This window comes from Brevibacillus brevis (genome assembly GCF_001039275.2).
GTDB classification, from domain to species: domain Bacteria; phylum Bacillota; class Bacilli; order Brevibacillales; family Brevibacillaceae; genus Brevibacillus; species Brevibacillus brevis_C.
The window spans coordinates 5,745,001-5,802,671 of record NZ_CP030117.1; the positions used below are offsets into that span (position 1 = coordinate 5,745,001).

Consider the following 57,671-nt stretch of genomic DNA (forward strand, 5'->3'; position numbering starts at 1 on the left):
GCTCCTGTCATGGTCGTACGACAACTCCTTTGGTTTGCAAATACTCTTTCACCGATTGAATCGACGTCTCATCATAGTGAAAAATGGAAGCAGCCAACGCGGCATCTGCCTTTCCTTGCGTCAGCACATCGTAAAAATGCTCCCTCGAGCCCGCTCCACCAGAAGCAATGACCGGAATCCCGACCGCTTCTGATACCCACTTGGTCAATTCGAGTCCAAAGCCTTTCTTTTCCCCATCGTCGTCCATGCTGGTCAAAAGGATTTCGCCCGCTCCCAACGCTTCTGCCTCCTGCGCCCAACGGATGACATCCCTACCCGTTGCATTCCGTCCACCGTGAGTATACACTTCCCAGCGATCTTCACCGACACTTCTCGCGTCAATCGCCACGACAATACATTGTGAACCGAAGACCGTCGCTCCCTCGCGGATTAATTCCGGACGCAAAACAGCCGCTGTATTCAACGAGATTTTGTCAGCGCCCGCACGCAATATCCTTTTCATATCGTCGACGCTGTTAATGCCACCACCGACCGTGAAAGGAATCGTAATGTTTGCAGCCGTTTTTTCGATGACATCCACCATCGTCTTGCGCCCTTCGTGGGACGCAGAAATATCGAGAAAAATCAGCTCGTCTGCTCTCTCCTCGCTATACTTTTTTGCCAGTTCAACCGGGTCTCCTGCATCGCGAAGTCCGACGAACTGCACACCTTTTACCACCCGTCCATCTTTTACATCGAGACACGGGATGATTCGTTTAGCCAGCATTCGCTTCACGCCCCTCCATACGCTGGAGCGCTTCTTCCAATGTAAAAGCGTCCGTGTAGAGTGCTTTTCCGACAATGGCGCCAGAGACTCCGCCCGAAGCATGGGCAGCCAACGTCAACAAATCGTCCAGTTGGCTGACGCCTCCCGAGGCAATCACCGATTTACCTGTAGCCATCGCCAACGCTGCAATTTCTTCTACATTCGGTCCTGTCATCGTGCCATCACGGGCGATATCGGTGTAAATAAACGTCTCAGCGCCATACGTAACCAACCGCTTGGCAAGCTCTGTCGCTTGCACATCTGTCGTGGTCAACCAGCCTCTGGTAGCCACCAGCCCATTCCGGCAGTCCAGACCGATCGCAATCTTGTCTCCATCGTTTTGAAGAATTCGCTTCGTAAAAGACTCGTCTTCAATTGCAGCAGTCCCGACAATCACTCGCGCGACGCCCGCTTCCAAATAGTCCGCGATCTGCTCTTCTGTTCGAATGCCGCCTCCAACCTGCACGGGTACAGGGATCGAGCGCGCTATTTCTTTGATGAGCGCTGCATTTGCAGGCTTGCCTTCCTTTGCTCCGTCCAAATCTACGAGATGAACCCAGGACGCTCCTTGCTCTACCCAGCGCTTCGCCATCGCTAGCGGTGAATCAGCGTACACTGTCTCTTGCCCGTAATCTCCTTGAAAAAGCCGAACACACTTGCCCCCGCGAATATCGATCGCCGGATAAACGATAAAGCTCATGTCAAAACCCCCTCGCATTGAACGGCAAAGTTGCGCAGCAGCAGCATTCCTGTCTCTCCGCTCTTTTCCGGATGAAACTGCATACCGTATACGTTGTCACGATTCACAATGGCTGTGACCTCCTGGTGATAGTCACTCGTCGCAAGCAAGACATCAGACTCGCACAAGACATGATACGAATGGACAAAATAGACGTAATCGCCATCCTGCACACCGTTTAGTAACGGTTGCTTTTGCTTGATCATCAGTTGGTTCCAGCCCATGTGCGGTACCTTGTAATCACCGCGAAAACGAATAACCTCACCACCGAGCAGCCCCAAGCCCGTATGCTCGCCATGCTCCGCACTTTTCTCAAATAAAAGCTGCATGCCGAGACAAATGCCCAAGATCGGACGACCTGATGCTGCGTATCTCTTGATCGCTTGCTCTAATCCAAGCTCACGTATGTTGGCGATAGCATCCCCGAACGCCCCGACTCCAGGCAAAATCACCCCGCTATATTCTTGCAGACGCTCTTCTTGAGAGACAAACTCGTACGGATAGCCTAGCCTTTCCAACGCCTTGCTCAAGCTGTACAGATTCCCCATGCCGTAATCGATGATGCCGATCATGCTACAAAACCCCTTTTGTGGACGGGACCCCTTTTACACGCGGATCGATCGTCGTCGCTTCATCCAGTGCCCGGCCCAGCGCTTTGAAAATCGCCTCGATCATGTGGTGTGTATTGTGACCGTAATGCAGGATCACATGCAGATTGATCCGCGCCTCCAGCGCAAGTTTCCATAAAAATTCATGTACCAGCTCCGTCGGAAACTGACCAACCATATTCGTAGGGTACGTAGCGCGATATTCCAGATGAGGACGGTTGCTGATATCAATAACGACCTGCGCGAGCGCGTCATCCATCGGGACAAACGCATTTCCATAACGCTTGATGCCTTTCTTGTCTCCCAAGGCTTCCCGCAGAGCATGCCCAAGACAAATCCCGATATCCTCCACTGTGTGATGATAGTCGATTTCGATATCTCCCTTTGCCTTGACAGTCAGGTCAAAATGTCCGTGTCGCGTAAACAGGTCTAGCATATGATCCAGAAATGGAACACCCGAATTTTGCTTGCTCTCACCTGCGCCGTCTACACCAAAGGAAAGCGCGATCTGCGTCTCATTCGTATTACGCTCGATCTGTGCTGCACGTTGTTTCCCTTCACTCATCTCTTTTCACTCTCCTGCTCTTCGGTCTCAAAATCTCGCAATCGCGCAAGGATCGCTCGACCGTGCCCAGACAATCCTTCCTGCTCTGCCAGTGCCACAATTTTATGTCCATTTTCCCGCAAATCTCGCTTGCTGTAGGAAACAACACTCGACTTCTTGATAAAATCGTCGACGGATAATGGCGAGGAAAAACGCGCCGTTCCATTCGTAGGAATCACATGATTGGTACCGGCAAAATAATCGCCGACTGGCTCTGAGCTGTATGGGCCGAGGAAAATCGCACCTGCATTTTCTACTTTTCCGAGATGCTCAAACGGCTCCGCCAGCATGATTTCCAAATGCTCGGGTGCAATCCGGTTGATGACGGCAAATCCTTCGTTCAAATCATCGACGAGTAAAATAGCGCCGTAGTCGCGTATCGCCGCTTCCGCAATCGATTTGCGTGGAAGATCGGCAAGCTGCCGCTCAACTTCCTGTGACACCTGCTCCGCCAACGCTTGCGATGTCGTAACCAATATAGCGGCTGACATCGGATCATGCTCGGCTTGAGACAGCAGGTCTACCGCAACGTATCGCGGGTTGGCCGTCTCATCTGCGATCACCGCAATTTCACTAGGACCTGCCACCATGTCGATACTGACCAATCCGAAAACTTCTCGCTTTGCCAGTGCCACGAAAATATTACCGGGCCCAACGATCTTATCGACTGCTTTGATTTGCTCTGTTCCATAGGTCAATGCCGCGATCGCCTGGGCCCCACCTACCTTGTATATCTCGGTCACACCTGCAATTTGGGCAGCAACGAGTATCGCAGGGTTGATTTTCCCATCGGCTCCTGGTGGTGTCGTCATGACGACTTGTGGAACACCTGCGATTTTGGCAGGGATGGCATTCATCAATACACTGGAAGGATAAGCTGCCGTTCCGCCTGGTACATACAATCCAACGCGCTGCAATGGACGTATCAGTTGGCCCAGCAATGTGCCACTCTCTTTGGTGCTAAACCAGGACTGACGCACTTGTCGCTCGTGAAACGCCCGAATATTATCGGCTGCTTCCTTCAATGCCGCTTTGACTTGTGGAGAAACGAGCTCAGTTGCTTCTGCAAATTCGCCTTCGCTCACACGGAAGTTTTGCAGAAGCACACGATCAAATCGTTCCGTGTAATAGCGCAGCGCTTCGTCCCCTTGCTGGCGAACCGAGGTAAGGATCGCCTTCACCGCTTCTTGCTGTTCTCTCGTCCCTGCGTCTACCGATCGTTTCCCGTCATACTGGCTGGCTGACATGATACGCATGGTTGTCTCCCCTTTTTCTCTAGTTCCCGCGAGGAATGACCTCTAAAAATTTTCCGGCGATCTCGTCCACCGCTTCACTTTTCATCCGATAGCTGGCTCGATTGGCAATCAGCCTCGTCGTAATTTCACAAATGCTCTCCAGTTCGACCAAGCCATTTTCCCGCAATGTCCTACCTGTCGAAACAATATCCACGATACGATCAGCCAGCCCAATCATCGGGGCAAGCTCTACTGAACCATTCAGCTTGATTACCTCAACCTGCTGTCCCTGCTCACGAAAATAACGTGACGCAATCTTCGGATATTTCGTTGCAACACGCAGGGCTTCCGTCGGTTTCCAGTCTGGCAGACCCGCTACCATCATGCGACAATAGCCGATATGCAAATCCAACAGCTCGTAAACATCTCGTTCTTCTTCCAATAAAACATCCTTGCCGACCACGCCAACGTCAGCCACCCCATACTCGACATAAGTAGGAACATCGGTAGGCTTCGCCATAATGAATTCAAGCTTGGCATTTTCCACAGGGATGATCAGTTTACGAGAATCTTGCAGATCCGCAGTGACCTGCAAGCCAGCCTGCTGGAGGAAATGGATAGCCTCTTCAAAAATCCGTCCTTTTGGCATGGCGATCGTCAGCTTTTGGTCGTTTTTCGTGAGTGCCATCTCCTACTCCTCCTGTTGTGTCATGCAAATGACCTTGGTATATCCCGCTTCTTGTCCAACCTGTTCCTCATCTATTTTGGAAACGAGACGTGTCACCACCACGAGCCCGTTCTCACGTAATTGCTGTGCTTCTGCCAAAGCGGCGCCGCGGCAATCCTCGGTGTAAACAAGCAAAACTCGCGTAGGTGTATGCTCTTTTACGAAAGGAGTGACCTGAAGCAGTCGATCCATCTTGATCGCAAAGCCTGTAGCGGATGCCGCACGCCCAAATTGGGAGAGCAATTGATCGTAGCGTCCTCCGCCCAATAGCGGGGAGCCCAAATCTGCCGCGTACCCTTCGAAAACGACGCCTGTGTAGTAGTTCAAATTGATGATCAGATTGAAATCGATCAACAAATCTTCCGTCACCCCGTAGGCTTCTAACGACTGCCACAAGGAAGCAATCGTCTCGACTGCCCTCCCTGCTTTTCCGTTGCCAGCCAGTTCGCGAGCGGCCTCAATCTTCCCTTTTCCCCCTTGCAGGCGTAGCAAGGCTTCCAATCGGCTTTTCGCCTCCAGAGGGATGTCTACTGTCGCGAGTAGTTGCCGGAAGCCAACGAAGTCCCGTTCGTACAAAAACTGGCGGAATTGATTGCGAATAGGCTCATCCTCAATCTCTTCCTCCAAAAGACCGTCTACGAAGTCGACATGCCCAATCGCAATACGAAACGTCTCCACACCCGCTGCCCTCAAGCAAAACACAGCAAGCGCGATGGCTTCCGCATCCGCATCGACAGACGCATCTCCGATCAGCTCGATCCCGGTTTGGGAAAACTCCGCATTCCGTCCCGCTTCCTTTTCTTGTGCCCGAAACACATTTGCCTGGTAATACAACCGAATCGGCAATGGAACATCTTTATAAAGGGAGGAAACAACCCTTGCAATTGGCGTTGTCATATCCGGACGCAGGACTACGGTGTGGCCTTGTTTATCCAGGAGGCGAAACATCCGGTCTGTGAGTGTCGCACTTGCTGCTCCTACCGTATCGAAGTATTCCAGAGAGGGTGTGGATATTTCGTCATAACCCCATCTCTCGATACACTTACGCAGCTCCCGCTCCAAGCGCCGTTGTTTCGCCAGTGATTCCGGCAGTATGTCCCGCATCCCGAGCGGCTTTTCGAATCCCAAGGGTTTTGCCATCCTTGTTCCCTCCATCACATTCGCTTTACTCTGCTAATATGGTAACAAACTAAAGTGTTATGAAGAAGATTACCACGTCGAGAATCTTAGGTCAACCAAGATGAGAATAGTCGGAAAATTTCACACAAAACAAAAAACCGCCAGGATAAACACCTGACGGCTGATTAAAAGGGAAGAGACGCTACATGCCTTCTTCTTCTGAAGCTTTCGTTCGAATGAGCTGCATGGGATTCCCACCTACAAAGGCGCCAGGCGGGACATCTTTATGAACAACTGTTCCCGCTGCGACAATGGCCCCTTTGCCAATCGTTACTCCTGGCAAAATGGTAGTGTTGGCCCCCACCAGGACTGCATCCTCAATAATCACTTCTCCCAAACGGTATTCATCTATCAAATATTCATGGGCGAGTATCGTCGTATTGTACCCGATCACGCAATTACGGCCGATCTTGATTTTCTCGGGAAACATGATATCCATCATCACCATCAACGCAACTGCACTATGCTGCCCTACTTCCATACGCAAAAATGTGCGGTACATCCAGTTCTTCCACGAAACGATCGGCGTATATCTGGAGAGCTGGATGACGATAAAATTTTTCATGACTTTCCAGAAGCTTACCGTTTGATACATGTGCCAAAGCGGGTTTACCCCATTTACGGGATAACGTGTTGTCTTCCTCATATGCGTCTCTTTCTCCTACAAGTCAGAATCGGCATCTTCTAAAATGGCATTCGACTGTTTTCGTGTGAAGTGCATCGCAGCGTTGTAGCCCATCCGTTTCAGACGGAAGTTCATCGCTGCAACCTCAATGATGACTGCCAAATTTCGTCCTGGTCGAACAGGAACGGTAATAATCGGAATTTCGGTATCCATGATCTTCAATGTTTCCTCATCGAGTCCCAACCGCTCGTACATTTTATGTGGCTCCCACAGCTCTAGCTGAACAACCATCTCGATGTTCTTTACATTGCGCACGGCACCTGCACCAAACATCGTCATAATGTTAATAATCCCCACTCCGCGGATTTCCAAGAGATGCTGAATCAGCTCAGGAGCGCTACCGCTTAGCTGCCCGCCCTGTGTCTGCTTAATCTCCACGGCGTCATCTGCTACGAGTCGGTGTCCGCGCTTTACAAGCTCAAGTGCAGCCTCACTCTTCCCGATCCCGCTCGATCCCATAATCAAAACGCCGACGCCGTAAATGTCTGTGAGTACCCCATGAATCGTCGTCGTTGGTGCAAGACGATTCTCCAGGAAGTTGGTCACTTTCCCGACTAGCGTCGTCGTTGCCAGCGGGGACTGAAGTACAGGTACCCCCAAGCGATTGGAAACATCAATCATCTCTTCAGGCACCATCTGATTACGGGTCACACAGAAGCAAGGAACCTGACTTTGCATGAGGAAATTCATCCGTTCCAGCCGTTCCTCTGGAGTAAGCGTTTGAAAAAAGTTGATTTCCGTCAAGCCGAACAATTGAATCCGCTCTTCCGCATAGTAAGAGTAGTAACCGGCTAACTGTAGGCCGGGACGACTCAAATCCGTTACGGTAATCTCACGCCCCAAGCCCTCTTCCCCGCTCAAGATCGTCATATTGAAATGATCCACTAAATGGCTCACATTCGTCTTACGCATGAAGTTTCCCCCTCACACGGGATTTTCCGTCCCTATGGTTGTGTCTCTATTGTATCGAAACCTTTGTACCTACGACAACCTAATAAGACCGACCATCCTGATTAGGCAAAAACCCCGCGACTCGTTTGAGAGAATACGGGGCTTTTTCGAACATACTACCTCTTTTCTTTTTTCATCCCTACCACAACTTCAATGAGGTAGCCAAAAATACTCATCAGTGCTGCTGCCACGATGACAGTGCCAATGTTGTCAGGCCATGGCCCCACTTCAAAGCCGTCAATAAAGTAGGCAGTCAACGCAAACGTCACGGCATTAATGACAAACCAGAACAAGCCGATCGTCAATACTTGCAAGGGAAAAGTAAAAAACAGCAGAATCGGCCGAATCACTGTGTTCACCATCCCCAAAATCAACGTAGCCCATAGTGCTACAGTGAAATTCGCGACATAAATGGAATGGAACCAATTGCTGATCAAAAGCAGCGCAGCCCCATTTAAAAGCATTTTGATTATCCAGCGGCTCATGGTGCATTCCCCCTATACAGTCTAGCCTTCGCGCAACGACTATCGAACCCCCGTTACTTCCCATTCCCATTGCTCAAAAAACGTTGTCATGAATCGATGCCTGTCATCGGCGATTTTCTGGGCAGTCTTGGTGAAAAGCTTGTCTTTGATGCGCTGCAGCTTCCACGTGTATTCCTTATAAGGTGTATGCTGATTGGGGTCATCCGATTGTATGGGTTGCCCAATAACCCCAGTATAAGCAAAAACCCGGGCCACTCCAATAGCCCCAATCGAATCCAGCTTGTCGGCATCAAACAGGATCTTTTCTTCCAAGGTATGTGGAGGTCGTTCTTTGCGAAAACGATGGGCGAGAATTGCAGACTGTACACGTGAGATGAATGCTTCCGTCATACTGCGTTCGGCGAGCCATTCCCCTGCTAGTCTTGCACTGATTTCGGCATGGCACTCGCCTGTTTGCCGTTCTTCTGCTCTCCCGATGTCATGCAGTAATGCAGCGAGGCGCAGCACTTCCATATCTGCCCCTTCCTCGCGGCCAATTCGCTCACACATCGCCATGACACGCAAATTATGCTGCCAATCGTGAGCAGGATCTTGTCCATCAAAGCACTTCTGTGCTTCGCCCACCAGGTCGGCAGGTAGTGCGGCAAGAGAAGCCTTCACGAAATCCATCTTTTCCTCCCCCTTTGCGTCCACCTAGCAAAGACGCCCCCCTGAATCAGGGAGGCTGTCTCTCGATTACTTCGAAACGAATTGCTCTAGCTTGGCATTCGTCCGTTCTCTATCACGTTCCAAAATCGGCTTCAAATAGATACCCGTATAAGAGCCTTCCATCTTCGCCACTTCTTCCGGTGTTCCCGTTCCGACAATTTCTCCGCCACGGGTACCACCCTCAGGCCCCAAATCTACGATGTAATCGACCGTTTTGATCACATCGAGATTGTGCTCGATGACCAGCACTGTATCGCCGTTTTCTACCAATCGTTGCAGCACCTTCAGCAAACGATCGATATCATCCGTATGCAGACCGGTTGTCGGCTCATCCAAAATGTACAAGGTACGTCCTGTGCTGCGTCGATACAGCTCGGAGGCAAGCTTGACGCGTTGTGCTTCCCCGCCAGAGAGCGTGGTAGCAGGCTGCCCAAGTTTCATATATCCCAGTCCTACGTCTACGATGGTCTGCAGCTTGCGCTCAATCTTCGGCAAATTGCGGAAAAACTCTACCCCGTCCTCGATCGTCATTTCCAAGACATCAGCAATGCTCTTGCCTTTGTATTTCACATCGAGCGTCTCGCGGTTGTAGCGCTTGCCGTGGCAAACTTCGCAAGGCACATACACATCCGGCAAGAAGTGCATCTCGATTTTAATAATCCCGTCACCGCTGCACGCTTCACAACGGCCGCCCTTGACGTTAAAGCTGAAGCGACCTTTTTTATAGCCGCGCACTTTGGCTTCGTTGGTGGAAGCAAACAGGTCGCGAATATCGTCAAAGACACCTGTATATGTCGCCGGATTGGAACGTGGTGTACGTCCAATTGGAGATTGGTCGATGTCGATTACCTTGTCCAAATGCTCCAATCCCAGGATGCGGCGATGCTCACCTGGCTTCACCTTTGCCTTATTTAAATCGCGAGCCAGTGTCTTTTGCAAAATTTCATTGATCAGCGTACTTTTTCCTGAACCAGATACACCTGTTACGGCAACAAAAACGCCTAAAGGAAGCTTCGCAGTAACGTTTTTCAGGTTGTTTTCCTTCGCGCCCTCAATCTTGATCCATTTGTCCGAAGGCTTGCGACGCTCCATCGGAACAGGGATGAATTTGCGCCCGCTCAAATAAGCGCCGGTCAAGGAGTTAGGGTCCTCCATGACTTCTTCCGGAGTCCCTGCCGCTACGATTTGACCGCCATGTATGCCAGCTCCCGGTCCAATATCGATAATATAATCGCAGGCCATCATCGTATCCTCGTCATGCTCGACGACGATCAATGTATTCCCCAGCTTGGTCATATGCTCCAACGTCTTGATCAGACGCGCGTTATCCCGCTGGTGCAGTCCGATACTCGGCTCATCCAAAATGTAGAGAACGCCCATCAGACTAGAACCGATCTGCGTAGCCAGTCGAATCCGCTGCGCTTCTCCCCCGGACAGTGTTCCCGCCGCACGGCTCAGCGTCAAGTAATCCAGTCCGACATCAATCAAGAAGTTCAGTCGCGCCTTGATTTCTTTTACGATCAGGTTCGCGATCTTCGTTTCCCGCTCTGTCAGTTCCAGCCCATCGACAAACTGATGCGCATCGAGAATCGACAGCGTAGTCAGCTCGGAAATGCTGCGCTCTCCGACCTTTACCGCCAAGCTCTCCTGACGCAAACGTTGGCCTTTGCAGACAGGACAAGCCTTTTGGCTCATAAATCCTTCGATTTGCTCGCGGATGTAATCCGAGCTCGTCTCCAGATGACGTCGTTGCAGGTTGATGACGACACCTTCAAACGGTACGACCGCCTCGCGCACTTGCCCGAACTCGTTCTCATAGCGGAAGTGAATTTTTTCGCCCTCACTACCGTACATCAGGATTTGTCGGTGCGCTGCAGTAAGCTCCTCATATGGCACATCCATCCGAATGTTAAAGTGGCGGCAAGCTGATTCCAACAATTGTTGATAGTACGTCGAAGTCTTCGGCTCCCATGCGCCAATCGCCCCGTCATCGAGCGTCTTCGTCACATCGGGGACGACCATATCCGGGTCTACCTCTAGCTTGACACCCAGTCCATCACACTCCGAGCAAGCACCAAACGGGCTGTTAAAGGAGAAAATCCGCGGCTCCAGCTCCCCGATGGAGAATCCGCATACCGGGCAAGCATGCTTTTCACTGAACAGCAGCTCCTCTTGCTCCATCACATCGACGATGACCTTGCCATCTGCTAAACGAAGTGCCGTTTCCAAGGAGTCTGCGAGACGCGCCTGTACATCCGGCTTCACAACGACCCGGTCAACGACAACCTCAATGTTATGCTTCTTGTTCTTTTCCAGCTTGATGTCTTCGGACAGATCGGTAATTTCACCATTGACCCGCACACGGACGAAGCCTTGCTTGCGGATGTCCTCGAGCAGCTTGACGTGCTCTCCCTTGCGTCCTTGCACCATGGGAGCTAGAATCTGCATTTTCGTGCGCTCAGGATACTCCAATAGGCGATCGACCATTTGTTCAATGGTCTGGGACTGGATCTCGATGCCATGCTCCGGGCAAACTGCTCTACCGACACGCGCATACAAAAGGCGCAAATAGTCGTAGATTTCCGTAACCGTACCTACCGTGGAGCGAGGGTTGCGGCTCGTCGTTTTCTGGTCAATCGAGATCGCAGGGGACAGTCCCTCAATCGAATCCACGTCCGGCTTGTCCATTTGCCCGAGAAATTGACGGGCGTATGCAGACAGAGACTCGACATAGCGTCGTTGTCCCTCTGCGTAAATCGTGTCAAAAGCAAGCGAGGATTTACCCGAGCCAGACAAACCCGTCAGAACGACGAATTTGTCCCTCGGAATGACTACATCAACATTTTTTAGGTTATGGGCACGTGCACCCTTTACGACAATATGTTCTAATGGCATGAAAAAAACCTCTCCTTAGAGTTCCGCCTTCAGCTCAAGAATCAAATCACGCAATTCTGCCGCACGCTCGAACATGAGGTTGCGTGCCGCTTCCTTCATTTCTTCTTCCATACGTTCTATAACAGCCACGCGATCCTTCTTCGGCATTTTCTTGAAGTCTGCATGTGGCAAGTAATCCGCTTTTTCCTCCGCTACCTTGGTCGCCTCGATCACTTCGCGGACGGACTTTTTCACGGTTTGCGGCGTGATGCCGTGCTCTTCATTGTAAGCCATCTGAATGGAACGACGACGCTCTGTCTCCCGGATCGCAGAGGTCATCGAATCTGTCATTTTATCCGCGTACATGATAACGCGTCCCTCTGCGTTCCGCGCAGCCCGACCAATCGTCTGAATCAGCGAGCGCTCATTACGCAGGAAGCCTTCCTTGTCTGCATCCAATATCGCTACGAGCGATACTTCCGGCAAGTCCAAGCCTTCCCGCAAGAGGTTGATCCCGACCAGCACGTCAAACTCACCCAAACGCAACGAACGTAAAATTTGCATCCGCTCAATCGTTTTAATATCCGAGTGAAGATAGCGGACCTTGATTCCGATTTCTTTCAGATAGTCCGTCAAATCCTCAGACATTTTCTTCGTCAGAGTCGTGACGAGAACCCGCTCATTTTTCGCAATCGTGGCTTGAATTTCGCCAATCAAATCGTCAATCTGTCCCTTGATCGGACGTACCGTTACCGTCGGGTCAATCAAGCCTGTCGGACGAATCACCTGCTGCACCATTTCCGGGCTGTGCTCCAGCTCATAAGGTCCAGGTGTAGCTGAAATGTAAATCGCTTGTTTCAGCTTTCCTTCAAACTCTTCGAACTTGAGTGGGCGGTTATCGCGAGCAGAAGGCAGACGGAATCCGTGCTCGACCAGTACATCCTTCCGTGCGCGGTCACCGTTATACATCCCCCGAACCTGCGGCAAGGTCATATGCGACTCATCCATCATGACGATAAAATCCTCTGGGAAGTAATCCAGCAAGGTATATGGAGCATGCCCGGCAGGCAGTCCTGTCAGATGGCGCGAGTAGTTCTCAATACCGGAGCAAAAGCCCATCTCCATCATCATCTCAATATCGTACCGTGTGCGTTGCTCCAGTCGCTGTGCTTCCAGGAGCTTGCCCGCATCACGGAATTCTTTCAGTCTTTCTTCCAGCTCGGCCTCAATGCTTTGGACAGCCAGCTTCATTTTCTCCTCACGCGTCACATAGTGAGATTTAGGGAAGATGGCAATGTGATCACGCTGTCCCAAAATCTCGCCGGTCAGTACGTCAATCGAAGTAATCCGTTCAATTTCATCTCCAAAAAACTCAACGCGAATCGCCTGCTCACTCTCCGAGGCAGGGAAAATCTCCACGACGTCACCCCGCACACGGAAGGTACCGCGCGTGAAGTTGATGTCGTTGCGTGTGTACTGGATATCGACCAGACGATGCAAAATCTCGTCCCGTCCTGTTTCCATGCCAACACGTAAAGACAAGAGCAGCTCCCGATACTCCTCGGGCGAACCCAATCCGTAAATGCAGGAGACGGAGGCAACGATGATCACATCTCGGCGTTCAAACAACGCACTGGTAGCGGAGTGACGGAGCTTGTCGATCTCGTCGTTAATGCTCGAGTCTTTTTCAATAAACGTATCCGATTGGGGAATGTATGCTTCGGGTTGATAGTAATCGTAGTAGCTGACGAAGTATTCCACCGCGTTGTTCGGGAAAAACTCCTTAAACTCTGCACAAAGCTGCGCGGCCAGAGTTTTGTTGTGTGCCATCACGAGTGTTGGCCTGTTCACCTGAGCAATTACCTGGGCAGCCGTAAAAGTCTTTCCCGTTCCCGTCGCACCCAGCAATGTCTGGTGTCGCTTGCCAGCCTTTAACCCTGCCACCAGCTCGGCAATGGCGGTCGGCTGGTCACCGGATGGTTGAAACTCCGATACCAATTCAAAACGCTCCATTCCCTCGTTCATCTCCTCATAGCATGACTGTTTCTACTTCCATTATAACACAATTTCGGCTAGTTTAAGCCCAAAATTCGAACAAACGTTTGTCTTCATCTTTTCGCTGATTTTTCCGATATAAGATGAAAGAAGTGCAAACATGCGCAGATAGACTCGCCACCTTCAGGGAGGATTGACATGTCAGATACCGGAACAACCGTTAAAAATAACCCTTATATACAACCGCACATGAGCTATAAAGGCAAAAAAGAATTCACCACCGAGCTCGACCAAAATGCCTTTATGAAGCTCATGCTGGAGCAGTTAAAGCATCAAGACCCTATGTCCCCAATGGACAACTCTCAGTTCATCCAGCAAACAAGTATGCTGACCATGGTAGAAAAAATCACAAAAATGACCACGCTGATGGAACAATCGAACAACAGCATGGTCACTTTGGAAAAGTATGAAAAGCTGGTAGGTCGTACAGCCTCGTATTCCCTTACTACAAAAGACGAGATGACAGGAGAAACTAAGACGGAGAAGAAAGAAGGCGTACTTGATGCCGTCTACATGGATCAAGGCAAAATCTACTTCCGTGTCGCAGGCGAATCGACACCGATTCCACTGGCAGACGTCTCCGGACTGGAATCGCAAGGTCTGGCTGGCAATACGCTCGATAATAGCGTGAAGTACATGGAAATGATCGGTCGAGAGATTTCCTATAAAGTAACCAAGGAAGTCGACCGGGATGGCAATCCAGCTACCACACACGACGTTTCCAAGGTGGATGAAATCTTGAATGGCGTCATCACTGGCTTTACTACCAAAAACGGTACCGCACAATTCCAACTGGATAATGGATCAACCGTAAAAGCCGAAGAAATCGTAGGCATGACGGTAAAACCTGAAAACAGAACAATGGGCAACTCCCTTGCCTACGCGCAAATGATCGGCTACAACATCACGTACAACCAGTCTCAAACAAATCCAGACGGCACCACTACCAATACGCCACTTACCGGAGTGGTCAAGGCTGTCAGCATGAAAAACGGAGTAGTCGAATTCGTCCTCCAGGATGATAAGAAAGTCGGTCTCAATCAAATCACAGGATTCGAAGCAACTGCCTAGAATCCTATACAAAAAGCCGCACATCTTCGAAATCGGAGAAGGCGGCTTTTTCTCATACAGAGTTCTATTCGTTTACGATCACTTTTCCGGTTATCGCATCCACATAAAACGTATCATCTACTTTAAATTCTCCCCCACAGAAGCAATGCGAGCGAGTTTGGCGAAACGAAAGGTCATAGCCGAGCTTCCAGGTAATCGTGTCTTTCTCGTAATCTGGCTTGTGGATGTAGGTCAGCTCAAGTGGAAAGGTTTGCAGTAAACGGGTCATGGCCACTTGTTCTTTAAGCGCTTGGGAACGGGCCGGGTATTTGACACTGACCGGTTTGTTTATGCTCACCTGCTCCCATGTACCCGTCCATGAATCGATCCGAATCGTATACATCCCGTCCTCCACACTCTGATTGAGCCCATAAACCGGAATGCCGTTCACAAGAGGATCAGCTACGATCGAGGTGTACCTTTCATCTCCATCCTCCGTTACTAGTATCTGATTGCTTCCAGACGGAGTTAGTCTTTTCAAAAGCTTATCCGCTTCCATCCGATCCCGCTTCTTATCCGTTTTCACGTTTGACCATTGCGGATTGTTCTCCTTTGTGGAAAATTCGAGCAGTTGACCTGTCTTTGCATCCGTCACGAGGAGATGATGCTGCTCGCCGTTACTGCTTCCCTCAGGAAAGGTAGCCAATCTAGATATCTTGTCAGCATCGGATAACCCCTCACCAAAATTTCCCCATATGAAATACCGACGGGCTGAACCATCGTCGTAACTCGCCTCGTAGACGGACAGCGGCAGCTTTTCTGTTTCAACGCTAAACAACAAGCGTAACAAATCTCGCGCTTGCGTCTCGGTTTGCGCTACCCACTTCTCACCTGTTCCAGTCACATTGATGGTCTGAGACGGCGGGGTTGTCGCTCGGTTATTCTTTGTTATCAATTGTTTGCCACTAAAAGCATCCAATGCACTACCTGTATGTTGTTGCGTTATGATTCCATTTTTCAGGACATAAGCGAGCTTTGCATCTACCTGATCACTTTGATTATGAATGGGCAATAAATAAACAAGTTCCAATGGACGGCTTTCTTGCCACTTTCGTACAGCTTGTTCGGCTGAGATGACGCGCTGAGGAGATGGGAGTGAAGAGGGACTTACTTTTTCATATAATCTGCCATCAAACGTAGAAAACCAAACGATTCTTCCCGATGCATCAAAACTGACGAGACAATCATAATCGTCATCGAGTACCACATTATTCAGAACTCGCACCAGTCGAACCGTCAACAAGTCCTTATTTTTATAAACCTCCCTCGCTTGATAGGTGTTGCCTGTACCTGTTCCCTGCAAACCAGCAACAAAAGCCAACGCACGTGTTTTGGCTTGCTGCTCAGTCGGGTAGGCAGGCTTTGTTGTTGCTTTCGGGGTAAGATTCAGTCTGAGCAGCTCCCCTGTCTGTCCGTCAAAAATCGCATTATCCATGGACGATTCGGCCTCAGCAGCAGATTGTGCAAACGTGACCACCACCCCGCTAACACCGGGTCCATCTACATCGCCACCGTAAACGACATAGCGCGAAGATAGTTCCGGTAAAAGCTTGACTAGCTTTTGGACACCTTTCGTCACATGCATCGGCACAGCCACAACCGCTTGAGCCTGCGCTACGCTCACAGGACTCGTTGCACCTGCTCCTGATAAGGGGGCAGCAAAAACCGTGGCGGCAGCTAATGCACCCGACAAAAACCACGAGACCGTTCTTTTCACTTTGAACACCGAACCCACTCCCTCTTTTTTCCTCCTACATAGAGACGTGACAGCCACCCGTAAGTTTCCGAATGGACAAGCTTTTCTCGAAAAAAAGAAGATATGCACGTTTGACTGCATACCTTCTCCCCAACTATCCTTATGCTCCTACATTCAGCTTCTCCAGCTTTTGCTTGATCAGCTCGACTACACTGGCGCGTTTCAAATCAACAAATGCACGGGTATTTGCATCCGGAACCACAATGATCCCCAGTTGGTGATGATTGCCCGCATAGACCGCACACTGTACGAACTTCAGCTCGCCTTCACGGGTGAGTACTTCCATTTTGCAAAAGGCAGGATTGGCTTGTAGTGCTGGATATAAATCTTCTTTTTCCCGCACCGAAATGCCATTTACTTTCACGATAATCTCACCAGGCGTGATACCGATCTCCTCTGCTCTCGTCCCCGGAATGACACCCATTACCTTTACACCACGCGAAGACTGGATGAAATAAGGCGAACGCTTTCTTTCTTGATACTGACTCCAGAAAAACAGCGCCTCATGACCGAATAGTGCAAAGATCGCGGCCAGCAGGATCAACGGATAAAACCATACTACCAGAGCGCACAAACCCAACAAAATGAGCGCATACAGCGTCAAATTTTTCGCAATCTGTGTTGCTTTTCTATACGGAGTCATCGTTTGCGTCATATCAGAGAATCCGGTCACTGTCGGCAGAAGCATCAGTCCGAATGAAGCGGCTTCTGGCGAAAAGAACGGCCACCCTGGATACAACGCACCGCTGATAGCACCTGGCTCCATCTGTACGAACAGCACGGCTGGCGTCAGCCAAAAAGAATGAAGCAAATAGGCACCCACGATCCGACCACGTTGCCCTTCTACGAACAGCGGTGAAGCATCTCGCCCGCCATTCCAGCGTACGAGCATCGCTTCAATCAGATGCATGATCGCAACTAACGCAAGCAAAGGCAAAGGTTTCGCCTGACGAATCATTTCCCAGACATAGCTCAATCCAGGAACATCCGTGACCGGTGGAATGACCTGTGTGATCGCGTGTAAAATCGCCAAAATTCCTGCAGCATATGCGAAACAGAGAAACCGTAAACGAATCAACGCCAAGATGAGCGCCAATCCCCATAGTATCCACAAATCTTGTGCTTGCACGACCACGCCGAGTCCTGCACTAAGAAGAGAAATTAACAAGCCTCCCACCAAGCCCATCACTACAGCACGTATCGTCGAGAGCAAGGGGGACTGAATGCGCGCAGAAAAAAGCTGTCTTTCTAGGTTCATCTGTCTGCGGTAATGCAAATAAATAAAAACTAGAAAGAGATAGAAGACAGGATTGATAAAAAATGCGGCAAAGCCATATGCAATGGTAAGCATATCTGCCTGTATCGCCAATTGCCTCACCTCATCTAAAAGAAAGAAAAACCACGGCATTTGATTTGCCGTGGTTATCATTTCTACGGAAAGCAGGGAATTACCTGCTTCCATTTTCTTGATTATTCATTACTTGCCCGTGACTACATCCAGAGCTTTTTGCAATTGCAGGTCATTCTCTGGCTTCGTCATCGTTTTACGGAGACTTTCTTCCAGTGAAGAGCGTGTCTTCGCGTCTACTTTGCCAGTTACCTCAAGCTTGTTGGAGGTTTGGAACTGCTTGATTGCGTCTTCTGTCTTTTCATCAAAATAGCCATCTTCTCGTCCTGGGGAAAGATTCAAGCCCTTCAGGATGAGTTGCAGGTTTTTCACGTCAGTGCCAGCCATATCGCGCTGCAACACTTTATCTGCCGGTAGCAGAGTTGCGTTGAAATAGTCTGGTTGCTTGACTGCAAAGTCTGGCGTAATGCCTTTTTTATGGACCCATTCACCCTTCGGTGTGACCCACTTGGCAATCGTCAGCTTCAATTGGCTCTTGTCGTTCATTTCCATTGTACTCTGAACGGTTCCTTTACCAAATGTCTTCTCACCGACAAGCTTGTAATTGCCGCTATCCCGCAGGGCACCCGCTAGAATCTCCGAGGCACTAGCGCTTCCGCCATTAATCAGTACCGAGATTGGGTAAGGCTTAGCAGCTTCTGTAGTCGAGAAATACTCTTCTTTTTGCTGTCCGCCATTTCCATACTCGATTTGCACGATCTTGCCTTTTTTCGGTACGAGGATTTCTCCGATTTCTTTCACAGCTAACAAATACCCGCCCGGATTGCCTCGAACGTCAATTACCAAACCGCCAATCCCCTTCTGCTCGAGAGCAGCCAGCTGATCTTTGAAGTGCTTAGCTGTTTCTGTAGAGAATTGGGTAATGTTGATCACGCCTACCTTAACACCGTTCTTCTCAAGTATCTGACTGTTTACCGTCTCAATCGGAATATCGTCCCGCACACACACGATAGTAAGAGGCTCTGGCACTCCTGCCCTCACTACTTTGAGAACCGCCTTTGTACCTTTAGGCCCGCGAATCTTCGTCACTGCCTGATGCAGGTCCAATCCTTCAAGGGATTCGTCGTTTACGCTCAAAATTTGGTCGTTTGGCCGTAGCCCTGCACGCTCGGCTGGAGAGTTTTTGAACGGCGAAACAACTGTTACCCGACCATTTTGCATCGTTACCTCTGTCCCGATCCCTTGGAAAGTCGAGTGCAGGGTAGATGTGAACTCCTCAGCAGAACGAGGGTCCATGTAATCACTGTACGGATCTTCAAGCGACCCGACCATACCGCCAATTGCACCCTCTACTAACTGCTCATTGGTGACATTTTGGATGTAATCTTTCTTGATTGCTGAAAACGCCTCGTACAGCTTCTGGAACTCTTTCGGATAATCTCCGCTCCCAGAAAACAGCGCCATACTCGATGCTGTTAAAGCCCCACCTTGACTCGAACTGGCGCTAGCCGATGTCTTCATGATTGCCATCGTAATAAAACTACTGGCTACCATCGAGATGAGTACAAGCGCGATTACGGTACGTCCTTTCCATCTCACTGTTACGTCACCATCCTTTGTGCTACCGGAAAAAGATATGCTGCTAGTGTATGCATGTTCCGTTAACAATATTTGTCTGGTCGCACGAGGGTCTACTTCAAGTACGGCATTGGGTTAACTGCTACGTCATTTTTATAGACGGTAAAGTGTACGTGATTTCCGGTTGAGCGACCTGTTGATCCTACCTCTGCGATCTTTTGACCTCTCGATACAGCTTGCCCAACAGAAACCTTGATACCTCCCTCGCGAATATGACCGTACAGAGTGGTATATTCCGCGTTATGCTTGATCATTACTGTATTCCCGTAGCCGCCGTTATATCCTGCAAAGAGAACGATTCCGTCAGCCGCTGCCATAATTGGCGTACCCTTCCGTGCTGCCATATCTAAACCATTATGCCCAGCCGAGCGGCCTGTAAACGGGTCTGACCGCATTCCGAAGCCTGAAGTGAAGCGGAATTGTCCACTTGCGACAGGCAAGGCAAACTTTCCACCCTTGTAGCCTGTACTAGATGCGCTCATCGCACGTACTCGCTCTGCATATTTAGCTGATTCCTGTTTGGTGATAGCCAAAAGCTCCTGTCCATACTGCTCCAAATCCACTTCAAGAGCAGATTCTTTCTTATCCAGTTCAGCCTTGACCACTAGACTTTGCTTGTACTGCTTGTCCAATTCGACTTTGAGCTCCTCAGCCTCATCGAACATCCCGGCGTACACAGTCAGTTGATGATCAATTTCTTTCTTTTTTGTCTCGATGGTGTCCTTATCGCGAATGTTATCCTCTAAAATACGCGTGTCCTGCTCTAAAATAAGCTGCAAGGCCTGCATACGCGTCAAAAAGTCCCCAAAGTCAGAGGAGCCGAGAAGTACATCCAAGTAAGAGATCGTGCCGCGTTCATACATTGCTGTCACACGTGTTCTGAGCAAGGCATCCCTTTTCGCCACGCGGTCTTTTGCCTCATCCAGTTGATCCTGCGCATGTGCTGCTTTTTCCTTGGTATCATCCATTTGCTGCTCAAGCTTGTCCAGCTTTTTCTGTGTATCGTTGCGTCGCAAATCGATTTGCATCAATTGCGTTTCCAAGCCTTTTTTCTCTTTTTGCACGACATTGATCTGTTCTTCGGTCTTCTTCAATTGCTGCTGCTGGCTTTTCTTCTTCTTTTGGATTTCTTTTAGCTCTCGATTAATCTTGTCCAAAGAAGCCTTACTAGGCGCTGCCAAGCTCACATTTGTCGGGATCACAGTACCGACTACAAGCCCAGTGATTACGAGTGCTAGCAGGATTCTCTTTCTCATGATACTCCTCCCACGCTCTTCAAATTATTAAACTCGCAAGAAGCGACGTACGGACACCAAACTTCCCCAAATCCCGATGAATGCACCAATCGCCAGCAAAGCCAACGCAACTTGATACACGAGCGGGAATAGCGGCAACAGTTTAAACAGTTGGGAAGCTTCAAAACTGGAGTGAATGGCATCCAGAAGGTAGTAATATCCAACCGTTAACATAATGGTCGGAATCAATGCCCCTGCCACACCCATCATGAGCCCTTCCACAAAGAATGGCCAACGGATAAACCAGTTCGTGGCACCAACCAGCTTCATGATTTCAATCTCTCTGCGACGTGCCACAATTGTCAGCTTAATCGTGTTGGCAATCAAGAACATCGCTGTAAAGCCAAGTCCAATAATAAAGGCAATCCCGACATTACGGACTGCTCCTGTCAAGGAAAACAGCTTTTCCACAGTGCCTTCCCCATAGGTCAGGCTTTTGACATACTGGAGATTTTTAATTTGAGCGGCAACAGCAGCAGTATCTTGCGGTTGCTTCGTTTTTACGACAAACGCATCCGGCAGAGGATTGCTTTCCTCCAATCCTTCAAACAAATACGCTTTTTCACCAAGGCTCTCTTTAAATTGCTTCAGCCCTTCGTCTTTCGGTATAAATGAAACGGACTCCACTTGCGGAAGTTTCTTGATGTTATTCTCAACCTGTGTGATGTTTTCTTTCGTCGCCAGCAAGTCCATGAAGACGCGAATTTCTACTTGCTTTTCCACAGTTTGCGCAAAGTAATTGACATTCATCGCCAGAATGAGGAAAACGCCCAAGATAAAGAGGGTAATGGTCACGGCACTAATTGAAGCGAACGACATCCAGCCGTTCCGCCCGAGGTTTTTGACCCCTTCACGGACATGGCGCCCCAGCGTCCTAATCTTCATAACCGTATTCCCCTCTCTGCTCATCACGGGCAATCTGGCCTGCTTCGATCGCAATCACCCGTTTTCTCATGGTGTTGACAATTTCTCTATTGTGGGTAGCCATGACGACTGTCGTTCCACGCTGATTGATTTCTTCAAACAGCTTCATGATTTCCCAAGAGGTCTCAGGGTCCAAGTTCCCCGTCGGCTCGTCCGCGATAATAATTCCCGGACTATTTACCAGTGCTCGTGCCAAGGCAACACGTTGCTGCTCACCACCGGACAGCTCGTTTGGCAGCATTTTGGCTTTATGCTTGAGCTTTACGAGTCCTAAAACATCCATCACGCGCGGCTTGATTTGTTTTGGATTGCTCTCGATTACTTCCATCGCAAAGGCGACATTTTCAAACACAGTCAACGTCGGCAGCAGCTTGAAGTCCTGGAACACGACACCGATACTGCGGCGGACCAATGGAATTTGACGCTCTTTGATTCTACTGACATTAAAGCCACCCAAGAAGATTTGTCCTTTTGTTGGCTTCTCTTCACGGTACATCAATTTGATAAACGTAGATTTACCCGCACCACTGGGGCCTACTACGTACACAAATTCACCTTTCTCAATCCGAATGTTGATACCTTTCAAAGCATTCGTTCCATTCGGGTATGTTTTCCACACATCGAACATTTCGATCAAGCCAATCACATCCTACTTCGTCAGATCCTTGTCTATGTATCTTGATCCTGAATTTTAAAGTGAAAATCGACAAAACCCCTCTACCCTCTAGCAACCGCTGCCATACCTTGTTGAAAAACAGCGGGATTTCCCATCTTATCCATTATACCACCACGTTTCACGGATGGTATCCACTAAATCTCTCATTTCTTGTCGAAACAGCTTCGATTGTTAACAACTGTCACGAATTAGGGAGAAAATAAGATTGCACATTCCCAACTAGCATCATGGAAAACAGTTGGCTACAATGAGTGTGACAAGAGGGGCATCATAAAAAAGGAGCTGGTTATCTCGTGGAAAATTTTGCTTACCATAACCCGACACAACTGATTTTTGGACGGGGTCAATTGGCCCAGCTCGAGGAAAAAGCAAGACAACTAGGTCCCACTGTTCTTTTGGTATATGGTGGTGGCAGTATAAAGCGAACTGGTCTCTACGACAAAGTGATTTCTCTCCTCCAGTCTGCGGGCTGCCGCGTGCATGAGTTGGCAGGAGTGGAGCCAAATCCACGTCTGAGTACCGTGAACAAAGGAATTGAGCTATGCCGCCAAGAGGGCGTCAATTGGATTCTCGCGGTAGGTGGAGGTAGTGTAATCGACGCGGCCAAAGCAGTCGCGATTGGTGTGCCTTACGAGGGAGATGTATGGGATTTTTATACGCGCAAAGCGGTCGCACAAGCGGCTCTACCCCTCGGTACCGTACTGACACTTGCGGCTACTGGTTCGGAAATGAACCGGGGAAGTGTCGTCACCAACTGGGAGACACAAGAAAAGCATGGAGCTGGTACGACGTTTCCGGCGTTTTCGATTCTGGACCCTGAGCATACATTTAGCGTACCTCGCGACCAAACGATCTACGGAATCAGCGACATTTTGTCCCATGTATTTGAGCAGTATTTCACGCATACAACCGAAATTCCATTGCAAACACGTTTTGCTGAGTCGATCATGAAGACCGTTATCGAAAATGCAGAACGTGTCCTCACCAATCCGGAAGACTACGATGCCCGCGCCAACATCCTGTATTGCGGAACAATGGCATTGAACGGCACTCTCCCGGTTGGCGTCACAACAGACTGGGCAACCCACTCCATTGAGCATGCTGTTAGCGCTGTTTACGACATCCCGCACGGTGGCGGTCTGGCGATCATCTTCCCGAAATGGATGCGCTATGTGTACCGTGAAAACGTCACTCGCTTCGTGCGCTTCGGAACAGAGGTATGGAATGTCGATCCTGCCAGCAAGACAGATGATGAGATCGCCTTGGAAGGGATTGCCGCTACAGAAGCATTCTTTGCGCGTATCGGTGCCCCTACTCGCTTGGCTGATTACGGTATCACCGACGAGCACTTGCAGCTCATGGCCGAAAAAGCCACTCCGTTTGGCCCGATCGGTCAGTTTAAGACGTTGACGAGTGACGATGTGGCACAGATTCTTCGCATGTCTTTGTAAAACACAAACAAACGCCGCCTTCCAGAAATGGGAGTACGGCGTTTGTTACTTTAGTCGTCAGTCTTGATTCAGCCATTTTTTCCGAATAAGATTTCCGCATAACAGCAACAACGGTACACCGATGCTGTAGGTAAAATCATAGAATGGCCAGTACTTCGAAATGATGTCGCCAAAGACGACGATATTGGGCGAGAAAATCGTGGACATCACCATGAGCAAAACGATGTACGGCAAGATCAAAACCTTAAAGTTGTCGATTCGAAAAACATGACGGATTCCCAAATGAAAAAACAGACAATACAGCGTAATTTTGACGCTCACCGCGATAAACCAGATCACCGCGATAATCGCCTCTAGCCGCTGAATGAAATTTCCGAGCTTCAGTTGTTTGATGAGAACATAGGTCGGATAAAAATGCCGCGAAGTCTGATCTGCCCCCAAAACAAGGATACACATCAGCATGATGATGAACAGCACAATTCCCCCAAGCAACGTCCCCAAGAAAAACGATCTCATCCGTTTCTGGATGGGCGAGACAAACGGAAGAACAGCCATAAAAATGACCAGTTCTGAATAAGGAAAGGCAATTGCCGCCGTAGATCCCTGCAAAATAGGCTTCCACCCATTTTCAAATACAGGTTGAATTCTCGATATTTCCGCCTGTGGCAGTAGAGTAATCATGAGTAAACCAAAAAAGAAAAAGAACCAGACAAAATAGATTTCTGCCGATTCTGCGACTGTTTGCAGCCCCAAACTCACACCAAACATAATCACTATGACAAACAACAGCTGTATCGCGAATCTTGGAGTCGCGACTAATAGATGCGTGCCAACAAAGTCGCCAATTTCCATCACATGCGCCCCTGCTGAAAAAAGAGTATAGCTAATAAACGAGAGTGTAATGATCGTTCCCAACACTCTTCCAACGGTTTGATCAACGAAGGTGAAAAAGCTTTGATTCGGATAAAGCTTCCCCACAGCTATGAGTAAGACAATATTGAGCAGTCCCACCCCAAGCCCAACCAGGACGGATATCCATGCATCTTGTTTAGCGAGTGCAGCCGTCATGCCTGGCAGGACGAGAACGGAGTCCCCAATGGTAACAAGGGTGACGAGCATCAATAGTTGACGGGGACTGATCTTGTAGCTCTCTTGCATGATTGCTCCCTGCTCTCTTTAGGCCTTCGATCCCTTTGTACAATTATTTCCTCCATGATTCGGCGCTAAACACGTGGGCATTTCATGCTATGATAAAGAAATATAGGTAAATTTGGAAATGGACTGGAGGACTACAACCATGTACAGAGTAAAAAAGCAGGACGTGATTTATGCCATGTCTCCTGAGAATCGGCCGGTCTTGAGGGTAGAAGCAGGCAGTATCGTAACATTTGAAACCTGCGATTGCTTCGAGGACCAAATCCAATCGGCTGACACCGTGTTTCAAGAGCTTGATTGGAATCGGATCAACCCTGCTTCCGGCCCTATTTTTATAGAAGGAACAGATCCAGGCGATATTTTGGTTGTTCATATTCAGAAAATTGAGATTAAAACTCAAGGCGTAATGGTTACCGGACCAGAACTAGGTGTAATGGGATTCGACCTGCAAGAAAATGTGATCAAAATGATTCCGATACATGATGGAAAAGCTGTCTTGTCAGACAAGCTTCAGGTTCCGATCAATCCCATGATTGGCGTAATTGGAACAGCTCCTGCCAATGAAGCCATTTCATGCGGTACGCCGGGCGACCACGGCGGCAACATGGACTGCAAGCAAATGCGTGAAGGTACTACATTGCTTTTACCCGTAAATGTTCCAGGCGCATTATTTGCCCTGGGTGACCTTCATGCTGCAATGGCTGACGGTGAAGTAGCTGTTTGTGGTGTGGAAATTGCGGGGGAAGTAACCGTAAAGCTCGATGTGATCAAAGGAAAGCAGTGGCCGTTACCGATGGCAGTCAACCAAGAGCACCTGATCACGATTGCGTCGGAAAAAGAGTTGGACAAGGCTGCCGATCGAGCGGTAATCAATATGGTACAATTTCTACACGAAGAGCTGGGGGTAGAAAAGGCCGAAGCCACCTTCCTGCTCTCCGCTGCGGGAGATTTGCGTATCTGTCAAGTCGTCGATCCTTTAAAGACAGCCCGCATGGAGTTGCCTCTAGCGTACGCAACCGCGTTAGGCTTTGATTCGAAAATAGTCGGTAGATAAGGATGGATAGAACGAAAAAAAACCCCAAAGCTTTGGGGTTTTTGCTTTTCCTGCATGTACGTTTTTATGCAGGTGAACCGACATCGATCAGGGATTCAATCATGACCTTTTGACTGTTTTTGTCCACCCAAGCATGTGTTTCTACCAGTTGCTTGCGGTACCAATCAATTTGTACTTCTACCTGATTACGCGCAGTCCCACCCAGCACGTTGCGTGCATTGACAACGGTCTCAACAGCTAGCGCGTCATAAACATCCGCCCCAATATCCTCTGAGAAGCTTTGGAATTCTTCCAGGGTCAGATCGAGAAGATACTTTTGCTGCTCGATGCAGTACAAGACGGTTCTCCCCACGACTTCATGCGCCTGACGGAACGGCATGTCTTTGCGAACCAAGTAATCTGCCAAGTCTGTCGCATTGGAAAAATCGTTGGTAACTGCTTGACGCATGCGATCTGCCTTGACTTGCATTGTCTTAATCATCGGAGTGAGCAACGCTAGTGCCCCATGAATGGTCGCTACCGTATCGAACATACCTTCTTTATCTTCTTGCATGTCCTTGTTGTACGCCAGCGGCAAACCTTTCAATACGGTCAACAATCCAAACAGATTGCCGTAAACACGCCCTGTTTTTCCGCGAACCAGCTCGGCTACATCAGGATTTTTCTTTTGCGGCATGATACTGGACCCCGTACAAAACGCATCGTCTAGCTCCACAAAAGAGAATTCCTGACTGCTCCAAATGACGAGCTCTTCGCACAGACGGGAAAGATGGGTCATGACCAAAGAAGCGTCTGCCAAAAATTCGACGATGAAGTCACGGTCACTCACTGCATCCATGCTGTTTTGATAGATACCGTCAAATTGCAGCAATTCTGCTACAAACGTGCGGTCGATTGGGAATGTCGTACCTGCTAGGGCACCTGCTCCAAGCGGCAGTACGTTCACACGCTTCCACGTCTCGGTCATCCGCTCGATATCGCGTTGCAGCATGGACACATACGCCATCAGGTGATAGCCAAACAATACCGGTTGCGCACGCTGCAAATGTGTATAACCTGGCATGACGGTATCCAGATGCTGGCTCGCTTGCTCAAGCAATGCCTCTTGCAAATACATCGCCAATTGGATAATCTCCATCAGCTTTTCTCTGAGGTACAGGTGCATATCCAACGCAACCTGATCATTACGGCTGCGGCCGGTGTGGAGTTTGCCCCCCACCGGACCGATCTCTTCAATCAGCATCTTTTCAATATTCATATGCACATCTTCGTGCGCTACGAGAAACTCAGCTTGCCCGCGCTCAATTTTCTCTTTAACCTTTTTCAAGCCAGCGATGATCTGTCTTACTTCCTCCATCGGCAGGATGCCGCACTTGCCCAACATGGCAACATGAGCCAGGCTTCCGACGATGTCCTGTCGCCACATTTTCTGGTCGAAAGAAATAGAAGCAGTATACTCTTCTACGAGTTGATTCGTCGGCTTCGTGAAGCGTCCTCCCCAGAGTTTCATTGCTTGATCGCATCCTTTTCATCCAAAATCTTAATGGCCGTGTTTTTATTCTCGTGCAGTACACCCTCGTTTACCTGTGCGTACACCTTTGTAGGCAGACCCCACAGCTTGATGAAACCAAGTGCTGCTTTGTGGTCGAATTGGTCACCTGCATTGTAAGTCGCCAGCTCATGGCTGTAGAGAGACGATGCAGAGGTACGGCCTACAACGATCGCATGTCCTTTGTTCAGCTTCACGCGTACAACACCCGTTACGTGTTTTTGCGTTTCTTCAATGAACGCCTGGACAGCATTGCGAATTGGTGAATACCAGAGACCCTCGTAAATCACTTGCGCCAGTTTTTGCTCAACAATCGGTTTGAACTGAGCGACCTCACGAGGTTGCGTCAAAAATTCCAGCTCACGGTGAGCCAAAATCAAAGTAGTCGCAGCCGGTGTCTCATAAACTTCACGAGATTTGATGCCCACCAAACGGTTTTCCACATGATCGATACGGCCTACGCCATGGTTTCCAGCGATTTTGTTCAGCTTGAGGATCAGCTCAGCAAGTGGTAGCTCTTCGCCGTTCAATGCAGTTGGCTTCCCTTGCACGAAAGTAATTTCGATTTCTTCTGCCTCGTCTGGAGCATCCGTGATCGACTTCGTCAGATCGTATGCACCTTCTGGAGGAGCTGCCCATGGATCTTCCAGAACACCGCACTCGCAGCTTCTGCCCCACAGGTTTTGGTCAATGCTGTATGGATTGTCCAGATCGATTGGGATCGGGATATTGTTCTTTTTCGCATATTCAATCTCTTCGTCGCGCGTCCATCCCCATTCACGAACTGGAGCCACGATTTTGATATCCGGGTTCAGCGCTGTAAAGGAAACATCGAAACGCACCTGGTCGTTTCCTTTTCCTGTGCAACCGTGTGCGACAGCTACTGCGCCTTCTTTTTCCGCGATCTCAACCAGCACGCGCGAAATCAGATAACGCGACAGTGCAGACACTAACGGATACTTCCCTTCGTACATCGCGTTTGCCTTCAGAGCTGGCAATACAAATTCCTCTGCGAATGCATCTTTTGCATCCACTACGATGGATTTCAATGCTCCTACCTGCAATGCTTTTTTCTGTACGAAATCGAGGTCTTTCCCTTCCCCTACATCCAATGCAACTGCAATGACATCGTAGTTATACGTATCTTGCAGCCATTTAATTGCTACTGATGTATCTAAACCGCCTGAATAGGCCAACACAATTTTTTCTTTTGCCATCATTCTCTCTCCCCGTTTCGAAGTTTCTCTTATGCGAGTAATTATACAAACGAACTAATAAAAATACAACTATTTTTCTTGTATATTTCTTGTGAATTCGCAGAAAAAAACGGAGATGCAGAGGAATTATACATTTTTCGCATAAAGAGTTTCTTGTTTTTATGCATACTCATCATCTGTTTATGCATAAACGTTTGCGTAACCAAAAGGGAAACTTATCCAGGGTAGAGAATGAGTGAAAGGAGGAATTCCATAGAAGAAGTCTGTTGGAGGGACTATGAAAACAATTTATTTGGTACGTCATTGTCAGGCTGCTGGCCAAGAACCCGAAGCCCTGCTCACGGAAAAGGGAGAAGTACAAGCTCAGGAGCTTGCCTCCTTCTTCGCTGGTTCTCCCATTGATCGAATCATTTCTAGTCCGTACCATCGGGCGATTGCCACCATCCAGCCTCTTGCACAGGAGCGTGGAATCGTGGTTGAAGAAGACACACGTTTGGTCGAGCGCGTCCTTAGCGGAGTACCACGTGAAGATTGGTTTGAGCGACTGCGCGATACGTTCGATGACATGACGCTTGAATTCGAAGGGGGAGAATCCAGTCTTGCTGCTATAAACCGGGCAAATTCGTTACTCACTGAGATTTTGGCAGATGCGCATAAAGAAATCGTGCTTGTTAGTCACGGATGCCTGCTAGCCTTGCTCATGAAATCAATGGATGACCGCTTTGGCTTTCACGATTGGGAGAAATTAAGCAATCCAGATGTATTCAAGCTTACCTGTCATTTCGAAACCAGAGAGCTCATCCGCATATGGTCGTAAACGAATAAAAACAGTTACAAGGGGCAGCTCATCTGATTGCCTCCTGTAACTGTTTTTGTGGGATGGACTCCATTCCGATAATGCTCTGCAACTCTTCGTACGGCAGTCGCTGAACGATTCTGATAAAATGCTCCGCCAATATCGGATCAAATTGGGTACCGGAGCCCCGTCTGATTTCTTGAAGCGCTTCCTCCACAGGCAAACCTTTTCGATAAGGCCTGTCCGCGACCATCGCATCGAAAGCGTCTGAAATAGCTAAAATTCTCGCCATCAGTGGAATCTCATCCCCGGCTAAACCATCCGGGTATCCCCTTCCGTCTATTCGCTCATGATGGGAGCGGATCGCAGGGAGCAATTCATTGAACATCCCTGCTTGCAAAATAATTTCGTAGCCAATGACCGTATGCTGCTTGATCTTGTCGTACTCTTCCGGGGTCAGCTTTCCTTTTTTATTGAGAATTTCGTCTTCGATGCCAATTTTTCCAATGTCGTGCAGGATTCCCCCGATATAAACATCCTCCACTTTTCTTTCGGACAACCCAATATCTCTCGCAATTTCTCTTCCCCAGTAAGCTACACGCTGAGAATGCCCACTTGTGTATCGATCTCGTGCGTCAATGGAAGCAGCCATTGTCGTTAAGAAGTTGTGATTGAATGACTTGACCTCTTCTACTTTTTGCTGAAGCCTTTGAAGGTTGTCATAGTAATGATGAAATACGTAGCTGATCGTAATAAAGGCAATCATCATAGGAATTAGTGTGAGCGGTCCATATGACTCTACTAACCGCGAACCTACTCCGGCTAGAATTAAAAGCAGCAAGTAAGTCGAGGTAAAGCCTTTTGCCATCATCTTTACGGTTCGCGCCCAAGTCATTTGATGAAAATAGGAGATACCCAATCCACATAAAATCAGGTTCACAAACCAATACACAACAGCCAAAAACAAATCGCTAATAATGGGAGAAACAGTTCCGAAGCCCTCGATCCAATCCTTCAAAAACGCTACTGTCCATATAGTCATTAACAATTGCCCAATATTAATGATGGCTTTTAGTGGATTAAACCTTACCAGGAATGCAATGATTAAAGATTCAATAACAGCAGCCCATACTCCAACCCATACTCCGTACAACAAGATACCCGAAAAGATTACAGCATTGTTCACTGTTAAAATCGTATTCGATATACGCACGGGAGCAAAACAGGAAAAAATGGTCAGGAGGGTATAGGTAGATAATACCCCCCAATGCTCACGAACAGCCCATTCAGATGAAGATGTGTAAAAAATATAGATTGCTGCAATGACAAATCCAATCTGTACAACAATCCCCTTTATCCAAACCGCATAATTAGTTTTTTGTCGCATAACTTTTACCTTCGCGAAGTTGTAGTAATGAAATAGGTTTATTCATCAATCGCTGAACAAGTAAAAAGGCGCCTAACATAATAAAAATATCGCCGATGCTAATAATCCGAGGAATGATAGATGGCATGTAGATGACATCCGTCAAAAATGGGAAATTTGAACTTTCCGTCAATACACTATGCTTGAAATTGGTTCCGTTAATCACTGGTTCCAAATCATAAGGAAGCTTTGCTGCTTGGACTAAATCAATTGGCATTTTTCCATTGTTAGACCAAATTGCAATCGCATTCAGAAACCAGCCGATTAAAAATATCCGCATATCTTCAAATTCTCGATTAAAAACGAGGAAAGCCAAAATAAACACATACGCGATCGATATGAAAAGGCCACCGATCGTAGGGAAGAAGACTGCACAAGCCTGCAGCAATATGGTAACGATAAGAAGTTTTATTTGATTGAATTTAGGGAATTCCTTGATTCTCCCCCCTCGCAGCAATGCTACGAGAAAAGATAGGGCAATTACATCCAATAGCATGTTGTTTCCTCCAAGCTTGAAGAAAAAACACCACTCAGCCAAGCGGTGTTTGTTTCTCCAATACGCTTATTATCCAATATGGAAGTTTGCAGAAGTAGCTGCTACGATTGCTACCACCATCATAATTGCCGCGAACCATTTTTTCATTTTCTTTTCCCCCCTTCAGGCATAGTGGAGAAAGCTGGCTTCGCTACTGTCCGTGATGCAGAGGCCAAGCGACCAAGTACAGCCCCTGCTCCCTTTCCTTTTCCATTACGGAAAAGGTTGGATTCGCTACTGGCTCCATACGGACCAAGCGACCAGATACAGTCCGTACTTCCTTGCTTCTTTCCTACCTTTATTTTACACATAAGTGACAAAATTCGGCAATCATAGATTCATAGTCTATTCGATTTAATTACGGCTAGTTCTATTTAACTAGAACTATGTTCACACCAGCGCCGCCAATATCGCCTTTTGTGCGTGCAATCTATTTTCAGCCTGATCAAAAATGACAGAGCGAGATCCGTCGATGACCCCGGTTGTCACTTCTTCCCCACGATGTGCTGGCAAGCAGTGCAAGAAGAGATAATCACGATCTGCCGCTGCTACCAGTTTTTCGTTCACTTGATAGTCGGCAAATGCTTTCAATCGTACCTCATTTTCTTCTTCAAAACCCATACTAGTCCAAACGTCCGTGTATACAGCATCTGCCCCCATGACAGCCTCTATCGGATCAGTGGTTACCATCATTTTTCCACCGCTTTGATTCGCGTATTCTGTAGCCTTTGCGACAATTGTTGCATCCATTTCATAGCCTGCCGGAGTCGCCACCCGCACGTCCAAACCTAGCAGAGCTGCGCCCAGCACCAGTGAGTTCGCCACGTTGTTTCCGTCTCCTACATAGGCGAGCTTGACTCCTTTCAGCTTGCCTTTATGCTCCCAGATTGTCAGCAGATCAGCCAACGCCTGACACGGATGGTACAGATCGGTCAAACCATTGATAATAGGGATCGACGCGTGCAGAGCAAGCTCTTCTACATAAGAGTGGGAAAAGGTGCGAATCATGATGGCATCCACGTACCGAGAGAGAACTTTCGCTGTGTCGCTGATCGGTTCCCCGCGTCCGAGCTGTAGCTCTTTTCCGCTCATGAACATCCCTAGGCCACCCAACTGATGCATCCCTACTTCAAAGGAGACGCGCGTGCGGGTCGAAGCCTTGTCAAAGATCATCCCTAACGTCTTGCCTTGCAAAGGCTGGAATGGCTGTCCCAGCTTTTGCAATTGCTTGACGTGAGCAGACAGATGGAGCAGCTCCATCAATTCTTCCCCGTTGAATTCATCGACGCGCAGGAAATCTTTCCCTTTATGCTTTTGTAACGGCAAGTTTTGAAAGTGTTCCAATATCTTCACTGGCTGCATGCGAGCCACCTCTTTTCTTCATAATAGACTTCACGTATAACTCGAACGTATCGACAGCGGAGAACAACGGCACACCTTGTTGTACCATACGACTTCGCAGAGCAAATCCTGTCCGGCCCTGACGATTGCCTTTCGTCGCAGTTACAAGTGCGAAGGCCGCTTCTTCCTTTTGCAACAGCTCGATCCACGCCTCTTCATCTGCCACGACATGCTTCACGACAATTCCATCGGCTGCAAGCCACTCGGCCGTTCCCGGAGTTGCCGCCAGATTGGCACCATCTGCTTGAATTTGTCGAATCGACTCTCTTATGCCGTCCTGCTTATCTCCATCTGCCAGAGAAATCATGACCAACTGACCTTTTTGCCAGTCGCCGTACAAATTGTCCTTGAAAGCAAAGGCTTTGCCTGCTGCCTCTTCGAAAGAATGCCCCAAGCCGAGAACTTCGCCTGTCGATTTCATCTCTGGACCTAGTACCGGGTCTACACCGTTCAGCTTGATCGTGGAGAAAACTGGCGCTTTGACGACTGCAAACGGAATCTCTGGCAAAAGCCCTGTGCCGTAGCCCATCTCCGACAGCTTTTCACCCAATTGTGCGCGAACCGCCAATTGAACCATCGGGATGCCAGTCACTTTGCTCGTAATCGGTACTGTCCGTGAAGCACGAGGATTTACTTCCAGTACATAAACTGTTTCGCCATCAATGACGAACTGGATATTGATTAACCCGACCGCTTCCATTTCCCTCGCGATTGCTTCTGTATAGCTCGCGATTTTGTGCTTGATGTCATCCGTCAGCTGAGGAGCCGGGAACAAGGCTACACTGTCGCCTGAGTGGATGCCCGCTCTCTCCACATGCTGGAAAATCCCTGGGATAATGACAGATTGTCCGTCGCATACCGCATCTACTTCTGCTTCCTTGCCTGGAACGTATTTATCCACGAGGAGTGGGAAAAACATGCTCATGTCCGGATGGTTCAACCAGTCTTGAATGGTTGCTTGCAGTTCGTCGATATTGTGGACTACTACCATACCTTGCCCGCCAATGACGTACGAAGGCCGCATCAAAACTGGGAAGCCGATTTCCTCCGCTATTGCGGTCGCATCCTCCAAAGACGATACTCCTTTACCGGGGATATGCGGAATATCCAGCTTTCGCAGCATGGTGTAGAACAGCTCGCGATCCTCCGCGCGTTCGATAGCTGTAAGCGACGTACCCATTACTTTCAGCCCCGCATGCTCCAGCTTGGCTGCCAGATTGATCGCGGTTTGACCGCCGAACTGAACCATGACGCCCTCAACCTGTTCGCGTTCTGCGATATGCAGCACGTCTTCTACGTGAAGCGGTTCAAAATAAAGATGGTCGGCAGTTTCATAGTCAGTGCTGACCGTCTCTGGGTTGTTGTTCACAACAACTGCCGCAATCCCACTTGACTGAAGCGCTTTGGCTGCATGCACAGAGCAGTAGTCAAACTCGATACCCTGACCGATGCGAATGGGACCTGAGCCAAGTACCAGTACTTTGCGGCCAGACAATGACTCCACCTCATCTATTCCTTGCCAATCTGAATAGTAGTAAGGGGTTTGGGCATCAAATTCTGCTGCACACGTGTCCACGATTTTATAAGTAGGCGTAATGCCCGATTCTTGACGCAATGATTTGATTTCGGCAGGTGTAGCACCTACCAGTGAAGCGATGGTTTCATCAGCAAACCCGCGACGCTTTGCTTCCAGCAACAGCTCTGGGGCCAGTGTTGTCCTGTCGTGGCAAGACAGCTCTACTTCCAAGTCCACGATTTTACGCAAGCTCCGCAAGAAAAACGGATCGACACCAGTCAGACTGTGCAGCTCACTTTCTGTAAAGCCTTTGCGGATCGCCTCGGCAAAAACAAACAGTCTGATATCAGTCGCTTCCTGCAAGGAATGTGCAAGCTCCTCACGTGTCCATGATGCCAGCTCTGGTCGAGTCAAATGTGTGCAACCCTGTTCCAGGGAACGAACTGCCTTCAAAAGTCCTGCTTCCAGATTGCGAGCGATCGACATGACCTCGCCAGTCGCTTTCATTTGCGTCCCCAGCTTCCGGTCTGCCAGTGGGAATTTGTCAAACGGAAAACGCGGGATTTTGACAACGATGTAGTCCAACGCTGGTTCAAAGCTAGCGTACGTGTATCCCGTGATTGGATTGAGTACCTCATCCAGTCCGTAGCCTAATGCGAGCTTGGCGGCGATCCGCGCGATTGGATACCCAGTTGCTTTGGACGCCAACGCACTCGAACGGCTTACACGAGGATTTACTTCGATCAGCACATACCGATCGGAATTCGGATCAAGCGCAAATTGAATATTGCAACCGCCTACTACCCCAAGCGAACGAATCACTTTCGTTGATACGCTGCGCAGCATTTGGTACTGGCGATCTGTCAGCGTCTGAGAGGGTGCGACGACAATACTGTCTCCCGTATGAATACCTACTGGGTCCAAATTTTCCATATTGCACACGATGATGCAGGTATCATTTGCGTCCCGCATGACCTCGTATTCAATCTCTTTCCAGCCTTTTACACTGCGCTCAATCAGTACCTGACCGATTGGGCTAGCTGCAATGCCACCGGCTGCAACCTTTCGCAAGGACGCTTCATCCCCCGCGATCCCGCCACCTGCTCCACCGAGTGTATAAGCAGGACGGACAATAACGGGATAGCCTATCGCGTTCGCAAACTCGATTGCTGCTTCTACAGATTCGACTGTATCGCTCTCAGGAACTGGCTCTCCGATTTGTTGCATCAATTGCTTGAACAGCTCACGGTCTTCCCCGTTTTGAATGGCAGCCAGCGGCGTACCCAACAGTTGGACGCTGTACTTTTCCAGCACGCCCGCTTCTGCCAGCGAAACAGCAAGATTAAGTCCCGTTTGGCCGCCTAACGTAGGCAAGAGGCCATCGGGACGCTCATTTGCGATAATAGCTGTCACGGATTCCACCGTGAGCGGCTCCAGATATACTTTGTCCGCTACTTGTTCATCTGTCATGATTGTCGCCGGATTGTTGTTCACCAGCACGACCTGCACGCCAGCTTCTTTTAGGGAAAGGCAAGCCTGTGCACCTGCATAATCGAACTCCGCTGCCTGCCCAATGACGATCGGGCCAGAACCAATAACCAATACTTTATGAATGTGTGGCAATTTAGCCATATCTCTTCGCTCCTACTACGCGCATCGACTGCAAGAATTGGTGGAAAATGTGGGATGTATCATTAGGGCCCGGATGTGCTTCCGGATGGAACTGCACACTGAAAACAGGCAGACTGACGTGACGCAATCCTTCGACTGAACCGTCATTGACATTGCGGTAGGAAACCGTTAACTGACGTTTGTCCAGAGACTCTTCCTTGACCACGTACCCGTGATTTTGTGAACTCATATATACTTTGCCAGTCATCAGATCCTTGACCGGATGATTGCTGCCGCGGTGACCGTATGCGAGCTTTTCTGTCTTGCCGCCGTACATCAATGCCAATACTTGATGCCCCAAACAAATGCCCAATGTCGGGTACTGCTCCACAGCTTTGCGCCACTCGCTGCAATACGCAAGCAAGTGCTCCGGATCGCCAGGCCCATTGGAAAACAACAAGCCGTCTGGTGCGAGCGTATTGATTTGGGCAAAACTCGTATCAAAAGGAACGACCGTGACACGGCAGCCCTGTTCGAGAAGGGCATCCAAAATCGATTGCTTCATGCCGAGGTCAATCATGACGACATGCTCCCCTGTTCCCGGATACCGCTCCACTTGTTGTCTGGATACATTGGCAACTAATGATTTCTTGGCGTGCTTGTAGCGTAGGGACACAACTTCCTCTACCTGCATAGGCTGATCGGAAATGACACCGAATACGGTACCGTCTTGACGAACGCGCTTTGTAATCGTTCGCGTATCAATCCCTGCAAGGATCGGGAAACCAAATGCTTCTGCCGCTTGGGCCAAAGTCATGTTTGATTCGTAATGGCTTGGCTCCGTGCATAGCTCGCTGACAATCATCCCTGTCAATGCTGGCTTGGCTGCCTCATAATCCTTTTCGTTAATCCCGTAGTTTCCGATCAAGGGATACGTGAAAGTAACGATTTGCCCTGCAAAAGAAGGGTCTGTCATCACCTCTTGGTATCCCGTCATTCCTGTATGAAAAACCACTTCTCCGAGTCCGTTAATTGGAGCGCCATACAGCTTCCCTGTAAAAACCTCGCCGCTCTCCAGCGTTAAATACCCTGTTCCTAACGATTGCTTCTCTCTATTCATCTATAAAGCCACTCCTCTCCAATGGGCACCGGCCTAATCGCTCTTAACGAAAATTTATGCAACCTTTTGTATTAATATACATTTGAGATTATAAAAATGCAACGAGTTTTTTGGCCACTTCCACCCGTTGCATTCTTTTCTTTTTCATCTAAACCTGAGATAGTGCCTCGCTTAATACAGCAATAGCCTGCTTTACTTCCTCATCGGTCGTTACAAACGATGGCAAGAGTCTCACTACTTGTGGGCCAGCCATCAGCAGAATGACTCCTTTTTCCCGTGCATACGCAACCGGCTCACCAGCAGGAATCGTTAGCTCCACACCGAGAAGCAATCCTTTTCCCCGAACCGTAACCACTTTGTCTGGATGCTCTGCCTTGAGCTTCTCTAGCTCTTTGATCAATACGTCATGGATATGGGCTACCCGATCCAAAGTCTGCTCCTCTTCCATCGTCGCAAGCGTCGCGATTCCAGCAGTTGCTGCCAATGGATTCCCTCCAAAAGTAGTACCATGCGTACCCGGAGCAAACGCTTCTGCTACTTCTTTGGTCGCGACGACCGCTCCAATCGGGAACCCACTTCCCAAGCCTTTTGCCAATGAAATCGCATCTGGCTTCACGTCATATTGCTGGAAGGCAAACCATGTACCCGTGCGACCAACCCCAGTTTGAATCTCATCGATTAACAGGAGCAATCCGTGCGCATCGCACAATTCACGCAGCGACTTCACCCACGCTTCTTCTGCCGGATGTACACCGCCTTCTCCCTGAACCAGCTCCAGCATGATCGCGCATGTTTTGTCTGTAATGGCTGACTTGACTGCATCGAGGTCGTTGTAAGGAACGGTGACAAATCCTTGCGGCAATGGTGCGAATCCGTCCTTCACCTTTTCCTGTCCAGTAGCCGTCAGGGTAGCTAATGTCCGTCCATGAAAAGACTGTTCAAAGCTGATGATTTCGTAACGGTCGGTCCCCTTTACTTTTTGTGCATAGCGGCGGGCGAGCTTGATCAAGCCTTCATTCGCCTCCGCTCCACTGTTACAGAAAAAAGCCTGATCCAGCCCAGACAGACGGCTCAGCTTTTCCGCCAAAATCTCTTGTTGGGGAACATGCACCAGATTCGAGCAATGCCACAACGTATCGAGCTGTTCGTGCAGCTTTGCCGTTACTTTTGGCGGGACATGCCCTAACGAGGTCACAGCAATTCCTGACGTAAAATCGAGATATTGCTTGCCTTGATCATCCCACACCTGGTTTCCTTGTCCTTTTACCAAACTGATTGGCCATCTCGCATAGTTATTCATGAGATGCACAGGCGCTGTTGTTGTATGCATTTTCATTTCCCTCCTACCTAAACGTAATTAACATTCATACGAACGGTTGTCCCAACTGTTTGCCCCGCACAAACACCGAGCAGATCTTCAGCGGTTCCCCGGCAGATGACAACTTGCTCCACGCCCTGTCCGAGAGCGTCGAGAGCTGCCTGAACCTTCGGAATCATTCCACCAGTAATAATCTCTGCCTGAATCATTTCCTGTATCCCTTCTGCACTTGTAGCTGGCACTACTGCCTTGGTTCCATCTGGCTGTGACTGCATGATGCCCGGAACGTCTGTCACCATGATCAGTTTTTCGGCGCTGAGTGCTGCTGCAATCGCGCCTGCGGCTACATCAGCATTGACGTTAAATGTCTCTTTCCCATCTTCACTAACGGAAAGGGGTGCGATCACCGGGACGTAATTCTGCCCAAGAATCGCTTTCGGAATGGTCGTATCAGCCTTTTTGATTTCTCCTACCCACCCGAGTGGCTTTGGCGTTTTAGTTGCCAAAAGAGTCTGACCATCGATGCCACTAACTCCCCATGCCTTGGCTCCTGCCTGCGTTAGCCTTTTTACGAGCGCCTTGTTGATACTGCCGCACAAGACCATCTCTACAACTCGCAGCGTGTCCTCGCAGGTAACACGAAGCCCATCGACAAATTGCGGTGTAATCTGAACTTGATCGAGCATACTGTTAATAGCAGGTCCGCCCCCATGGACAATGACGATCTTTTGTCCTTGTGCCTGCAGTCCAGCAATCGCCTGAAAGAAGGAGTCCGGTAGCTGATCCATGGTGCTTCCGCCACATTTGATCACGACAATTCCTTGCATCTGCTCTCCTCCTCTACGGGTATACGGGTACAAGCGGCAAGCCCGTTTTCTCAGGCAAATCAAACATGACATTCATGTTTTGTACGGCTTGACCGGCTGCGCCCTTCATCATATTGTCGATTACCGACAGCAAGATAACACGCTTCGTGCGCTGATCAACATGAATAGCGATATCGCAGTAATTAGAGCCATAGACTTCTTTTGTATGTGGATGACTGCCTGCAAGACGTACACGCACAAAAGGCTTATCCGCATAAGCAGCTTCGTATAGCTCCTGGATTTGTGCTTGTGTGACATCAGTCGTTAGTTGTCCATAAGCCGTGACTAAAATCCCTCGGGTCATCGGCACCAGATGCGGCGTAAATTGAACAAGTGTCTCTTCCCCGCTTTGTTTTTGCAGCTCCTGTTCAATCTCTGGTGTATGCTGATGACTCGCAACTTTATAGGCATGAATGCTTTCATTAATCTCGCTGTAATGAACACCGAGCGATACTCCACGTCCAGCGCCGGACACACCTGATTTGGCATCGATGATCCAACTGTTAGGTTGCACCCAGCCTGTCTTCACCAGCGGAAGCAGGGCGAGGAGCGTAGCAGTTGGATAGCAGCCTGGATTTGCTATGAGACTGGCACCCGCCACTTTCTCTTGATTCCACTCGGTTAAACCGTAAACGGCTGTTTCTACCCATTGGGAAGGGGCCGGCTCATGTTTGTACCACTTTTCGTAAACCGCACCATTTTCCAGACGAAAATCCCCGGATAAATCAATGACCTTTACGCCTTTTTCGACCAGCTTTGGACTCAGCCCGCTACTTACTCCCGCAGGCGTAGCAAGGAAGATCAAATCGTTCACACCGCTCATGCTGTCTGCATCAATTGGTGATAATGTGGGCAACCCGAGCCCCGCTGCATGTGGAAACGATTTTTCCAAGCTCTCTCCTTCTGATGAACTTGAATATAAATTGGCAATCTCAACATGCGGATGCCCAGCCAAAAGACGGATCAACTCCGCGCCACCATACCCCGTTGCTCCAACAATCCCGACCCGAACCATGCTCTCTCCCCTTTATTCCATTCTGTATTTTTATACATGAATAATAATAAAAATCCACATAGAATACAACAGAAAAACTTTTTTACGTCCAAAGAAAAAAGCGCCCGATTGCTCGAGCGCTGGTTTGTTGCCCTGTTTACTTTTTGTCCGCTAACCATGCAGCGATGTTTTCTGCATCTTTTCCTTTGACGAGACCCGGAGGCATTGATCCTTTTCCTTTTTCCAAAATGCCCAGAATCTGCTCCTTGTTCAACTGACTACCGATCTTTTGCAGGTTCGGTCCAACTGCCCCTTCCAACGTCTGTCCGTGGCAGCCTGCACAGGTATTTTTGAACATAGTTTCTGCAGTTGCTGCATCATAGCTGCCAGATGGCGTCGTCGAAGGTGTTTCTGTTGCTGGTTTTTCAGCTGCCGGCGTTTCTGTTGCTGGTTGTTGTGCTGGTGGCTGTGTTTGCTTGCTGGTACCACAGGCACTTAGCGAGAATGCGAGTACAGCCGCTGTTAAAACGAGTGGAATGCGTTTCAAGGCTGTTCCCTCCTTTTTTCGGATTTCTTCGCTAAGTATGCCTCCGACTACCACTTCTCATTCTTGCTATAGCCATTTAGGATAAAGGAAACTCTAACGGGCTCCATTCACGTAGCTCCAACGTCCGTGCGCCTTCCACGACAACTGGATCAGCTTCAGCCAATTTTCGAGCTTCTTCCAGAGAATCCGCTTTGTAAATAACCAATCCGCCAAGCTTATCTGTGAAGGGTCCTGCCATGAACACTTTTCCCTGCTTGTACAAATCATTGATATACGTAAGATGCGCAGGTCTTACTTGAGCATTCAGCTCTTGATTGACGATTGGCAAAAATGCGGCATATAACATGGACGGTTTCTCTCCTTTTTCATGACCTTGTTCTTTCATGAAGTATAACATAATTATGAATACGGACTTTGGTCTGGTAGGATTTTTCCTTTCTACAGCGAACGATTCAAAGGTAGCAAGTAGCAACAGAGAGGCGGATAGGTATGGGCACGCAGATACAGTTATATACATCTCTCTTCCACAACAATCCTGACGCTGTTTTCATGTTCGACATGCAGGGCAGATTCACAGGAGTAAACGCTGCTGGTGAAGCATTGGTAGGATATACCTCTCAAGAATTGCTGCGGATGAAAATTTGGGAAATTCTCGCTTCTACAGAAGGTCTCGACAGTAAGAAACAACAACAAATCCTTTCTACAGGAATCAGAAAAAATAAGCATTATCAGTTGCTCCATAAAAGCGGGCAGGTTGTGGAAATTATCGCTTCCAGCTTTCCCATTTTTCAAAACGGCGAAATCATCAGTCGCTATTCCATTGCAAAAAACGTCACGCAGCAAAAGAAAATGGAAGAGGCTCTTCACCAGATGCAAGAGAACTTTCGGCTAATCTCCGAAAACATTATGGATTTGATTTTTATTGTAAATGTGGATGGAATTATTACCTACGCTTCCCCTTCTGTTCAGGCGGTTACTGGTCTCACGATTGATCAAGTGATCAACCAGCATTTTTCGATCTTGATTCATCCTGAGCAAGTAACCAACGCCAAGAGCGATTTTGCTCGAATGATGAAGCAGAAGATCACACTCGACGCCGAGTACCATTACCTGCACCCAGACGGTAGAATGTTGCTGTTCGATGTGAAAGGAACACCTGACATTTGTTCGAACGGTAATATTCTCAGCACGGTTTTTGTAGCACGTGATATTACAGAACGTCGGCAATCAGAGGAATTGCTTCGTTACTCTGACAAGCTGTCTGTTCTAGGGGAGCTTGCCGCAGGAATCGCCCATGAAATTCGCAATCCACTTACGGCTTTGAAAGGGTTTATTCAACTCATGGAAGGGGACGAGTTCGCCAATCAGCAATACTTGCAAATTATGCGATCGGAAATCGAGCGGATCACTTCGATTACCAGTGAGCTTTTGATTATGGCCAAGCCGCAAGCGTTGCGATTTGCTCCCAACGGCCTTTTGCCATTGCTTTCGTCTGTCATTAAGCTTTTGGAACCACAAGCACTTCTAAAAAATGTATCCATTCTTACTGATTTTCCGCAAGTTACGTCCCTCATATTGTGTGAGGAATATCAAATCAAGCAAGTCTTCATAAACATTATAAAAAACGGCATGGAAGCCATGCCGTTAGGTGGAAATCTCACAATCAAGGTTGTAGAGCGCTCTTCCGATGTTGTCATCCGAATCAGCGATCAAGGACAAGGCATCCCTGCCGAGCTACTTCCCCGATTAGGAGAGCTTTTTTATAGTACAAAAGAAACAGGAACTGGCCTGGGGTTAATGGTAAGCACAAAAATTATTCGCGATCACGGCGGTACAATCAACATCGCAAGCGATGTCGGCAAAGGAACCACCGTATCGATTTCCATACCAAAAGCCTTGAAGCCTTCTGTTTCGTTTAACGATTAATCTGCGCGCGCAGATAGGCATCGATAAACGAATCAATATCACCATCCATGACTGCTTGAACGTTTCCTACCTCCATATTCGTCCGGTGGTCTTTTACCAGACTGTATGGGTGGAAGACATAGGAACGAATTTGGCTGCCCCATGCAATATCTTTTTGTTCACCTTGAATCGCGGCCAACGTTTTCTCTTGTTCTTCCCGTTTTTTCTCAAACAGTCGTGCCGTCAGCATCTTCATCGCACGCTCCCGGTTTTTAATCTGGGAGCGTTCTGTTTGACACGTCACCACAATTCCAGAAGGCAAGTGAGTAATCCGTACAGCGGAGTCAGTCGTGTTGATATGCTGACCACCCGCACCACTGGAACGATACGTATCGATTTTCAGGTCTTCTGTACGTATGTCTACCGCATTATCGTCTTCGATCTCCGGCAGGACGTTGCAAGACACAAACGATGTGTGACGACGTCCAGAGGCATCAAACGGAGATATCCGCACAAGACGATGAACCCCTTTTTCTGATTTGAGGTAGCCATACGCATTGTAGCCCTTAATGAGCAGAGTAACACTTTTTACACCGGCTTCATCCCCAGGCAAATAGTCCAATGTTTCAACCTTGAAGCCCTTGGCATCCCCCCAACGTGTATACATACGTAGAAGCATGGACGCCCAATCCTGGGACTCTGTACCACCCGCTCCCGGATGCAGCTCCAGAATGGCGTTGTTTTTGTCGTATTCATCACTCAAAAGCAATTCCAGCTCAAAGCTCTCAAATGACTTCCGCAGCTCCTGCGTACTGTCATACAAATCTGGAATGAGGGACGTATCCCCTTCTTCGATAACGAGCTCCAGCATTACCTGGAGATCCTCGTACTGAGAATCCAGCTTGGTCATCGTCTCTACCAGGCTTTTGATTGCATTCAGTTCACTGATTGTCTTCTGCGCTGCATCATTGTCATCCCAAAAATCGGGTGCCAGCATGCGCTCTTCCAGTTCACCGATTCGTTCCTGTTTTACTGGGAGGTCAAAGAGACCCCCTAATATCCGCTAAACGCTTAGCCATGCTAGACATCTCTTGTTTGATGTCCGCAATATCGATTAATGCCATGTTGCGAATCACCTTCTCTTTACGTAAGCTATGTTTTATTGTAACGTAATTTGCCAGATGCGCAAATACGGCAGCTTGTCACGTTTAGAAAAGGGACTTCGCCGCTACACTTTGTCACGTTGCCACCGGTGGTGATGGCGAGGATCTGAGGTCTCGGATTTCATGTGGTTGTTTATTTTCCGCCTGCGGTGCGGTAACCAAATAGAGATGCGTACGCCGAGCTTGGCTTGTTTTCAGCTGGTAGGCTTTCTTGATGAGGGCTTGTCGCTTCCAGTTGTGTGTTTTTCGATATTTTTTGGCTAGCGGACTTTCACGCGTCCGATCCACCATTCCATTCGGCGGTGCAATCAAGGCCTCATTCCAATTCGGCTCCGGAATTTCCTCTATCAGTCGCTTGTCCTCAAAGACCGGATCTTGCGCTGAGATGACTCTCGGTAATTCAAATCCCTCCTCCTTTTCAATCAGTTGTACTTTTTTATTTTCTTTTCCTGTCTTTAGCACTGCTTTTAAAGTAACGGAAATGCGCTCCATAATATTCTTCGTTTGTATCCCCATCACGTTCACTGACGTTCTCATTTGTTCATTCCCCCGTCTTCGTGAATTTTTGGTAAAAGTGTTGTACTTACGATTCTATTTATTTTTCAGATAATTACCACTTGAATCGTTCGATCACATCTACCAGTGTTAGACAAATAGATCGTTAATATCAGACGAGGAAGAATAGATGAGGACGAATACTGTCAAGGCATTAGGAATGGGCAAGAAAAAAACATTCCCCTCGTACCGAATTTGCCGATACGAGAAGAATGTTCTGTTCTTGCTTATTGTTTCTTATTTTGACGTTTGCGTTCCTGCTCCTGAGCGCGACGCTGTGCACGGTTTTTCGGATCAGCATCACCGGAGGTCTCCGGATCTGGACGATCAGATGGACCGGATGTTTGCAAGTTGTCCGGGTCGATTCCTTGACCGCGAATGACATCCTGACGCTCCAGGTTTTGGCTGACTTCGGCTTTCATGATATACATAGCGACTTCTTCCTGAACAGCAGCCAGCATACCTTGATACATTTCGTATCCTTCGAACTGGTACTCACGAAGCGGGTCGTTTTGTGCGTAAGCGCGAAGGTGAATACCTTGACGCAACTGATCCATCGCATCGATGTGATCCATCCACTTGCTGTCGACAGCACGCAGAATGACGACTTTTTCAAACTCGCGAATCGATTCGCCGATTTCTTCTTCACGCTGTTTGTACTGCTTATCAACTTCTGCTTTTAACAGCTCGAGAATTTCTTCTGCTTCCATGCCTTTCAGCATTTTAGCTGTAATCGTTTCTTCATGGAGGAACCCATTATTGGCAGCATCGGCCAATGCTTGCAGATCCCAATCCTCTGGTACCTCTTCTTTTGGACAATGCAGAGACACTGCACGCTCCATCACTGCGTAGATCATATTCAAAGCAACATCGCTGAGATTTTCCTGTTCCAGGATGTCTTTACGCTGTTTGTAGACAACCAGACGCTGCTGATTCATCACGTCGTCGTACTGGAGAACGCCTTTACGTGCATCGAAGTTCGATCCCTCTACACGCTTCTGCGCGGATTCTACCGCACGAGTAACCAGGCGGCTCTCGATCGGCATATCCTCTTCCATACCCAGGCGATCCATCATATTCATGATATTGTCCGCACCGAAACGACGCATCAGCTCATCTTGCATCGAGAGGAAGAACTGGGATGAACCCGGGTCCCCCTGACGACCGGCACGACCGCGCAGCTGATTGTCAATCCGACGGCTCTCGTGACGTTCTGTACCGATAATATGGAGACCGCCTATATCCGCAACACCTTCGCCGAGCTGAATGTCCGTACCACGACCCGCCATGTTTGTCGCAATGGTAACCGCTCCGTACACACCTGCACGTGCAACGATTTCCGCCTCGCGCTCATGCTGCTTCGCGTTCAATACGTTATGCGGTACGCCTTTTTGCTTCAGCATTTGGGACAAGCGCTCCGAGTTTTCGATAGAGATGGTACCTACCAGGATCGGCTGGCCCTTTTTGTGTCGCTCGACAATGTCGTTTACAACTGCACGATATTTAGCTGCCTCTGTTTTGAAAACAAGGTCAGGTGAATCGACACGCTGTACGGGTTTATTCGTTGGAATAACCACAACGTCGAGACCGTAAATCTTTTTGAACTCTTCTTCTTCCGTCTTCGCTGTACCTGTCATACCCGCCAGCTTCTCGTACATACGGAAGTAGTTTTGCAAGGTAATGGTCGCCAGTGTCATGCTCTCGCTTTGGACACGCAGACCTTCTTTGGCTTCAATGGCTTGATGCAAGCCATCACTGTAACGACGTCCAACCATCAGACGGCCGGTGAACTCGTCAACGATCACAACTTCGCCTTCCTGTACCACATAATCGACATCGCGCTTGAATAGCACTTGTGCTTTCAACGCCGCCGTAATGTGGTGGTTCAACGTGATATGTGCCGTATCGTACAGGTTGTCGATGTTGAATGCCTGTTCAACCTTGCTTACACCTTCATCTGAGAGATTGACGATTTTCAGCTTCTCATCGATGGTGAAATCCTTTTCTTCTTCCAGGCGCTTCACAAAATGCGAGCAGATGTAGTACAGCTCTGTCGATTTGTTAGCAGAACCGGAGATGATCAACGGCGTACGTGCTTCGTCAATCAAAATGCTGTCCACCTCGTCAATGATAGCGAAGAAGAGCGGACGTTGTACCATTTGTTCCTTGTACAAAACCATATTGTCACGCAGGTAATCGAAACCAAACTCGTTGTTCGTACCATACGTAATGTCACACGCGTATGCTTCGCGTTTTTCTTCAGGGCTCAGTCCATTCTTGTTCAAACCGACTGTCAGTCCGAGGAAGTTATACAGCCTACCCATGATGGTCGAGTCACGCTCAGCCAAGTATTCGTTCACGGTAACGACGTGGACGCCTTTGCCCATCAAGGCATTCAGGTATGTCGCCAGTGTCGCAACCAGCGTTTTACCTTCACCCGTCTTCATCTCGGAGATACGGCCTTCCTGAAGAACCATACCACCAATCATCTGGACGTCGAAGTGACGCATGCCCAGAACACGGATCGATGCTTCACGTACAACGGCAAACGCTTCATTCAAGATTTTGTCCAGTTCTTCTCCATTTGCCAAGCGAGCCTTAAACTCAGCTGTCTTCTCCCGCAGTTGGTCATCCGAGAGTGCCTTAATCGTTGGTTCCAGCGCATTGATACTTTCTACGCGCTTAAACATTTTCTTTACTTCACGTTCATTGCTATCGCCGAATATCTTTTTAACGAGTCCTAACATGAGGACACCCCTTCCATATACTGCCAAACAAAATGCACAAGCCGGCATGAGTCCAGATAATAAAAAAGGATACCGATTCTACGAAAATAATACTTTCTAAAAAGATATTTTATCAAATAGAGCATCCTCTACACAAGTAAAGGGAGTTGCCAATAGCAACTCCCTAGTCTTATACGAATGAGAATGTGTAAAGTTTCGTTATTTTGGTTCAATCAATCCGTAACGCCCATCATTGCGGCGATACACCACACTGACGTCATTGGTGTCACTGTTTTGGAAAACGAAGAAGCTGTGTCCCAGCATATCCATCTGCATGACCGCTTCCTGTGCATCCATCGGCTTCAGATCGAAGCGTTTGGTTCGAACAATATCGATGTCTATGTCGATATCATCCTCATCCACATCCGGGATCATGACTGCTACTGGCTGACTCTCACGCTGTGCGATTCTTCCTGTCGAATCAACCCGAAGCTTCCTCATCAGCTTCGTTTTGTGTTTCCGAATCTGACGTTCCAGCTTTTCTACTATCAGATCGATAGCAGCATACATATCTTCGTGTGTTTCCTCCGCTCGGATAATGACCCCACTCAGTGGGATAGTTACCTCGATAGTGCCTTCTCCGCGATGTACATGCATGGTGACTTGTACTTCTGTAGGCTGTGGAGTTTCAAAATATTTTTCCAGACGGCCGACTTTCTTTTCGACATATTCTCTAAGTGCAGCGGTGACTTGAATGTTTTCTCCACGAATGTTAAATTTCATGGTTCCAACCTCCTTCCGTCTATACATACGTATTCGCCACTTCTGTAAATAATCCTTCCACTCAGCTTAAAAAAATCTTTGCAAATCTTTTACAAACCATCAATATCCGACATTATTTTACCAATACTTACTAGATTCCCTATGCTATAATAGGACAGGTAGTCATCCAATCCTATATCGCGGTCGTCATCGCACTGGAGGAATCCTCATGGCCGAGGTTAAACCTTCCCATTCACTTATCGGAACAACGCTCGCTCAAGACGTCTACAATGAGTACGGTCTGCTTTTACTACCCGCTGGTGCAAGCCTTCACCTAAGTGATATACGACTGCTAGAGGCTCATCAGGTGGAAGCCGTACACGTTACTACTGACTCGGAAGCACCCGAAATGCCTTTTCCGCTCCTTCATTGGAGTGAGACAGAGGCTGCAAAGGCCTATATGATGGCCGTACAAAAAACCGAGTATTTATTTAACCAGCTCGCAAATGGGGATACCCCCCGACTGCAACAATTTAGCGATGCTGTTCATCCTATGCTCGATCAAGTTCTTCATCACATGAGATTTCTGCGCTTCATTTATTTGAGTGAAGGAACAGAAGGTTATACGTATCGCCACTCTCTGCATGTAGGTATCGTGGCAGCTTTAATCGGAAAAATCATAGGATTGCCGCAACGTGATGTTCATTTTTTAGGCCTTGCAGGTCTTCTCCATGACGTCGGCAAGATGAAAATTCCCGATGAGCTGCTGTCCAAACCAGGACGCCTGACAGACGAAGAGTATACGATTATGAAAAAACATACCGTATATGGCTACGAGCTCCTGCGCACCATGGACGATGCCGACAATTTGCTGGCACAATGCGCTCTCATGCACCACGAACGTTGGGATGGAAGTGGATATCCCCTCGGACGAAAAAAAGATGGCATCCCTTTTGAATGCCAAATCATCAGTGTCGCAGACGTATTTGATGCGATATGCGCAGATCGCGTGTATCGGAAGGGAACCTCTCCCTTTGAAGCAGCGAATGTTCTGTGGGAGCTAGCTTGTTCAGGCCAGTTAAATCCGATGATTGTATCTCGTTTTATTCATTACATTATCTTGCTTTACGTCGGCTCCCATGCGCTTTTGAGTAATGGCGACCACGTCGAAATCATTATGATTCATACAGATGAGCCTATGCGCCCTCTCGTTCGTAGAGGTAATGATTTTATTGACCTGAGACTGCAGCGCTCCCTACACATTCAAAAAATGATCAGTTAAACGCGTTGAAAAGTTGAAAAAACGAATCCCCCTGTCCTACTCAAGGAACCAGGGGGATTTTGCTATTGTTTCGTTTATAACTTCACGACGTTCGCCGCTTGTGGACCGCGGTCCCCTTCTACAATGTCGAATTCTACAGCCTGTCCCTCATCTAACGAACGAAACCCTTCCGACTGAATCGCCGAAAAATGGACGAATACGTCATCACCGTCTTCTCGTTCAATAAATCCAAACCCTTTTTCTGCATTAAACCATTTTACTTTGCCTTGCATGAAACAGCACAACCCTTTCTTTTGTGAAAATAAAATCAAGTCTAGCTTCCCCCAATTCAGGCGAATCATTCTACACGCTCATTACCGTGTGGAATATTTTTTCTCAAGTCCTCGCACGACTACACGGGACAAGAACAACGTAAGTACCAGGTAAACCGCCGCTTCTGTTAAATACGGGGGGTAGCGCTCAAATGTACTTTTCGCTACGTTCATGGCTGCGTAGTTTAATTCCGGTGTCGCGATTACTGCCAGAAGAGACGAATCCTTTAAGAGAGCAATAAACTCATTTCCGATTGCGGGCAGCATTCGTGTAAACGCTTGCGGAAGGATAATTTGGCGCATCGCAAGGCCCTTGTTCATGCCAAGTGATCGTGCCGCTTCCATCTGTCCCGGATCAATGGATTGGATGCCAGCCCGAAAGATTTCCGCCATATAAGCAGCTGCATTGAGTGAAAGCGCGACGAAACCTGAATAAATTGCTTCCGGGCTGCTCGCTCCCGGATACAGAATACCCCAAATCGACGGAATCACCGCAAAATGAATCAGCAAAATTTGGACCAGCATCGGAGTTCCCCGAAACAGCTCTACGTAAATCGAACAGGTCCAACGCAAGATTCTCTTGGAGGACATTTTGCCCAAGCTGATGAACAACCCCAAAAATGTTCCGCAAACCGTAGCCACTGCTGTTAGTAAAATCGTATTAATAATGCCTCGGATAAACAATTCACGGTAGTCGTAGATGACACTCCAGTCCAATGGCTAATCCTCCCTTCTTCATGTCAGCAATCCAAGTTGCGAACAAACGCCGGCTACGTCGTAGGGACGCACCCGGCCATTTTGCTGCCTACTTATTGCCAAAGTACTGGGTGTAAATTTCCTGCAGCTTTCCATTTTCTTTTATCTTTTTCAATCCGTCGTTGATTTTGTTCATCGCATCGGCATTGCCCTTTTTCACGATAATTCCGTAAAATTCCTTTTCAAAGGAATCATCTTTAATCAGCTTAAACTTCTTGTCTTTTACTTTATTCACGTAATATGACAAAACGCCATTGTCGCCAATCACTGCATCGACCCGACCATTAAAGAAGTCATCGACGGAGGATGGCATGTCATCATAACCTTTCAAGCCTTCGTACGTATCTCCAAACGCCTTTTTGACCACTTCTTCACCCGTAGTCGCAGCTTGAACCCCGATCTTCTTGCCTTTCAAATCTGCCAGCTTCGTCACTGGAGAATCTTCCGCTACCAGAATGAGTTGATTCGCTTCAAAGTATGAGTCCGAAAAATCGTATTTCTCCTTGCGCTTCTCCGTGATCGTGATGGACGAGATCCCAATATCAACCGTCCCTTTGTCCAATCCATCAAAAAGCGGGTCCCACCCGGTGTTTTTCCACTCGATCTTGAATCCGCCAGCTTCCGCGATCGCGTTCATTACATCGATGTCATGGCCACTAATCTTGTCAGCCTCAAGCATTTGGAACGGTGGATATGCCGCATCTGTACCGACTACGTACACCTTGTCACCCGAACCGCCACTGCCAGACGTTTGCTGACCACCCGATCCACAGCCAGCGAGGAGTACCCCCACACCGACGACCAACGCGAGCGATTTGAACCAATTTGTCCCGATACGCATTTCGAAATCCCCCTTGTGTCTCTCTATCTGCCCATTTTGTCCCCAGTAATGTCCACATGAAAATCACGGATTTTTTGCGTTCTCCACAGAGTTATCCACATTATCCACATGACCTTGTGCACAAGCTGGGTATAACTGTTTCCTGTATATTCTGCCACTTTAGTACGAAAGTAAGGGGAACGAATGAGGAGAATAAGTGGGTCTAGCAGCAAAAAAACAGGATTCATATATACGGGATATAGTTCTATCCTGCATATAAAAATCCTGCTTTTATCTGAAAATAATGAATTATTCTTTTTCCCCCAAAATCACGATCTCTACCCGGCGGTTCTTCGCACGGTTCTCCGCGTTGGAGTTGTCCACAAGCGGCTTGTATTCGCCCAAGCCTGCCACTGTAAAGCGAGACGCTGGTAAGGAGTGAGCATCGACCATTTCACGCATGACAGAGATCGCGCGCGCCGAGGATAGCTCCCAGTTGGATTGGTAGGAACTGCGAGATATCGGCACATCATCTGTATAACCCTCGATTCGCACCTTGTGCTCAAAGCGCTTCAAAACCCCTGCTACCGTTCCGACGACTTGCTTGCCTTGGGCCTGTAGGTCTGCCGAACCACTCGTAAACAAGATCGTTTCCGGCAAACGGATACGCAGGCCTTCTTCGGTCTCCTCGTAGTCGAGATTCAGTTCAGCCAAAGCGGAGGATAGCTGGTTGCGTACCGTCTCCATATCGCGCTCACTCGAGTCAGTCAAGCCCATTGGTGGCTTCGGCACGTTTACGGTGTCCTCGGAGCCTTCTTCTTCTTTTTCGCCTTTGAGCTCCTTCTGGCGAGCCTCCAATTGGTAGACCTCTCGCTGCAGCTCCAGCTTTTGCAGGTTGAGCAGGTCGAGACTCTCATGCACCTGCTCCAAGCTCGCTTTTTCCTTTTGCACCTCTTCTTTTTGTGCCTGAATGCTCTTCGTCTGCGTCGCCGCGATAATAATCACGATCACGAACAACAGCGTAATCAGGTCACTGTAACTGAGCAGCCAGCTTTTCTCTAGCTCTTTTTCGTCGTATAACCGTTCGTCATGCATAGCGGTCCTGCCTTTCAATCGTGCCCTTCATGCTGCCTGCTTCTTTAATCAGCACCAGCTTTTGGTCACCTGGCAAGAATGAGTTGAGCTTTTCAAACAACAAGCGTGGTGTCTCCATGCGTTGGAGACCGATACACCCTTCGATAAAAAGACGCTTTTCAAACATTTCCCGGTCGTACAGATCCATCAGGCGGTAGTAGCATGGTAGCGCGAACAAGTTCGCCAAGAGCGCGCCATACAGTGTCGCTACGACCGCTGCGCTCAAACTGTGTCCGGTCAAGGCCATGTCTTCGAGCGACTTCAATACGCCCGTCATCCCCAGAAGCGTACCGACTAGCCCCATCCCCGGTGCTAACAAGCTGATGAGGCGGAAGAAGCCAGCTGATTGTTGGTAACGATACTGCTCTCCCTTGAGCTCATTCTCCAGGATCAGGCGCAGCTCTTCTTCTGGAACACCCTCGATCGCCAGCAGGCTACCACGTTGGACAAAAGAATCGGGTTCCTGTTGCAGCTCCTTTTCGAGCGCGATATAGCCCTGTTCCTTCTGGACGAGCGCGTAGTAGTAGAAGCGCTTGATTGTTTCTTCGACGTTGCTTTGCCGGCCATGGATGAGCAGGCGCCAGATTTTTTTCAAGTCGAGATGCTTGCGTTTGACTGCGTAGGACATGACTACGGAGAGCGCGACTAGCTCGATGGCGGTTACGTTGAGGAGGTCCGATAGGGTTCCGTTTAGGTAGACCGCGTGTATGAAGATGAGGAGGACGGCTCCGATTAAGACGAGTGAGCGGCGTTTTGTGGACACAAGTGATTCACCTTCCTGGTTAGTTCCATTTAAATTTACCCATTTTAGCAAAGAGTGGGAAAGAGCCAGTGCCATATGTATTGTTGTCGTAATAGAAGTTAGAGACAATGCCGATATAGTAAATAGAAGCAACCGATTGAGAGGTGAACATCATGAGTCCGATTCAACTTCAACAAGCGGTCAACATCAGTTTAACGAAACAAGTGCAAGAGACTGCACAAGCTCAGGCAGCTACGATGCTGGAGGGTTTTGCAAAGACACAGCAGAACATTCAGGCAGCGCAGGCGCCGCATCCTTCGTTGGGGAAGGTGCTGGATGTTAAGGTGTAGAGGCAATCGCCTCTACCCTTTTTTATTCCATTCCTTCAAAAATTCACGAAGTGCCTCACGCCAGGGACGAAGGGGCTCAAATCCATTCAACCTGATCGCCATGTGATCAAAAACAGAGTATGCTGGTCGCGGTGCCGGTCTCTTGAATTGCTCTGTAGTTACAGGAGTAATTCGTACATCTTCTCTTCCAGTCTCTTCAAATATCGCTGTTGCGAATTCGTACCACGAGCATTTATCACGATTCGAAGCGTGATAAACTCCATACAACTCCGTTTCCGCAAGTTTCGTCAAAAAAGCAGCCAAATCAACGGTATATGTCGGACAGCCAAATTGATCATGTACAACGGTTAGTTCAGACTGTTTGGAGGCAAGCTGTAGCATCGTTTTTACAAAATTGGCACCTGCTTGTCCATACACCCATGAGGTACGTACAATAAAATATCGTTTGCACAATTGCTGAACAAACTCTTCTCCAGCCAATTTACTCTTTCCGTAAACGGTCTGGGGGTTAACGGGTGAAAACTCGTCATATGGATGGTTTTGCCTGCCATCAAATACATAGTCTGTGCTGATATAAATCAATTTTGCATTGACTTGGTCAGCCATGACTGCCACATTCCGAGTCCCTAAAGCATTAATTCGAAATGCTGTCTCGCGATCCGCCTCGGCCTGGTCCACTTTTGTATAAGCAGCCGTATGGACGATAAGATCTGGTCTAATCCTACCTACTATTTGTTTCAATTGTTGAATCGATGTTATATCCAGCTCGTCTTTTCCATATGACCAGACCTCATGGCCCTTTTGTTGGAATATCGACGTAACATCTACACCCAACTGTCCTTTTCCACCTGTAATAAGTACCTTCATTAGCAAAACCTCTTACAAGAGTTTATTGTACTGTTGCTGATAGTAATCTCGATATTGGCCATTCAGGATCCGTTCCCACCACTTTTGATTCGATACATACCACTCAATTGTCTCGACAATCCCGCTTTCAAACGTATATATTGGTTCCCATCCTAATTGAGATCGCAGTTTCGTTGCGTCGATTGCGTATCGGCGATCATGCCCTGGTCTATCTTTTACGAACTGGATTAAATCCTCACTTTTCCCCAATTGTTTCAGGATTGTTTTGACGATATCGATATTCGTCCATTCATTGTTACCACCAACATTATAGACTTCTCCAGAACGTCCGCGATGGATAACAAGATCAATCGCAGCGCAATGATCCTTAACATGCAGCCAATCCCGCACATTCAATCCATCCCCATACACAGGCAATTGTTTGCCGCGTAAAGCATGTATGACCATGAGCGGTATCAACTTTTCTGGGAAGTGGTACGGACCATAGTTATTGGAGCAACGCGTAATATTGACCGCCAGTCCATACGTCTCATGGTAGGCGCGTACCAACAAATCGGCTGCAGCCTTACTTGCCGAGTATGGACTATTCGGAGCAAGCGGTGTCTCTTCTGTAAACAATCCTGTTGGTCCAAGTGAACCATATACCTCATCTGTCGAAATCTGTACGTATTTTTGAACCTGAAACTGCTTTGCCGCATCCAAGAGAGTTTGTGTCCCTAACACATTGGTTTTCACAAATAAATCGGGTTGTGTAATACTTCGATCCACATGGGATTCAGCAGCAAAATTCACGATGATATCCATTCCTTGTGAAACAAGCTGATTCACAAGATTTCGGTCAGTAATATCACCATGAACAAACTGATAGTTCGAGCAGCTTTCTACGTCTCGCAAATTCTCAAGGTTCCCGGCATACGTAAGATTGTCTACAGTGATGAACTCATATTCTGGATATTTTGCAAGCATATAATGCAAAAAATTGCTTCCGATAAATCCAGCTCCGCCCGTAACCAGTATCTTCATACAATAACTCCTTACTAAAAGTTATTTTCTGCTTGATGTAATCGAGGATGTTTGGTGTCTTTTTCTGAAAGAATAGGAGTCTCTACAGGCCACTCAATTCCTAAATCAGGATCATTCCAAAGAATTCCTCGATCGTGTTCCGGTGAATAATATTCATTTACCTTATAAAAAACGACTGTGTTATCACTTAACGTGCAAAAGCCATGCGCGAAGCCTTCCGGGACATATAATTGCTGCTTGTTCTCCTCACTAAGCAATACTTGTATGGACTTGCCATAGGTAGGCGATTTTCTCCGAATATCTACCACTACATCTAATATCGCTCCTGATAAAACACGAACTAACTTGGCTTGTGCTTTAGGTGACAATTGATAGTGCAGTCCCCTGATTGTACCCGCTGTGGCAGAAAGAGATTGATTATCCTGAACAAATGAATGCCTTATCCCAACCTCGGCCAATTTATCAGCATGAAAACTCTCCATAAAGTAGCCTCGGTGATCACCAAAAACTTGTGGCTCCAAAATGAAAACCTCGTCAAACATTGTAGTATGAATTTTCATCATGATCCTCCAACGTTTATTTCAAAATACCAAAGCACTCCCCAAAATTTAGCTCATATGCTAGTTGATTCGCTTTTTGCAAAGAAGGGTGGGTTCCTGCATCCGTCCACCATCCATTTAGGATATCATAGGTCAATTGTTTTCTGACGATATATTCGTTGTTCACATCTGTAATCTCTAACTCTCCACGTCCTGACGGTTTTAATGTTTGAATAATATCAAACACGCTAGAGTCGAACATATAAATACCTGTGACCGCATACTCACTCTTTGGTTCTTGGGGCTTCTCTTCAATAGATACGATCTGGTTACCGTACAATTCAGCTACACCGTATCTTTTTGGGTCTGGAACTTGTTGCAGCAAAATCTTCGCTCCGCCACCTTGTTGGATATAGTTTTGAACAAACGGAGAAATATCATCTTGGAACACGTTATCCCCAAGAATAACCGTCATCAGGTCATCCCCTACAAAATCCTTTGCCAGGCCCAAAGCCTGAGCGATTCCCCCAGCCTGATCCTGTACCTTGTATGTAAACGAAACCTCAAACTCGTAACCGCTGCCTAACAAATTTACGACGTCCCCCATATGTTCTCTACCCGTAACAATGAGAATGTCGGTAATTCCCGCCTGTTTTAATTTATAGATGGCGTGGTAAATCATCGGGTATTTACCAACTGGTAGTAAGTGTTTATTGGTTACTTTGGTTAGAGGAAAAAGACGTGTTCCTGTTCCACCTGCTAGAATAATGCCTTTCATCTTATAATCTCCTCTCATGGTTAAGACTTCTATTATGAATGTATTTGCTTACTTTAAAATGTTTACCTACCTGTTATATCGTCTAAATGTCGACGATACTGCACTTGAATTTGTTCGTGTTCAGAAAAAGAAACACCTCTTGGAAAGAAGTGCCGTGAAATTGATTTCAACAGCTTTTCCAAGAGATGTATAATCATTTCCTATTTCTTTTGATCAAAAAAGGCTCCATATCCAGAAGGTCCTTCACTGTTATAAAACTGTCGGACAGCTTTATTCTGCTGGATATTTCCAATCTTCTGCGTCAATTCCTGTTTACGAAGATCCATCTGTGGCAAGATTCTCGCGTTAATCTCACTCATTTGAAGAAGTTGTTCCTTTTGATCCGCGGTAAAAATGAACCCTTCTTGGACGAGTGCTTGGATATCTTGCATAAGCTGCTCTCGTTCGTCAAGGTAGCCCATCCATTGATCAACATCTGAATCTTTTTTCTCTACCAACAGAGCAAGGGATTGCGTCTTCTCATACAAATTCCCCAACAGTTCGTCCATTCTTTGCTCCATCACATATTCCTCATCCCTGGTTTTTCGCCAATACCATGGCTTCTTTCCAGGTATCACGGAACTGAATGAATAGATCCTCGACTTCGCTCAAAATCTCTACGTCTTTTCTCATGTTTGCTTCCACTGTTCTACGCAACATGTAATCGTACATTTTGTCAAACTCATAAGAAATAGGATACTCTTTTTTCAGTGAAGACATCAATTCATACAAGATATTTTGGACTTTCAAGCAAAATTCATGGGCTTTTGCATAGTTACGTTCTTCCAAAGATGATTTTGCTTGTTTTAAAAATTTGATTGCTCCATTGTACAACATCAATGTCAACTCAGAAGGAGTAGCGGTCGTTACCTGATTCGTCTGGTATGTCTGTGCCGCATTTTGTAACATCTACATCTCTCCTTATTGAGATTTACCCAACATTTGGGCAAACCAACTGCCT

General features: G+C 48.1%; 56 protein-coding genes (2 of these 56 only partly in view). 7 read left to right on the top strand and 49 right to left on the bottom strand.

Annotation, left to right across the window (positions count from 1 at the left end; genetic code table 11):
* From hisIE to uvrB, 14 genes are all read right to left on the bottom strand, one after another.
* Positions 1–11, bottom strand: the beginning of a protein-coding gene (gene hisIE, locus AB432_RS27325; RefSeq protein WP_048034971.1) for a bifunctional phosphoribosyl-AMP cyclohydrolase/phosphoribosyl-ATP diphosphatase HisIE. It extends 634 nt beyond the left edge of the window; only the first 11 of its 645 coding nucleotides appear in the window; the start codon lies at positions 9–11; the stop codon falls past the left edge of the window.
* On the bottom strand, positions 8–766 hold the full coding sequence (gene hisF, locus AB432_RS27330) for an imidazole glycerol phosphate synthase subunit HisF (RefSeq protein ID WP_048034972.1): 759 nt from the start codon (positions 764–766) through the stop codon (positions 8–10). The genes hisIE and hisF overlap by 4 nt, the downstream gene beginning before the upstream one ends.
* A complete protein-coding gene (gene hisA, locus AB432_RS27335; RefSeq protein ID WP_048034973.1) occupies positions 756–1,505 on the bottom strand; it encodes a 1-(5-phosphoribosyl)-5-[(5-phosphoribosylamino)methylideneamino]imidazole-4-carboxamide isomerase in 750 nt (249 codons plus the stop codon). The genes hisF and hisA overlap by 11 nt, the downstream gene beginning before the upstream one ends.
* Positions 1,502–2,116, bottom strand: coding sequence for an imidazole glycerol phosphate synthase subunit HisH (gene hisH, locus AB432_RS27340; RefSeq protein WP_048034974.1), 615 nt, complete (start codon positions 2,114–2,116; stop codon positions 1,502–1,504). The genes hisA and hisH overlap by 4 nt, the downstream gene beginning before the upstream one ends.
* Before the next feature lies 1 nt (position 2,117).
* Positions 2,118–2,717, bottom strand: coding sequence for an imidazoleglycerol-phosphate dehydratase HisB (hisB, locus tag AB432_RS27345; RefSeq protein WP_017252226.1), 600 nt, complete (start codon positions 2,715–2,717; stop codon positions 2,118–2,120).
* Complete coding sequence (hisD, locus tag AB432_RS27350; protein ID WP_048034975.1) at positions 2,714–4,012, bottom strand: histidinol dehydrogenase; 1,299 nt, start codon at positions 4,010–4,012, stop codon at positions 2,714–2,716. The genes hisB and hisD overlap by 4 nt, the downstream gene beginning before the upstream one ends.
* 19 nt (positions 4,013–4,031) lie before the next feature.
* Complete coding sequence (gene hisG, locus AB432_RS27355; protein WP_048034976.1) at positions 4,032–4,679, bottom strand: ATP phosphoribosyltransferase; 648 nt, start codon at positions 4,677–4,679, stop codon at positions 4,032–4,034.
* 3 nt (positions 4,680–4,682) lie between these two features.
* Positions 4,683–5,858 carry an ATP phosphoribosyltransferase regulatory subunit gene (locus tag AB432_RS27360; RefSeq protein ID WP_048034977.1) on the bottom strand — a complete coding sequence of 392 codons (1,176 nt, stop codon included), beginning with the start codon at positions 5,856–5,858 and terminating at the stop codon, positions 4,683–4,685.
* A gap of 181 nt (positions 5,859–6,039) precedes the next feature.
* Positions 6,040–6,543 carry an acyltransferase gene (locus AB432_RS27365; RefSeq protein WP_048034978.1) on the bottom strand — a complete coding sequence of 168 codons (504 nt, stop codon included), beginning with the start codon at positions 6,541–6,543 and terminating at the stop codon, positions 6,040–6,042.
* Between the two features lie 15 nt (positions 6,544–6,558).
* Positions 6,559–7,494, bottom strand: coding sequence for an HPr(Ser) kinase/phosphatase (gene hprK / locus AB432_RS27370; RefSeq protein WP_007718288.1), 936 nt, complete (start codon positions 7,492–7,494; stop codon positions 6,559–6,561).
* Positions 7,495–7,649: 155 nt separating this feature from the next.
* Complete coding sequence (locus AB432_RS27375; RefSeq protein WP_047069714.1) at positions 7,650–8,018, bottom strand: phage holin family protein; 369 nt, start codon at positions 8,016–8,018, stop codon at positions 7,650–7,652.
* Between the two features lie 39 nt (positions 8,019–8,057).
* Positions 8,058–8,687, bottom strand: coding sequence for an HD domain-containing protein (locus AB432_RS27380; protein WP_048034979.1), 630 nt, complete (start codon positions 8,685–8,687; stop codon positions 8,058–8,060).
* A gap of 66 nt (positions 8,688–8,753) precedes the next feature.
* A complete protein-coding gene (gene uvrA / locus AB432_RS27385) occupies positions 8,754–11,621 on the bottom strand; it encodes an excinuclease ABC subunit UvrA (protein ID WP_048034980.1) in 2,868 nt (955 codons plus the stop codon).
* 15 nt (positions 11,622–11,636) lie between these two features.
* Entirely contained in the window at positions 11,637–13,613 is a 1,977-nt protein-coding gene (gene uvrB / locus AB432_RS27390) for an excinuclease ABC subunit UvrB (protein WP_048034981.1), read from the bottom strand.
* 180 nt (positions 13,614–13,793) lie between these two features.
* Here uvrB and AB432_RS27395 point away from each other — a divergent pair, with 180 nt between their 5' ends.
* A complete protein-coding gene (locus AB432_RS27395) occupies positions 13,794–14,726 on the top strand; it encodes a flagellar hook assembly protein FlgD (RefSeq protein WP_048034982.1) in 933 nt (310 codons plus the stop codon).
* 64 nt (positions 14,727–14,790) lie between these two features.
* Here AB432_RS27395 and AB432_RS27400 read toward each other — a convergent pair whose 3' ends face one another.
* From AB432_RS27400 to ftsE, 6 genes are all read right to left on the bottom strand, one after another.
* The gene (locus AB432_RS27400; RefSeq protein WP_048034983.1) at positions 14,791–16,500 is read right to left on the bottom strand and encodes a hypothetical protein; all 1,710 of its coding nucleotides are present in this window, start codon (positions 16,498–16,500) and stop codon (positions 14,791–14,793) included.
* 121 nt (positions 16,501–16,621) lie between these two features.
* Complete coding sequence (locus AB432_RS27405) at positions 16,622–17,983, bottom strand: PDZ domain-containing protein (protein WP_048034984.1); 1,362 nt, start codon at positions 17,981–17,983, stop codon at positions 16,622–16,624.
* A 15-nt stretch (positions 17,984–17,998) separates the two neighbouring features.
* Positions 17,999–19,468, bottom strand: a complete 1,470-nt coding sequence (locus tag AB432_RS27410; RefSeq protein ID WP_048034985.1) for a S41 family peptidase — start codon at positions 19,466–19,468, stop codon at positions 17,999–18,001.
* A gap of 92 nt (positions 19,469–19,560) precedes the next feature.
* Positions 19,561–20,763 (bottom strand): murein hydrolase activator EnvC family protein, encoded by a 1,203-nt coding sequence (locus AB432_RS27415; RefSeq protein ID WP_048034986.1) that lies wholly within the window; start codon positions 20,761–20,763, stop codon positions 19,561–19,563.
* Positions 20,764–20,790: 27 nt separating this feature from the next.
* A complete protein-coding gene (ftsX, locus tag AB432_RS27420) occupies positions 20,791–21,687 on the bottom strand; it encodes a permease-like cell division protein FtsX (RefSeq protein ID WP_048034987.1) in 897 nt (298 codons plus the stop codon).
* Complete coding sequence (gene ftsE / locus AB432_RS27425; RefSeq protein WP_007718270.1) at positions 21,677–22,363, bottom strand: cell division ATP-binding protein FtsE; 687 nt, start codon at positions 22,361–22,363, stop codon at positions 21,677–21,679. The genes ftsX and ftsE overlap by 11 nt, the downstream gene beginning before the upstream one ends.
* Positions 22,364–22,695: 332 nt before the next feature.
* Between ftsE and AB432_RS27430 the strand changes: the two genes are divergently transcribed.
* Positions 22,696–23,853: an iron-containing alcohol dehydrogenase gene (locus AB432_RS27430; RefSeq protein WP_048034988.1), complete on the top strand. Its 1,158-nt coding sequence runs from the start codon at positions 22,696–22,698 to the stop codon at positions 23,851–23,853.
* Between the two features lie 57 nt (positions 23,854–23,910).
* Here AB432_RS27430 and AB432_RS27435 read toward each other — a convergent pair whose 3' ends face one another.
* On the bottom strand, positions 23,911–25,011 hold the full coding sequence (locus tag AB432_RS27435) for a GerAB/ArcD/ProY family transporter (RefSeq protein WP_048034989.1): 1,101 nt from the start codon (positions 25,009–25,011) through the stop codon (positions 23,911–23,913).
* Between the two features lie 139 nt (positions 25,012–25,150).
* Here AB432_RS27435 and AB432_RS27440 point away from each other — a divergent pair, with 139 nt between their 5' ends.
* A complete protein-coding gene (locus tag AB432_RS27440) occupies positions 25,151–26,062 on the top strand; it encodes an acetamidase/formamidase family protein (protein WP_048034990.1) in 912 nt (303 codons plus the stop codon).
* A 64-nt stretch (positions 26,063–26,126) separates the two neighbouring features.
* Here the strand turns inward: AB432_RS27440 and argH are convergent, their stop codons facing one another.
* Together argH and AB432_RS27450 are read right to left on the bottom strand one after the other, a co-directional pair.
* Positions 26,127–27,572, bottom strand: a complete 1,446-nt coding sequence (argH, locus tag AB432_RS27445) for an argininosuccinate lyase (RefSeq protein WP_048034991.1) — start codon at positions 27,570–27,572, stop codon at positions 26,127–26,129.
* Entirely contained in the window at positions 27,569–28,828 is a 1,260-nt protein-coding gene (locus tag AB432_RS27450; RefSeq protein ID WP_048034992.1) for an argininosuccinate synthase, read from the bottom strand. Before AB432_RS27450 ends, argH begins: the two co-directional genes overlap by 4 nt.
* Before the next feature lie 277 nt (positions 28,829–29,105).
* On the opposite strand from AB432_RS27450, the gene AB432_RS27455 reads away from it, so the two are divergent.
* Entirely contained in the window at positions 29,106–29,645 is a 540-nt protein-coding gene (locus AB432_RS27455; RefSeq protein ID WP_048034993.1) for a histidine phosphatase family protein, read from the top strand.
* Between the two features lie 28 nt (positions 29,646–29,673).
* Here AB432_RS27455 and AB432_RS27460 read toward each other — a convergent pair whose 3' ends face one another.
* From AB432_RS27460 to AB432_RS27505, 10 genes are all read right to left on the bottom strand, one after another.
* A complete protein-coding gene (locus tag AB432_RS27460) occupies positions 29,674–31,011 on the bottom strand; it encodes an HD-GYP domain-containing protein (protein ID WP_048034994.1) in 1,338 nt (445 codons plus the stop codon).
* Complete coding sequence (locus AB432_RS27465) at positions 30,995–31,546, bottom strand: DUF5317 family protein (protein WP_048034995.1); 552 nt, start codon at positions 31,544–31,546, stop codon at positions 30,995–30,997. Before AB432_RS27465 ends, AB432_RS27460 begins: the two co-directional genes overlap by 17 nt.
* A 429-nt stretch (positions 31,547–31,975) precedes the next feature.
* The gene (gene argF / locus AB432_RS27470) at positions 31,976–32,947 is read right to left on the bottom strand and encodes an ornithine carbamoyltransferase (protein WP_048034996.1); all 972 of its coding nucleotides are present in this window, start codon (positions 32,945–32,947) and stop codon (positions 31,976–31,978) included.
* Positions 32,892–36,134, bottom strand: a complete 3,243-nt coding sequence (gene carB, locus AB432_RS27475) for a carbamoyl-phosphate synthase (glutamine-hydrolyzing) large subunit (RefSeq protein ID WP_048034997.1) — start codon at positions 36,132–36,134, stop codon at positions 32,892–32,894. The genes argF and carB overlap by 56 nt, the downstream gene beginning before the upstream one ends.
* Positions 36,127–37,233 carry a carbamoyl phosphate synthase small subunit gene (locus AB432_RS27480; protein ID WP_048034998.1) on the bottom strand — a complete coding sequence of 369 codons (1,107 nt, stop codon included), beginning with the start codon at positions 37,231–37,233 and terminating at the stop codon, positions 36,127–36,129. The genes carB and AB432_RS27480 overlap by 8 nt, the downstream gene beginning before the upstream one ends.
* 148 nt (positions 37,234–37,381) lie before the next feature.
* Complete coding sequence (locus tag AB432_RS27485; RefSeq protein WP_048034999.1) at positions 37,382–38,563, bottom strand: aspartate aminotransferase family protein; 1,182 nt, start codon at positions 38,561–38,563, stop codon at positions 37,382–37,384.
* A gap of 17 nt (positions 38,564–38,580) precedes the next feature.
* Positions 38,581–39,378 (bottom strand): acetylglutamate kinase, encoded by a 798-nt coding sequence (gene argB / locus AB432_RS27490; RefSeq protein ID WP_048035000.1) that lies wholly within the window; start codon positions 39,376–39,378, stop codon positions 38,581–38,583.
* Positions 39,379–39,391: 13 nt separating this feature from the next.
* Positions 39,392–40,432 carry an N-acetyl-gamma-glutamyl-phosphate reductase gene (gene argC, locus AB432_RS27495; RefSeq protein WP_048035001.1) on the bottom strand — a complete coding sequence of 347 codons (1,041 nt, stop codon included), beginning with the start codon at positions 40,430–40,432 and terminating at the stop codon, positions 39,392–39,394.
* 136 nt (positions 40,433–40,568) lie between these two features.
* Positions 40,569–40,958, bottom strand: a complete 390-nt coding sequence (locus AB432_RS27500; RefSeq protein ID WP_026043384.1) for a c-type cytochrome — start codon at positions 40,956–40,958, stop codon at positions 40,569–40,571.
* Between the two features lie 76 nt (positions 40,959–41,034).
* Positions 41,035–41,304, bottom strand: a complete 270-nt coding sequence (locus AB432_RS27505) for a YciI family protein (RefSeq protein ID WP_047069739.1) — start codon at positions 41,302–41,304, stop codon at positions 41,035–41,037.
* 143 nt (positions 41,305–41,447) lie between these two features.
* On the opposite strand from AB432_RS27505, the gene AB432_RS27510 reads away from it, so the two are divergent.
* Positions 41,448–42,884: a PAS domain-containing sensor histidine kinase gene (locus AB432_RS27510; protein WP_048035002.1), complete on the top strand. Its 1,437-nt coding sequence runs from the start codon at positions 41,448–41,450 to the stop codon at positions 42,882–42,884.
* Here the strand turns inward: AB432_RS27510 and prfB are convergent.
* The 4 genes from prfB to hpf form a co-directional block, all read right to left on the bottom strand.
* Positions 42,874–43,987 (bottom strand): peptide chain release factor 2 gene (gene prfB / locus AB432_RS27515; protein ID WP_113732290.1). Its coding sequence is split into 2 segments (ribosomal slippage): positions 42,874–43,905 and positions 43,907–43,987, totalling 1,113 coding nucleotides; the frame shifts between segments, so codons are not numbered across the junction. The two genes, AB432_RS27510 and prfB, sit on opposite strands and share 11 nt — an antisense overlap.
* A gap of 114 nt (positions 43,988–44,101) precedes the next feature.
* A complete protein-coding gene (locus tag AB432_RS27520) occupies positions 44,102–44,563 on the bottom strand; it encodes a hypothetical protein (RefSeq protein WP_048035004.1) in 462 nt (153 codons plus the stop codon).
* A gap of 245 nt (positions 44,564–44,808) precedes the next feature.
* Positions 44,809–47,328, bottom strand: coding sequence for a preprotein translocase subunit SecA (gene secA, locus AB432_RS27525; protein ID WP_048035005.1), 2,520 nt, complete (start codon positions 47,326–47,328; stop codon positions 44,809–44,811).
* A gap of 198 nt (positions 47,329–47,526) precedes the next feature.
* Positions 47,527–48,090 (bottom strand): ribosome hibernation-promoting factor, HPF/YfiA family, encoded by a 564-nt coding sequence (gene hpf / locus AB432_RS27530; protein WP_048035006.1) that lies wholly within the window; start codon positions 48,088–48,090, stop codon positions 47,527–47,529.
* A 208-nt stretch (positions 48,091–48,298) separates the two neighbouring features.
* On the opposite strand from hpf, the gene AB432_RS27535 reads away from it, so the two are divergent.
* Complete coding sequence (locus tag AB432_RS27535; protein WP_048035007.1) at positions 48,299–49,351, top strand: HD-GYP domain-containing protein; 1,053 nt, start codon at positions 48,299–48,301, stop codon at positions 49,349–49,351.
* Positions 49,352–49,425: 74 nt separating this feature from the next.
* On the opposite strand, the gene AB432_RS27540 is transcribed toward AB432_RS27535, so the two are convergent.
* From AB432_RS27540 to AB432_RS27560, 5 genes are all read right to left on the bottom strand, one after another.
* The gene (locus tag AB432_RS27540; protein ID WP_048035986.1) at positions 49,426–49,623 is read right to left on the bottom strand and encodes a cold shock domain-containing protein; all 198 of its coding nucleotides are present in this window, start codon (positions 49,621–49,623) and stop codon (positions 49,426–49,428) included.
* A gap of 81 nt (positions 49,624–49,704) precedes the next feature.
* Positions 49,705–50,379, bottom strand: a complete 675-nt coding sequence (locus AB432_RS27545; RefSeq protein WP_047069746.1) for an amino acid ABC transporter permease — start codon at positions 50,377–50,379, stop codon at positions 49,705–49,707.
* Positions 50,380–50,467: 88 nt separating this feature from the next.
* Complete coding sequence (locus AB432_RS27550; RefSeq protein ID WP_048035008.1) at positions 50,468–51,259, bottom strand: basic amino acid ABC transporter substrate-binding protein; 792 nt, start codon at positions 51,257–51,259, stop codon at positions 50,468–50,470.
* 288 nt (positions 51,260–51,547) lie between these two features.
* The gene (locus AB432_RS27555; protein ID WP_048035009.1) at positions 51,548–52,333 is read right to left on the bottom strand and encodes an OmpA family protein; all 786 of its coding nucleotides are present in this window, start codon (positions 52,331–52,333) and stop codon (positions 51,548–51,550) included.
* Complete coding sequence (locus AB432_RS27560) at positions 52,326–53,135, bottom strand: motility protein A (protein ID WP_048035010.1); 810 nt, start codon at positions 53,133–53,135, stop codon at positions 52,326–52,328. The genes AB432_RS27555 and AB432_RS27560 overlap by 8 nt, the downstream gene beginning before the upstream one ends.
* 152 nt (positions 53,136–53,287) lie before the next feature.
* Between AB432_RS27560 and AB432_RS27565 the strand changes: the two genes are divergently transcribed.
* On the top strand, positions 53,288–53,464 hold the full coding sequence (locus AB432_RS27565; protein ID WP_082196010.1) for a putative motility protein: 177 nt from the start codon (positions 53,288–53,290) through the stop codon (positions 53,462–53,464).
* A gap of 12 nt (positions 53,465–53,476) precedes the next feature.
* On the opposite strand, the gene rfbD is transcribed toward AB432_RS27565, so the two are convergent.
* The 7 genes from rfbD to fliD form a co-directional block, all read right to left on the bottom strand.
* Entirely contained in the window at positions 53,477–54,331 is an 855-nt protein-coding gene (gene rfbD, locus AB432_RS27570; RefSeq protein WP_048035011.1) for a dTDP-4-dehydrorhamnose reductase, read from the bottom strand.
* A 12-nt stretch (positions 54,332–54,343) separates the two neighbouring features.
* Positions 54,344–55,354: a dTDP-glucose 4,6-dehydratase gene (rfbB, locus tag AB432_RS27575; RefSeq protein WP_048035012.1), complete on the bottom strand. Its 1,011-nt coding sequence runs from the start codon at positions 55,352–55,354 to the stop codon at positions 54,344–54,346.
* Between the two features lie 14 nt (positions 55,355–55,368).
* Positions 55,369–55,914, bottom strand: a complete 546-nt coding sequence (rfbC, locus tag AB432_RS27580) for a dTDP-4-dehydrorhamnose 3,5-epimerase (RefSeq protein ID WP_048035013.1) — start codon at positions 55,912–55,914, stop codon at positions 55,369–55,371.
* Between the two features lie 16 nt (positions 55,915–55,930).
* Positions 55,931–56,671 carry a sugar phosphate nucleotidyltransferase gene (locus AB432_RS27585; RefSeq protein WP_048035014.1) on the bottom strand — a complete coding sequence of 247 codons (741 nt, stop codon included), beginning with the start codon at positions 56,669–56,671 and terminating at the stop codon, positions 55,931–55,933.
* A gap of 200 nt (positions 56,672–56,871) precedes the next feature.
* A complete protein-coding gene (locus AB432_RS27590; RefSeq protein ID WP_048035015.1) occupies positions 56,872–57,231 on the bottom strand; it encodes a flagellar protein FliT in 360 nt (119 codons plus the stop codon).
* Between the two features lie 10 nt (positions 57,232–57,241).
* Positions 57,242–57,619 (bottom strand): flagellar export chaperone FliS, encoded by a 378-nt coding sequence (gene fliS, locus AB432_RS27595; protein WP_048035016.1) that lies wholly within the window; start codon positions 57,617–57,619, stop codon positions 57,242–57,244.
* A 12-nt stretch (positions 57,620–57,631) separates the two neighbouring features.
* Positions 57,632–57,671: the end of a flagellar filament capping protein FliD gene (fliD, locus tag AB432_RS27600; protein WP_048035017.1), read on the bottom strand. Its footprint extends 1,457 nt past the window's final position; 40 of the gene's 1,497 nt are visible here — the last part of the coding sequence; its start codon lies beyond the right edge, outside the window; the stop codon is at positions 57,632–57,634.

Coding starts and splice junctions, on each gene's coding strand:
- hisF (WP_048034972.1), bottom strand. CDS start 766: ATGCTGGCTAAACGAATCATCCCGTGTCTCGATGTAAAAGATGGACGG.
- hisA (WP_048034973.1), bottom strand. CDS start 1,505: ATGAGCTTTATCGTTTATCCGGCGATCGATATTCGCGGGGGCAAGTGT.
- hisH (WP_048034974.1), bottom strand. CDS start 2,116: ATGATCGGCATCATCGATTACGGCATGGGGAATCTGTACAGCTTGAGC.
- hisB (WP_017252226.1), bottom strand. CDS start 2,717: ATGAGTGAAGGGAAACAACGTGCAGCACAGATCGAGCGTAATACGAAT.
- hisD (WP_048034975.1), bottom strand. CDS start 4,012: ATGCGTATCATGTCAGCCAGCCAGTATGACGGGAAACGATCGGTAGAC.
- hisG (WP_048034976.1), bottom strand. CDS start 4,679: ATGGCACTCACGAAAAACGACCAAAAGCTGACGATCGCCATGCCAAAA.
- AB432_RS27360 (WP_048034977.1), bottom strand. CDS start 5,858: ATGGCAAAACCCTTGGGATTCGAAAAGCCGCTCGGGATGCGGGACATA.
- AB432_RS27365 (WP_048034978.1), bottom strand. CDS start 6,543: ATGAGGAAGACAACACGTTATCCCGTAAATGGGGTAAACCCGCTTTGG.
- hprK (WP_007718288.1), bottom strand. CDS start 7,494: ATGCGTAAGACGAATGTGAGCCATTTAGTGGATCATTTCAATATGACG.
- AB432_RS27375 (WP_047069714.1), bottom strand. CDS start 8,018: ATGAGCCGCTGGATAATCAAAATGCTTTTAAATGGGGCTGCGCTGCTT.
- AB432_RS27380 (WP_048034979.1), bottom strand. CDS start 8,687: ATGGATTTCGTGAAGGCTTCTCTTGCCGCACTACCTGCCGACCTGGTG.
- uvrA (WP_048034980.1), bottom strand. CDS start 11,621: ATGCCATTAGAACATATTGTCGTAAAGGGTGCACGTGCCCATAACCTA.
- uvrB (WP_048034981.1), bottom strand. CDS start 13,613: ATGGAGCGTTTTGAATTGGTATCGGAGTTTCAACCATCCGGTGACCAG.
- AB432_RS27395 (WP_048034982.1), top strand. CDS start 13,794: ATGTCAGATACCGGAACAACCGTTAAAAATAACCCTTATATACAACCG.
- AB432_RS27405 (WP_048034984.1), bottom strand. CDS start 17,983: ATGGAAGCAGGTAATTCCCTGCTTTCCGTAGAAATGATAACCACGGCA.
- AB432_RS27415 (WP_048034986.1), bottom strand. CDS start 20,763: ATGAGAAAGAGAATCCTGCTAGCACTCGTAATCACTGGGCTTGTAGTC.
- ftsX (WP_048034987.1), bottom strand. CDS start 21,687: ATGAAGATTAGGACGCTGGGGCGCCATGTCCGTGAAGGGGTCAAAAAC.
- AB432_RS27435 (WP_048034989.1), bottom strand. CDS start 25,011: ATGCAAGAGAGCTACAAGATCAGTCCCCGTCAACTATTGATGCTCGTC.
- AB432_RS27440 (WP_048034990.1), top strand. CDS start 25,151: ATGTACAGAGTAAAAAAGCAGGACGTGATTTATGCCATGTCTCCTGAG.
- argH (WP_048034991.1), bottom strand. CDS start 27,572: ATGAAACTCTGGGGAGGACGCTTCACGAAGCCGACGAATCAACTCGTA.
- AB432_RS27450 (WP_048034992.1), bottom strand. CDS start 28,828: ATGGCAAAAGAAAAAATTGTGTTGGCCTATTCAGGCGGTTTAGATACA.
- AB432_RS27455 (WP_048034993.1), top strand. CDS start 29,106: ATGAAAACAATTTATTTGGTACGTCATTGTCAGGCTGCTGGCCAAGAA.
- AB432_RS27460 (WP_048034994.1), bottom strand. CDS start 31,011: ATGCGACAAAAAACTAATTATGCGGTTTGGATAAAGGGGATTGTTGTA.
- AB432_RS27465 (WP_048034995.1), bottom strand. CDS start 31,546: ATGCTATTGGATGTAATTGCCCTATCTTTTCTCGTAGCATTGCTGCGA.
- argF (WP_048034996.1), bottom strand. CDS start 32,947: ATGCAGCCAGTGAAGATATTGGAACACTTTCAAAACTTGCCGTTACAA.
- carB (WP_048034997.1), bottom strand. CDS start 36,134: ATGGCTAAATTGCCACACATTCATAAAGTATTGGTTATTGGTTCTGGC.
- AB432_RS27480 (WP_048034998.1), bottom strand. CDS start 37,233: ATGAATAGAGAGAAGCAATCGTTAGGAACAGGGTATTTAACGCTGGAG.
- AB432_RS27485 (WP_048034999.1), bottom strand. CDS start 38,563: ATGCATACAACAACAGCGCCTGTGCATCTCATGAATAACTATGCGAGA.
- argB (WP_048035000.1), bottom strand. CDS start 39,378: ATGCAAGGAATTGTCGTGATCAAATGTGGCGGAAGCACCATGGATCAG.
- argC (WP_048035001.1), bottom strand. CDS start 40,432: ATGGTTCGGGTCGGGATTGTTGGAGCAACGGGGTATGGTGGCGCGGAG.
- AB432_RS27505 (WP_047069739.1), bottom strand. CDS start 41,304: ATGTTATATGCCGCATTTTTGCCAATCGTCAATCAAGAGCTGAATGCT.
- AB432_RS27510 (WP_048035002.1), top strand. CDS start 41,448: ATGGGCACGCAGATACAGTTATATACATCTCTCTTCCACAACAATCCT.
- AB432_RS27520 (WP_048035004.1), bottom strand. CDS start 44,563: ATGAGAACGTCAGTGAACGTGATGGGGATACAAACGAAGAATATTATG.
- secA (WP_048035005.1), bottom strand. CDS start 47,328: ATGTTAGGACTCGTTAAAAAGATATTCGGCGATAGCAATGAACGTGAA.
- hpf (WP_048035006.1), bottom strand. CDS start 48,090: ATGAAATTTAACATTCGTGGAGAAAACATTCAAGTCACCGCTGCACTT.
- AB432_RS27535 (WP_048035007.1), top strand. CDS start 48,299: ATGGCCGAGGTTAAACCTTCCCATTCACTTATCGGAACAACGCTCGCT.
- AB432_RS27540 (WP_048035986.1), bottom strand. CDS start 49,623: ATGCAAGGCAAAGTAAAATGGTTTAATGCAGAAAAAGGGTTTGGATTT.
- AB432_RS27550 (WP_048035008.1), bottom strand. CDS start 51,259: ATGCGTATCGGGACAAATTGGTTCAAATCGCTCGCGTTGGTCGTCGGT.
- AB432_RS27555 (WP_048035009.1), bottom strand. CDS start 52,333: ATGCATGACGAACGGTTATACGACGAAAAAGAGCTAGAGAAAAGCTGG.
- AB432_RS27565 (WP_082196010.1), top strand. CDS start 53,288: ATGAGTCCGATTCAACTTCAACAAGCGGTCAACATCAGTTTAACGAAA.
- rfbD (WP_048035011.1), bottom strand. CDS start 54,331: ATGAAGGTACTTATTACAGGTGGAAAAGGACAGTTGGGTGTAGATGTT.
- rfbB (WP_048035012.1), bottom strand. CDS start 55,354: ATGAAGATACTGGTTACGGGCGGAGCTGGATTTATCGGAAGCAATTTT.
- rfbC (WP_048035013.1), bottom strand. CDS start 55,914: ATGAAAATTCATACTACAATGTTTGACGAGGTTTTCATTTTGGAGCCA.
- AB432_RS27585 (WP_048035014.1), bottom strand. CDS start 56,671: ATGAAAGGCATTATTCTAGCAGGTGGAACAGGAACACGTCTTTTTCCT.
- AB432_RS27590 (WP_048035015.1), bottom strand. CDS start 57,231: ATGGAGCAAAGAATGGACGAACTGTTGGGGAATTTGTATGAGAAGACG.
- fliS (WP_048035016.1), bottom strand. CDS start 57,619: ATGTTACAAAATGCGGCACAGACATACCAGACGAATCAGGTAACGACC.